At 44.3% G+C, this 57,671-nt stretch carries 44 protein-coding genes and 1 other RNA gene (2 of these 45 running past the window's edge); 12 read left to right on the plus strand and 33 right to left on the minus strand.

The genetic code is table 11. From position 1 onward, the window contains the following. Nucleotides 1-959, plus strand: the 3' portion of a protein-coding gene (locus tag BK127_RS13005) for a helix-turn-helix transcriptional regulator (RefSeq protein ID WP_083689270.1). The gene continues 259 nt to the left of window position 1, outside the view; 959 of the gene's 1,218 nt are visible here — the last part of the coding sequence; the start codon falls outside the window, past its left edge; it ends in the stop codon at nt 957-959. A 261-nt stretch (nt 960-1,220) separates the two neighbouring features. Here BK127_RS13005 and BK127_RS13010 read toward each other — a convergent pair whose 3' ends face one another. From BK127_RS13010 to BK127_RS46070, 6 genes are all read right to left on the minus strand, one after another. Continuing rightward, nucleotides 1,221-1,784 carry a DUF1700 domain-containing protein gene (locus BK127_RS13010; RefSeq protein WP_076230479.1) on the minus strand — a complete coding sequence of 188 codons (564 nt, stop codon included), beginning with the start codon at nt 1,782-1,784 and terminating at the stop codon, nt 1,221-1,223. A gap of 351 nt (nt 1,785-2,135) precedes the next feature. Continuing rightward, nucleotides 2,136-3,305, minus strand: coding sequence for a serine hydrolase domain-containing protein (locus BK127_RS13015; RefSeq protein WP_076230680.1), 1,170 nt, complete (start codon nt 3,303-3,305; stop codon nt 2,136-2,138). Nucleotides 3,306-3,455: 150 nt separating this feature from the next. Beyond that, nucleotides 3,456-5,507 carry a serine hydrolase domain-containing protein gene (locus BK127_RS13020; RefSeq protein WP_076230480.1) on the minus strand — a complete coding sequence of 684 codons (2,052 nt, stop codon included), beginning with the start codon at nt 5,505-5,507 and terminating at the stop codon, nt 3,456-3,458. A 122-nt stretch (nt 5,508-5,629) separates the two neighbouring features. Continuing rightward, entirely contained in the window at nt 5,630-6,916 is a 1,287-nt protein-coding gene (locus tag BK127_RS13025; protein ID WP_076230481.1) for an ATP-binding protein, read from the minus strand. Between the two features lies 1 nt (nt 6,917). Then, the gene (locus BK127_RS13030) at nt 6,918-7,658 is read right to left on the minus strand and encodes a LytR/AlgR family response regulator transcription factor (protein WP_076230482.1); all 741 of its coding nucleotides are present in this window, start codon (nt 7,656-7,658) and stop codon (nt 6,918-6,920) included. A gap of 102 nt (nt 7,659-7,760) precedes the next feature. Beyond that, a complete protein-coding gene (locus tag BK127_RS46070) occupies nt 7,761-8,153 on the minus strand; it encodes a hypothetical protein (RefSeq protein WP_445667531.1) in 393 nt (130 codons plus the stop codon). A gap of 475 nt (nt 8,154-8,628) precedes the next feature. Here BK127_RS46070 and BK127_RS13040 point away from each other — a divergent pair, with 475 nt between their 5' ends. After that, the gene (locus tag BK127_RS13040; protein WP_076230683.1) at nt 8,629-9,135 is read left to right on the plus strand and encodes an RNA polymerase sigma factor SigV; all 507 of its coding nucleotides are present in this window, start codon (nt 8,629-8,631) and stop codon (nt 9,133-9,135) included. Beyond that, complete coding sequence (gene rsiV / locus BK127_RS13045; protein ID WP_076230484.1) at nt 9,136-10,011, plus strand: anti-sigma-V factor RsiV; 876 nt, start codon at nt 9,136-9,138, stop codon at nt 10,009-10,011. A 1-nt stretch (nt 10,012) separates the two neighbouring features. Here the strand turns inward: rsiV and BK127_RS13050 are convergent, their stop codons facing one another. The 5 genes from BK127_RS13050 to BK127_RS13065 all read right to left on the minus strand — a co-directional run bounded on the left by BK127_RS13050 (nt 10,013) and on the right by BK127_RS13065 (nt 14,925). Next, on the minus strand, nt 10,013-10,534 hold the full coding sequence (locus BK127_RS13050; RefSeq protein ID WP_076230685.1) for a GNAT family N-acetyltransferase: 522 nt from the start codon (nt 10,532-10,534) through the stop codon (nt 10,013-10,015). 240 nt (nt 10,535-10,774) lie between these two features. Continuing rightward, a complete protein-coding gene (locus BK127_RS44760) occupies nt 10,775-10,903 on the minus strand; it encodes a hypothetical protein (RefSeq protein WP_256711287.1) in 129 nt (42 codons plus the stop codon). Nucleotides 10,904-11,144: 241 nt separating this feature from the next. Continuing rightward, nucleotides 11,145-12,563, minus strand: coding sequence for an NAD(P)-binding domain-containing protein (locus BK127_RS13055; protein ID WP_076230485.1), 1,419 nt, complete (start codon nt 12,561-12,563; stop codon nt 11,145-11,147). Between the two features lie 263 nt (nt 12,564-12,826). Beyond that, complete coding sequence (locus tag BK127_RS13060) at nt 12,827-14,263, minus strand: M14 family zinc carboxypeptidase (protein WP_256711288.1); 1,437 nt, start codon at nt 14,261-14,263, stop codon at nt 12,827-12,829. Nucleotides 14,264-14,505: 242 nt separating this feature from the next. After that, nucleotides 14,506-14,925 (minus strand): GNAT family N-acetyltransferase, encoded by a 420-nt coding sequence (locus BK127_RS13065; protein ID WP_076230688.1) that lies wholly within the window; start codon nt 14,923-14,925, stop codon nt 14,506-14,508. Nucleotides 14,926-15,069: 144 nt separating this feature from the next. Between BK127_RS13065 and BK127_RS13070 the strand changes: the two genes are divergently transcribed. The 3 genes from BK127_RS13070 (at nt 15,070) to BK127_RS43680 (ending at nt 16,160) form a co-directional block, all read left to right on the plus strand. Next, the gene (locus BK127_RS13070; protein WP_076230486.1) at nt 15,070-15,519 is read left to right on the plus strand and encodes a hypothetical protein; all 450 of its coding nucleotides are present in this window, start codon (nt 15,070-15,072) and stop codon (nt 15,517-15,519) included. Between the two features lie 84 nt (nt 15,520-15,603). Next, a complete protein-coding gene (locus BK127_RS13075; protein ID WP_076230487.1) occupies nt 15,604-15,912 on the plus strand; it encodes a hypothetical protein in 309 nt (102 codons plus the stop codon). A 74-nt stretch (nt 15,913-15,986) separates the two neighbouring features. Further along, nucleotides 15,987-16,160 carry a hypothetical protein gene (locus tag BK127_RS43680; protein ID WP_179097466.1) on the plus strand — a complete coding sequence of 58 codons (174 nt, stop codon included), beginning with the start codon at nt 15,987-15,989 and terminating at the stop codon, nt 16,158-16,160. A 158-nt stretch (nt 16,161-16,318) separates the two neighbouring features. Here BK127_RS43680 and BK127_RS13080 read toward each other — a convergent pair whose 3' ends face one another. The 9 genes from BK127_RS13080 to BK127_RS43685 all read right to left on the minus strand — a co-directional run bounded on the left by BK127_RS13080 (nt 16,319) and on the right by BK127_RS43685 (nt 30,071). Continuing rightward, on the minus strand, nt 16,319-18,082 hold the full coding sequence (locus BK127_RS13080; RefSeq protein ID WP_076230488.1) for a glycoside hydrolase family 2 protein: 1,764 nt from the start codon (nt 18,080-18,082) through the stop codon (nt 16,319-16,321). A gap of 48 nt (nt 18,083-18,130) precedes the next feature. Continuing rightward, nucleotides 18,131-20,146: an alpha-L-arabinofuranosidase C-terminal domain-containing protein gene (locus tag BK127_RS13085; RefSeq protein ID WP_076230489.1), complete on the minus strand. Its 2,016-nt coding sequence runs from the start codon at nt 20,144-20,146 to the stop codon at nt 18,131-18,133. Nucleotides 20,147-20,170: 24 nt separating this feature from the next. Continuing rightward, nucleotides 20,171-21,049 (minus strand): carbohydrate ABC transporter permease, encoded by an 879-nt coding sequence (locus BK127_RS13090; RefSeq protein ID WP_372237352.1) that lies wholly within the window; start codon nt 21,047-21,049, stop codon nt 20,171-20,173. Nucleotides 21,050-21,078: 29 nt separating this feature from the next. Then, complete coding sequence (locus tag BK127_RS13095; RefSeq protein ID WP_076230491.1) at nt 21,079-22,035, minus strand: ABC transporter permease; 957 nt, start codon at nt 22,033-22,035, stop codon at nt 21,079-21,081. A 28-nt stretch (nt 22,036-22,063) separates the two neighbouring features. Further along, nucleotides 22,064-23,647, minus strand: a complete 1,584-nt coding sequence (locus tag BK127_RS13100) for an extracellular solute-binding protein (protein WP_076230493.1) — start codon at nt 23,645-23,647, stop codon at nt 22,064-22,066. 118 nt (nt 23,648-23,765) lie between these two features. Next, the gene (locus BK127_RS13105) at nt 23,766-25,370 is read right to left on the minus strand and encodes a response regulator (RefSeq protein ID WP_076230496.1); all 1,605 of its coding nucleotides are present in this window, start codon (nt 25,368-25,370) and stop codon (nt 23,766-23,768) included. Nucleotides 25,371-25,385: 15 nt separating this feature from the next. Then, nucleotides 25,386-27,152, minus strand: coding sequence for a cache domain-containing sensor histidine kinase (locus BK127_RS13110; protein ID WP_076230498.1), 1,767 nt, complete (start codon nt 27,150-27,152; stop codon nt 25,386-25,388). A gap of 101 nt (nt 27,153-27,253) precedes the next feature. After that, complete coding sequence (locus BK127_RS13115) at nt 27,254-29,815, minus strand: family 43 glycosylhydrolase (protein ID WP_179097467.1); 2,562 nt, start codon at nt 29,813-29,815, stop codon at nt 27,254-27,256. 91 nt (nt 29,816-29,906) lie between these two features. Further along, nucleotides 29,907-30,071, minus strand: coding sequence for a hypothetical protein (locus BK127_RS43685; RefSeq protein WP_179097468.1), 165 nt, complete (start codon nt 30,069-30,071; stop codon nt 29,907-29,909). A gap of 349 nt (nt 30,072-30,420) precedes the next feature. Here BK127_RS43685 and BK127_RS13120 point away from each other — a divergent pair, with 349 nt between their 5' ends. After that, the gene (locus BK127_RS13120) at nt 30,421-31,260 is read left to right on the plus strand and encodes an AraC family transcriptional regulator (protein ID WP_076230500.1); all 840 of its coding nucleotides are present in this window, start codon (nt 30,421-30,423) and stop codon (nt 31,258-31,260) included. A 98-nt stretch (nt 31,261-31,358) separates the two neighbouring features. On the opposite strand, the gene BK127_RS13125 is transcribed toward BK127_RS13120, so the two are convergent. From BK127_RS13125 to BK127_RS13150, 6 genes are all read right to left on the minus strand, one after another. Further along, entirely contained in the window at nt 31,359-32,891 is a 1,533-nt protein-coding gene (locus BK127_RS13125) for a sulfatase family protein (RefSeq protein ID WP_076230503.1), read from the minus strand. A gap of 51 nt (nt 32,892-32,942) precedes the next feature. Beyond that, nucleotides 32,943-33,839, minus strand: a complete 897-nt coding sequence (locus tag BK127_RS13130; RefSeq protein WP_076230506.1) for a carbohydrate ABC transporter permease — start codon at nt 33,837-33,839, stop codon at nt 32,943-32,945. A 15-nt stretch (nt 33,840-33,854) separates the two neighbouring features. Beyond that, entirely contained in the window at nt 33,855-34,712 is an 858-nt protein-coding gene (locus BK127_RS13135) for an ABC transporter permease (protein ID WP_256711290.1), read from the minus strand. A gap of 175 nt (nt 34,713-34,887) precedes the next feature. Continuing rightward, nucleotides 34,888-36,477, minus strand: coding sequence for an extracellular solute-binding protein (locus tag BK127_RS13140; RefSeq protein ID WP_076230511.1), 1,590 nt, complete (start codon nt 36,475-36,477; stop codon nt 34,888-34,890). A gap of 109 nt (nt 36,478-36,586) precedes the next feature. Further along, the gene (locus BK127_RS13145; RefSeq protein ID WP_076230514.1) at nt 36,587-38,194 is read right to left on the minus strand and encodes a response regulator transcription factor; all 1,608 of its coding nucleotides are present in this window, start codon (nt 38,192-38,194) and stop codon (nt 36,587-36,589) included. Further along, nucleotides 38,169-39,929: a sensor histidine kinase gene (locus BK127_RS13150; protein WP_076230516.1), complete on the minus strand. Its 1,761-nt coding sequence runs from the start codon at nt 39,927-39,929 to the stop codon at nt 38,169-38,171. Before BK127_RS13150 ends, BK127_RS13145 begins: the two co-directional genes overlap by 26 nt. Nucleotides 39,930-40,334: 405 nt before the next feature. Here BK127_RS13150 and BK127_RS13155 point away from each other — a divergent pair, with 405 nt between their 5' ends. Then, nucleotides 40,335-40,979: an SGNH/GDSL hydrolase family protein gene (locus tag BK127_RS13155; protein WP_076230518.1), complete on the plus strand. Its 645-nt coding sequence runs from the start codon at nt 40,335-40,337 to the stop codon at nt 40,977-40,979. A 342-nt stretch (nt 40,980-41,321) separates the two neighbouring features. Here BK127_RS13155 and BK127_RS13160 read toward each other — a convergent pair whose 3' ends face one another. Continuing rightward, entirely contained in the window at nt 41,322-42,425 is a 1,104-nt protein-coding gene (locus BK127_RS13160) for a hypothetical protein (protein WP_144026449.1), read from the minus strand. 605 nt (nt 42,426-43,030) lie between these two features. On the opposite strand from BK127_RS13160, the gene BK127_RS13170 reads away from it, so the two are divergent. From BK127_RS13170 to BK127_RS13180, 3 genes are read left to right on the plus strand one after another with little or no spacing between them, the layout of a single operon-like run. After that, on the plus strand, nt 43,031-44,458 hold the full coding sequence (locus tag BK127_RS13170) for a spore germination protein (protein ID WP_076230524.1): 1,428 nt from the start codon (nt 43,031-43,033) through the stop codon (nt 44,456-44,458). A gap of 4 nt (nt 44,459-44,462) precedes the next feature. Continuing rightward, nucleotides 44,463-45,584, plus strand: coding sequence for a GerAB/ArcD/ProY family transporter (locus tag BK127_RS13175; protein ID WP_076230526.1), 1,122 nt, complete (start codon nt 44,463-44,465; stop codon nt 45,582-45,584). Between the two features lie 3 nt (nt 45,585-45,587). After that, entirely contained in the window at nt 45,588-46,691 is a 1,104-nt protein-coding gene (locus tag BK127_RS13180; protein WP_076230528.1) for a Ger(x)C family spore germination protein, read from the plus strand. Between the two features lie 293 nt (nt 46,692-46,984). On the opposite strand, the gene BK127_RS42430 is transcribed toward BK127_RS13180, so the two are convergent. Beyond that, nucleotides 46,985-48,139, minus strand: coding sequence for a YecA family protein (locus BK127_RS42430; protein ID WP_179097469.1), 1,155 nt, complete (start codon nt 48,137-48,139; stop codon nt 46,985-46,987). A gap of 165 nt (nt 48,140-48,304) precedes the next feature. Between BK127_RS42430 and BK127_RS13190 the strand changes: the two genes are divergently transcribed. Further along, nucleotides 48,305-48,934: a YfbR-like 5'-deoxynucleotidase gene (locus BK127_RS13190; RefSeq protein WP_076230530.1), complete on the plus strand. Its 630-nt coding sequence runs from the start codon at nt 48,305-48,307 to the stop codon at nt 48,932-48,934. Between the two features lie 386 nt (nt 48,935-49,320). On the opposite strand, the gene BK127_RS13200 is transcribed toward BK127_RS13190, so the two are convergent. The 5 genes from BK127_RS13200 to rnr form a co-directional block, all read right to left on the minus strand. Beyond that, nucleotides 49,321-53,097, minus strand: a complete 3,777-nt coding sequence (locus tag BK127_RS13200; RefSeq protein WP_179097470.1) for an S-layer homology domain-containing protein — start codon at nt 53,095-53,097, stop codon at nt 49,321-49,323. Between the two features lie 588 nt (nt 53,098-53,685). Next, the gene (locus BK127_RS13205) at nt 53,686-54,333 is read right to left on the minus strand and encodes a 2OG-Fe(II) oxygenase (RefSeq protein WP_076230536.1); all 648 of its coding nucleotides are present in this window, start codon (nt 54,331-54,333) and stop codon (nt 53,686-53,688) included. A gap of 322 nt (nt 54,334-54,655) precedes the next feature. After that, nucleotides 54,656-55,021: a transfer-messenger RNA gene (gene ssrA, locus BK127_RS13210) on the minus strand. Nucleotides 55,022-55,185: 164 nt separating this feature from the next. Further along, nucleotides 55,186-55,665 carry an SsrA-binding protein SmpB gene (gene smpB / locus BK127_RS13215; RefSeq protein WP_076230538.1) on the minus strand — a complete coding sequence of 160 codons (480 nt, stop codon included), beginning with the start codon at nt 55,663-55,665 and terminating at the stop codon, nt 55,186-55,188. 108 nt (nt 55,666-55,773) lie between these two features. Then, nucleotides 55,774-57,671, minus strand: the 3' portion of a protein-coding gene (gene rnr / locus BK127_RS13220; protein ID WP_083689274.1) for a ribonuclease R. The gene runs 1,072 nt beyond the window's last position; only the last 1,898 of its 2,970 coding nucleotides appear in the window; the start codon falls outside the window, past its right edge; the stop codon is at nt 55,774-55,776.

The raw sequence follows: 57,671 nt of genomic DNA on the forward strand, positions 1-57,671 counted from the left end.
AGCAACCTACTGTTTGGGTAGTCGGACCTTTTCTCATGCAGATACCCGATATGGACAAAATTAATGCGCTATTCCGTACAGAACAAAACAAACAAAGGGCTATGGGTGAGTTCGTTCGCTCCTTGAAGCTGCTCAGCAATGCCAGAATCCAGAGTGCCGTTAATATCTTGAACCAAGCAGGCTCCATTCAACAGGTTCCTTATCGAAAATTAAACACACAGCATACGTGGGAACGATTAGATGCCAACGACATCCAGCATATTTTGGCGCAGCCCGATGAAATGGATACGAAAGTTATTGAACTCAGATATGAATTAGAGAAAGAACTTATGAGTGCGGTCGAAAACGGGGATAAAAAAATGTTGAAGCATCTCCTGAAGGAAACCAAAAATTTATTTGATTTTTCTGACCGCTTTCCCAATCAGCCTGTCAGGGCAATGAAAAACATGTTAATTGTTTTAAACACATTGTTACGTATGGCTGCAGCCAGAGGAAAGGTTCAGCCGTTTTACCTGCATCACATCTCCGAAAAGTTTTCCAAGCAGATCGAACGCTGCGATAGCATCAATTCCCTTATTGCGCTTTTGGATTTGATGTATGAAGAGTATTGCGATATGGTTAACCGTCGTGCCGTTTCTGGATATTCCCCCTTGGTGCAAAAAGCAGCTCAACACATTCATGTTTACTTCAGTAAACCCTTGATCCTGCAAGAGCTGGCCCATATTTGTCTTGTGCATCCCTCACATTTATCAAGGCAATTCAGAAAGGAAACGGGGATGACACTGACCAATTATCAGAATAGGACAAGAATCGACCAGGCCAAGCTTTTATTAAAAAAGGCTAACACCTCCATTGACTGGATTGCCGGTCAAGTCGGATTTGATGATGCAGGCTATTTCACTCGTATATTTAATAAGCTGGAAGGCATGACCCCGTCCAGATATAGAAAAGAATTTTGAGTTCCCCCTGAAAATAACTGGAGATTTAGCGATGCTGACCTATGACGCCTCATCAATCATAACCGATTTAAAAAGAATGGCTTCGAAGAGTCAGATAGTCATTCTGCAATATTATATTTCTGATTTATGAGAAGCGTCCAAGCGTCTAAGAGGTCCTTCGCAACAAAGTCGGGTGATGCTTGCTCATACCACTTGTGACGGTATTTGCCGCATCGAATCCAAGCCCTTAGTGGTCTATGAATGACCGTCGCGCCCCATTCTTTATATTATTATACTGTTTTCTTTTTTCTGACTAATTGCGTGTATATATTTAATAGTAAGCTTCCATAAGACTCCCCCAAGCCAAAACATTAACACACCAATCACAATAGAAATTGGCAAGAACTGCATTGGGCTTGGTGTAAATGCTCCCATTTCGATTGTTATTCCGGCAATATCATATCCCATAAGATACCCGACAAATTTAACAATTCCGCCTATCGGCGTAATAACTCCACCAATCATTAAAGCAATGGAAAGAGTACTGATGAACGGCAAAAGTAACATACCGTTGATGCCTGCAAAGCTGCTACAAAATGCAAATATTGCGCCGAATTTACGCCAACTAAATTTACTGTTCTTTGAAATGACTTCAACTAAGTATGCTTTCGCTAATTCTTTTGGGTTTCCTAACCGTTCGATGATTTGCTCAGAAGATACACCATTATTTTGCAATTCAAGCATTACACATTTGATTTCTTTTACAATGTCAATACGCTCGGAATCGGACATAGATTTCAAATACTTTTCAATTTTTATAAGATAGTCATTCATAATTTTATCCACAATTTAACTCCCCTTTATTTCTGTTATAGCCCTCTGTACTTTCTTGCCAAAATGAAAAAATATATTCTTATTTCAATAATCTTCTAATTGTACCTCCTGTATATATATCGTACAATTCAGTACCAACAACCGCCGAACGCAAGCAGAAACAGCGGGCAAGGTTACGCAATAGGGGCATCCCCCCTATGTATTGCGCGGGTTTTCCAGGCGCGTTTTGAGGGGGCAAGGTTTAAAAAGTTGCCGTCATAATTCCAAAAAGCCCCAAATTTATTTTTAAAAGTATGTTCGGGTTTTTAACCAGAAAGGCATATTTTTAACTGTAAAAACTATGACAAAATTTTTCCGTTTTTCCTACTTGCTAAATTCAGCAAGTAAAATATTTTTAAAAGGATTAGGACTGTTATCTCTACCCAAACTGTTCAAACTGACGACCAACGTATGATTGCCTCCAAGTGTACCTCCAGCAATCGTAGAAAACCCTAGAATGCCACCTGTGTGTCCCCATATCGAGACACCGTTTGGAAGCTTAGTTTCAGAGATTCCAAGACCATATCCATCGATTCCAGCTCTTCCTACAGGAACTGTTGTAAGCATTTCTTTTAGTTGCTGTCCCTTCAGTAATTTGCCACCGAGCAAGTAAGAGAAGAATTTATTTAAGTCGTCAGCATCAGAAATCATATCTCCAGCCGAGCTACCTGCACTTGGATTATAATAAGTAACGTCTTTTATCTCACTTGCTTCGTCTGGTTGGGAATATCCCCGAGCATGCTTGGTGCCTGGAATAACGCTTGAATTGCCAGGTAGGAATGTATCCTGCAATTCAAGCGGTTCAATAATCCGATTTTCAATCTCTTCCGCGTAGCTGTTTCCGGTTACTTTTTCAATAAGAATACCCAGTAATACGTATCCTGTGTTTGAATAAGACCAGCCCTTTCCTGGAACAAAGTCTGGGGGCAGAGAAATCCCCAACTTCACTATTTCTTCAGCCGTATACGTTTTTTTTGTATCCATAAAATCAGCGTCTTTGGATCTTGAGTATTCAGCGATACCACTTGTATGGTTCAATATCTGCCGGATGGTAATCTGTTCACCATTATATCCGTTTCCTTGAATGACACCAGGCAACCATTTTTCGATGGAGTCGTCTAGATTCAAGCGGTTCTCTCCAGCTAATTGAAGTACAACCGTTGCGGTGAACGTCTTCGTCACGCTGCCAATGCGAAACCGATAATCTGTTTCCATTGGTTTCTTGGTGCTCAGATTCGCTACCCCAGTGGCATAACCCCACTTTTTTCCACCCTCAAAAGTTTTAGCAAGTATCCCCGGGAATCCAAGTTGCAATGTATCCCGCATAGCTTGCTTGACGGAATTATGATCTTGTTGAGTGCTTGTTTGTAAAGAACTAGATACATTTTGAGTGGGCTCTGCTTTTACAATTGAGGTTGGCGATGTGTATAGCAGGGAACTTCCAGTTAATAGAAGGGCCAGACTTGCAAATGTAATTTGACTACGTATTTTCATAAGGCATTCATTCCTCTTCTCTATTAATATTGTAAGTTTGTTTTTCATATATACGTCATATCTGTTCCGCCTTTCACACCTACCTCCTGCATATACATCGAACAACACAGAACCTCAATTTCAGGAGTATATCAGCTAAAGTTGAGTAGTCTATTTATTCTTCAAATTAATTTTAAATACATCGCCCTCATTACCGCCAAAAACGATCATCCCACCTTCAGGTAGTACTACCGAATGATTGCTCGTTGCCTTTGAAAAGTTCACAACCATTCCATTCGCGTCATAAACGGCAAATCCCCCACTTACCGGAGTCTCAACGTTCATGACTCGATTGGCTGAGTTTTCATCAATTTTATACCATTTAGCCTGACCACCCGTTGGTATGGTGCAAAATGAATCATTCCCTGCATAAATGGGTTGAATCGCATCTTCACTTATATAGGATTCTCCATCGATCATTAATTGCTCTGTATGGTCCATGTTATAGAAATTCAAATCAAAGGCATCTCTTCCGCTAAAAATAGGAATATCAAATACATTTACTGCTTTATTCTTATCAACAATTTGAGTGCCGGATGCGTATCCATGGTTGACATCAACGGATAAATTTAAGGCCAAAAACGCTTTATTCATATACTTGAATGAAGTTATCTTTTCATCCAATGCGTAGTAATTTTTTCCATTTCTTTGTTCCCATACCGTTTGAGTTGACTGATTTAGAGGATTGGAATCTAACTTTTGATACTCATACGTTACCATAACCGTTTGACCTAATCCCGGAAAATTCAAATAATTGCTAAGTTTTAAATAGGTTTTTCCATTCTTCGGTTGGTCAAAGCTTATGGTTACATTCCCATCGTTGTTTTTGAATTGTCCTTTGCCTATATATACATATTTTTGAGGCGGTATCAATCCGCTTAGAGCGGGTAAATCAATCTCTCCGTTCTTGAAATCCAGATTTACCGTTTTACCTACGTTACCGTATAATCCAGAGTAAGCAAGCAAATCCGGCGGCATATCCACTTTCAATGGAGGTTCAAATGTTTTTTCAGGCAGGAGCTCTTTAATGATGCCTTTGACTCTTATATATTCCAATAAAACATTGGATGCAAAAATACCATTGTAGATAGATTTCCCTCCAGATGAAAGTATGGCTATAGAAATATCATGTTCGGGTAGAGTAGTCAAAACAGCGTGATACAGTTGCGTATCTCCACCTTTGGATAAAGCGGTTATTCCGTAATCACTAAACGGTTCTAAACGAACGGCATCCCAACCAAGACCATAATTAATGCTGTTTGTCTCTTCAGAAACCCACACTCCCTTTCTATACTCATGACTTTGCATAGCCTTTGCTGATTTCTCAGATAAAACATCCGTTCGATTTCCGATTAATACTTCAGCGAACTTACTTAATTCTTCGGCCGTGGAGTAGAGGCCTCCTGACCCAATGAGATTGACATTCTCAACGGGTAAAGCCTGATCTATCGCAGGAAAATAAGTTTTTGCGAGCTTGTCTCTATCAAATGAATCACGTGGTGTTTTAGTAGAGCTTAAATGAAGAGGCTTGCTAACAAAGGTTTCAATGAATTCGCTGTAACTTAACCCGCTTACTCGTTCGATCAAGATTTCAAGCAGTTGAAAACCATCGTTACAATATACCGAGGATTCGCCTGGGTTTGACTTTAACCTTTCTGATTGTAGTTTGACCAATAGTTCATCATGATTTTTCGTATCATTGTCATCGAGCAAAAAGCTATTCTCGTAGTGACTACCATAAAGTCCTGAAGAATGATTCATCAACATGCGCGGTGTAATCTTTGTGTATCGTTCATCTGCCATTTTAAAGTCCTTGATATACGTGGTTAGTGGTTTATCAATATCAATTTTATTAGAATCAGCTAGTATCATCGCTGCAGCAGTTACATACACTTTACTTACCGAGCCTATTCCAAACATCGTGTCTTTGGTTATCAGATTCTTGGTCGCTTTATCGTATACACCAGCGCTACCCGATAAAACAATGGATCCATGGTCCATAATTGCATACTGCAATCCACTTACACCATAATCGGACACGATCTTCGAAGCCAGCCCCTGTGCCTTTTCTTTTACAGTATCAGGATTCGTTTGAGCAAAAGCAGAGGTGACCGGTATTGCAATAAGCATAATGGTCATTAATATAGAAACCATCTTCTTCATTATTTGTTCCTCCTCGTATTCTATCTAGATTTTACTTGCTGAATTCATCATACAAGGAAGCGGGCTGTTATATTAAAAAATCACCCTGAAACGAAAAAAACAATCCCTAAACAACATGTTGCTCAGGGATTGTTGGTATGAAATGGGATTAGTACCATATTATTAAATAGTTTATGTTTCGTTTCAATGGTCATATGACCACCGTACCTGTCGCAGATTCTAGCTATGTTCGTTAATCCAATACCATGAAATTCCGGGTTTGATTTTTGGCTGTTTAAGTGGGCAACTTCATTTTCCATATGATTCATGATGTGAATGAGAAGGGTAGACTCGGTAGAATGTATTTTTATAAGAATGTACCTATCTTCTGCAATTTTTAACTTTTTAGATGCCTCTATTGCGTTATCTAGCATATTTCCAATGACAACACATAAGTCATAACGGTCAATATGGACTACTTGTGAACATAAGTTAATCTTTGTATCTATTCTTATGCCATTTGCTTGTCCAATACTAAGCGTATTAGTGACAAGGGCATCTATAACGAGATTCCCCGTATTAACCCGTTGATAGGCTCCTTCGACTTTATTTAATGTCGTCTTAATATGTTCCAGTGCAGTTGTTAACTCATTTCGCTTAATACACTCTTCAATATACAAAAACTGCTGATTCGTATCATGAATGATTCTTTTAATGGATTTGAAGCTGTGAACGACTTTTTCGTAATTCGCATCCTGATAGTCCATCTGATGTTGCAACTGAGTATTCTCATGCATGAATTGAAATTTATCAATGATCGTATCAAAAATATAGAAAATCATAACGTTTAAAAATAGTAATACAATGACGGATATGAAAGAATAGGCGTCCTTATAAGTTAGAATATTCAGTTGGTTTATACTTACGATAGGAATAACCGAAAAAAATAGGTAGTAACGATAATGCAAAGAGTAACTTCTACGTTTTGCAAGTAGTCGTATGATCTGAATGATAGCAAACATGATCATGCAACTGAGTAAAATAGCTTTCGTGTAGGCTATTTGATCATGTTCATTTACAGGGTCAAAGCTAAACTCAACTGAATATAGGGTATAAAAAATATAAAGGGATATAAAATTAACAAGAGATATTAAAACACCGTAAAACATAGAAAAAATGATCTTTTCTTTAATTTCTACTTGATAAGATTGAGCAAAACTAAATATCATGAGCAAGGGTAGAATCCAAGATAAAATAGGAGAGATGGGAATAACCAGATAGAGGTAATCAAGCAACCCAAAGATAAGGAAGTAAATGAATCGGTTATGTTTTTTAGCTGATTTATCAAATACCGAGTTGAAGAAAAAATTAATTTGAACGCCCATCACAAGTACAATGCTAAAGACAATAGGAAAATTATTTGGAATCATATCAAAGGACCTTCATAATCATAAATTTGGTGTAGACATCTTTAACCTCATTAATTTTAGAACGACCTATGGGTAATTCCATGCCATTGGACATGAGGACCACTCCGCTAGCAAATTTCTGCACATGAAGCAGATTAATAATAATAGAACGATGGATTTGCAAGAAGTTACAGTCTTTTAAGGCCAAAGCATAATCTGAAATGATGCCTTTGCTTTCATAGGTTTGATTAGAGGTAATAAAATGTAGTTTGCTTTTTATGGTTAAGCTTTTGGCAGCTTCAATACTAATGAGGTCATCATATTTTAAAACGACTTCTTCATAGGCTGACTTGATGACCATAAACTTTTTATCAAGTGCTTGAAAGAATTGGCATAGCTTGATCATTTTCTCCTCCAAGATCGAGGGGGCAATGGGTTTTATCAAATACTGGAATGTCATGACGTCAAAACTTTCCATCATATATTCAGGGTAGCTTGTCAGAAAAATTATTTGTTCATCCAGGTTATTTAACCCTCTTATTTTTCGGGCTGTTTGAATTCCGTTCATCCCACCCATTTCAATATCCAATATTAAAATATGGAATGGAGTTTCATGACGCTCATAATAGGATACCAACTGCTCTCCCGAACCGAATAATTCGATTTCAAATTCTATATTTGTCTTTATCGACAAAGTAATCAAGATGTTTTTAGCATGCTCTCTTTGTTTTTCCTCATCATCGCAAATAGCCACTCTATACATAAATGATATACCTCTCATTTCCAACACCTTTATTCTAAAACTCTATATAAGCATGATACAACCTTTTGACTTTGTATAGATAGCTTTTGGATGAAATGCAAATTAAAATCCCTCAACACCAAATGAACGAGCTTCTTTTTCGGAGATTCTTTGAAACTCCAGTATATTAATGAAATGCTTGGAATACCAGAGCTCCACATCCATAACATCCGGTTCCAAGGTATGAATGAAATTCATTTGGAAACGGCTCCTACAGCCTACAAACAGGCCTGCCCCATATGCTATTCGGAAGCGTTTGTCAAACGTAACGGCAGCAATAACCCGAGAAAAATCCGTCATTTGGCGGTCTTCGGAAAGAAGAGTTACCTGTGTGTGCCATCCATCCGAATGGTTTGTTCCTGTTGCCAGATTGGCTTCGTATGGACTTACGGTTTTGTAGGTCCCAAGCGCAGCGGTACAACTGCCTTTTTCGTTCCCAAAGTGTAGAACAAGCACTTGGCTCTACAGCAGCGCATAGTGCAAGGATGCAAGGGGCGCCATTAGAGTTTATACAACAATGGTTAGCAGCTTAAGGGGGATTTCATGATGCGGGTCATCAGGTCGTCGGTCTTGTGCGCTCAGACAATAGCGCTGCGAAACTAAAAGAGGCCGGGGCCGAAGTGCACCGCGGTGACATAAGAAATGTATTCCACGGATCTTTCGCCATATTAATCCAAATACAAGTATCGAGAATTAGATAACGCACAGCTAGCATCCCCTATTCTAATTTATTTGGCGTTATTATCCAATTGTATCACTCCCCCCTGATATTGAAGTCTTGCTCAGTTCACTTGCCGGTTTGCATGTATTCGTCTCACTTTGTAAAAGATGATAATCAAATAGATGCAAGTTAAAACTTTTTTGGGCTGCCCACACGTCTTACTTGTATACAGACATCAAGTAGTCAATAAAGAGAAAGGTATTGTTGATCATGCCCAACAGGAAAACCGAACAATTACTTACTCGTTGCATTACCGATCACAAGGAGAATGTATACCGACTGGCCTACAGCTATGTCAAGAATAAAGAGGATGCGCTCGATATTGTTCAAGACTCGATTTACAAAGCTTTGACGTCCATCGAGCTTCTCAACAAGCCTGAAGCCGTCAAGAGCTGGTTCTACAGAATTGTGGTCTACACCTCTTTAGATTTTCTGAGGAAACAAAAAAAGGTTCAAATCGTAGATGAAGAAACGATCGAATCCTACAGCCCTGGGACGGCAGACATTTATCCCGATGTTGATTTGGAACAAACGTTAGACAATCTTCCCCATAAGTATCGAAGTGTCATCGTGCTTAGATATTTTGAAGATTTAAAAATTGAGGAAGTCGCTGACATATTAAATGAAAACGTCAATACGATCAAAACCCGGCTCTATCAGGCTCTCCAAATATTGAGAGTCACTATGAATGACGAATCTGCCAAGGAGGTACAATAAATGGATACTCAATTCAAAAAGCTGCAGGATGAATACAAACAAGTCCCTATTCCTGAGGAACTGGACCTTATCGTCAACCGAGCCTTACGTAAAGGTAGAAAAAAACGGATTCCCACTAAATGGCTAGCTGGAGTTAGTGCGGCGGCGCTGCTTTTTGTTATCGGAATCAACACCAGCACGACGGTGGCGAATGCTTTTTCCGCAATACCCGGGGTCGAGAGTATAGTCAAGGTGCTCACTTTTAAAGAGTATAAGATTGACGAGCCCTACTATAATGCTGACGTCAAGGTCCCCGCCATTACTAATCTCGATAATAAAGCATTAGAGCTTGAGCTCAACGAAAAATATCTGAAGGAAAACAAACAGCTATATGATGAGTTTCAAGCTGAAATGGAGTCATTAAAGAAAAATGGAGACGGCCACTTAGGGTTAGATACGGGGTATGAGGTGAAAACGGACAACGATCAACTATTGTCTATCGGCAGATACGTAGTCAATACCGTAGGTTCATCTTCAACAACCATGAAATATGACACGATAGATAAGACGAATCAACTATTATTGAATCTACCGATGTTATTTAAAGATGATCGATATATGAATGTAATCAGTGATAATATCAAGGAACAAATGAAAGCACGGATGAAGGCAGATCCTAATAAGATCTATTGGATTTCAACTGAAAAAAATGACGTCCCCACAGAGGAATTTATGACCATTAAAAAGGATCAAAGCTTTTATATTAACAATGAGGGCAAATTGGTTATCTCCTTTGATAAATACGAGGTGGCTCCCGGCTACATGGGAATTACAGAATTCATCATTCCAACCGATGTGCTTGCTGACGTTCTGGTTAGTCATCATTATGTTAAATAAGTTATCCAATCCAAAATCTCTTGATGATATTGCCATCTTCCATCACAAATTCAGATTCAAACACGCCGCCGTGCTTCAGAATGGTCTTTTCCGAGCCGATGTTGTCTTTGTCACATACTAACAGCACCTTATCCAAGCCAATTATCTTCGTGATTTGTAAGGTTTGGGCCAATAGAGCACTCGCGTACCCTTTGCGTCTATAAGAGGGTCGTATTCCATAACCAATATGTCCGCCGCTGTTCATGAGCTTCAGATTCAATCGATGACGGATGTTCGCCGCGCCTACAAGCAGGTTGTCCTCATTCATCAGCCAGTAGGTCGAGTGAGGTACCCAATGGGGATTGGTTAACTTCTCCTCACTATCCTCTGAATATAAAGACTCCAGCATTGCCGTGAAATCGCTGGGGTCCTTTTCGACTACCCAAGGTACGATATCTTCACCGCTGCTTATCCAGTCGTCATAGAACGACAAGTAGGATTCACGGTATTCCATGGAAGGTTTAACTAGTCGAACGGTATGCATCGCAATCACTCCTGATCCATTTTTTTCAATCACATGATCAGCTTGCAAATTTGTTTCAGACTCCCCAGTTTAATATTGTTAGTCATAATCATTAAAAATGATTATCTGATAAAATTAACATTACCTTCACGAGTGATTAAGGTTAAATTAATTAACCACTGGTATTCTATCAATACCCCTCCTCTTACATTAATGGTCAGACCCACATCATGTATATGATGCGGGTCTGATTTGCGTTTATTACATTTGCCCTATATGTATGGCGTCACCAGCAGCTGCGTAAATCCCCCGATATAACGTTAAACCATCCGTCATGCCAACACCGTTATCGCTTACGGTAATTTCCGTTCCGTCCAACCTTTGTGTCACTCTTATTGTGACAATTCCGCCCTGGATATGATGTATGATACCATGTCAGCTCAAAGCTCGCACGTAAATATTGGGTAAAAGCCTCCAGACTGAGGCGTTCGCGGAACGAGCGATTCAGATCAGTCAAGGTTCGCACTCTGAATTTCAGCTCCAGCGCATCCATCGGTTTGGTAATAAAATCATTCGCACCGGAAGCTCTGATAATGAGAACCGATTGTAATCGAACGTGTCAGCTCATAGTTTACCCCCGCTTCGTCCATTCTCCTATAAATTCAGTATCCCTATAGGCAAAAAAGTTTTTCAAAATCTCTTCACGATCGTCCAGGAAAAGCTGGTCTGTCACGGTTGTTACGAGCTTCGGAATTCCATATCGCATACCTGAAAGTGCAGAGGCGGAAATCCCGCAGCTGATCAATGCCGAATAACTAAAAGTAAAAAGTCCGTCCAGTTGCTTTTGGCCCTCTTCAGTACGACTTAAGAAAGCGAACCCAGGGCTAAGGTAAGGATGCGCGTCGAGCACAGGATTGGCCAGCTCTTCCGGGGCCTTGTAGCGGTCGCCCCAACGGGCAATATGTGTTTCAATAAGTCTCAGCTCGGGACGCAAGGCGGGATCAGTGAGCAAACCTGTGCTGATAATCAGAAAATCAAAGTGGTATGTGCCTTGAGGCGTAGTCACCAATGCACCCTCACCAATAGCCTCAACATCAAGCCACGGCGCATTCAAATGAACATTAAAACCTGGCCATGAAGCCGCACGTTCAAACGTATCGTTGGTCGGCGGCTGGTTGTGTTTAAAGAAATGGGCAATAGCCGCATATTTATCAGCGTCTGACAAGGCTGGAAAATGCTCGATCATACCGGAAACCTCCATCTGGCGAATCGGGTTGATGCGAGGAATCTCCTTGCGGCGGACGAATACATGGGCCTCAGCTACACCTTCTGATAGAGCAAAATTGGCATTATCAAAGGCCGAAGCCCCACCACCCAAAACAGCCACCTTTTTGCCCTTAAGCGCTTCAAAGTCAATAGCCTCAGAGGTATGAGCGTAAAGATGCCTCGGTAAGTTGTCGGCAATCAGGGGAGGAACATGCCATTCGCCACCACCTTGAATCCCCGTGGCCAGAATGACCTTGCGCGCCAGCAATGGACTGGATGAGATACCCGCTCCCTCCACATGCAGTCCGTGGATGCCTCCTTCTGCAGGCTCAATCAACTTCAGCTTGACCTCATTGATGACGGGCAGATTGAGAATTTTCCGATACCAGCGCAAATAGTTCATCCAGTCGCCCCGCGGAATCTTGACCAATGCCTCCCAGCCTTCCAGCCCCACTTGCGCTTCCCACCACGAGCGGAATGTCAGAGAAGGAATTCCAAGATCAATAGAGGTCAGATGCTTAGGCGTGCGCAGTGTCACCATTCGGGCATAAGTTTCCCAAGGCCCTTCCAATCCTTCGGAGTTTTCGTCGATAACCAGAATATTGGATACTCGCTCACGCAAAAGGCCGAAGGCCGCACCTAATCCGCTTTGACCCCCGCCGACGATCACTACATCATATACATGTCCATCAGGATGGTTAAGCGGTCGTACCCAGTTCGGCCCGCCGTAAGCGAGATAGGAAAGATCCGTTTTTACCCGTTCGTTCAAAGCCTCTAAGCTCATCATTGATCATTCCTTTCTGTACGACCCGAATTAATTGTAAGGAAAATTGCCATAAAGAGATGTTCCATTCATTTATACACTTATATACGTTATGTTTCATGACATAAAAGTGCTCTTGCCCACATTTTATCGCTTCTAACCTGACATTTCAATTTGATCTACTGTTTATTGTAATTCGATCTAAATTTTAATGAGCTAATTGTTCAAAAAAACAAAGTAAACAAAAAGCCGAGTGCAAAATGCACCCGACCTCACGATCAACCCTATTTCTTCTCCTGTATCCAGCCATCTCCTGACCAGGTTCGGATTAGTATCCAATCATTCCAGCGTTCCAAGGTCTCAACCTCCTGCGGCTCCAATTGGCCGAGCAGCTCTGCCTCGTTCGCTTTGGGATATTTATAAATAGCTGTCTTTTCCTTCAGATTGATATGATTCGGATAACTCTCACTGTGTCCATGAAGATAAGCGGCTTGATTCAATCGAACCCATCTCGGACCGAGCCATGTTGGTATGCGGTACCAATCCCCCATGCGGGCATCCGATGTAACCCTTGCTTCCTTCAATTCCCCGCCAGTAGGAAACGAATCACTGGGGCGATTGTACAGCTGCACCGGCTCAAGCAGTTGAATGTTTTCCTCGACCTTTTCAATCGGGTAGCGCTCCCGCCACAGCTTGTATCCTTCTGAAGCCAGAAAAAGGCCGAGCGACTGATTTTTCTCCCATATGTCAGTAAATGTCCACAGGGGTAACTCGGTTTCTTCTTGATACGGTCCTAGTTCAGCGGTAAAACCGGGGCGCCCGAATTGCACAATAAACCAATCCGTGAAGCCGCCACCTGAAGGGTCCTTTTCCGGTTTGATTTGGCTGTATCCTGTCATGCCACTTATCGTATCGGCCATTTTCTTATCGCGCGCAACATATTCCGAAGCCGTATTGAAATGCCAATATAACACTTCGCCTGAGGTGTGATAGGAAAGGGCAATTTCCGGATCGCTCTCGTATGTAAATCGAATCATGCTGAGGGCTTCCGCTGTTTCCACCGGCTCTGAGCCCTTATAGTTTTTGAATGTCGGGTACTGGGGAGAATTACGAATGCCCGTCCACATCGCAGGATACTGACGGTTAATATCGATTCCTGTCGCATTTGCTTTCCAGCGTTTGAAATTAGTGCTGCCGCCGTTCATACTGAGCAGATAAGCATGGTACGATTCAGGAAAAGCATTCAGCCCTTCCTGCTGAAGTGCCACACCATCCGGATTGACCATCGGCACAAACCAGATCGAACACTGATCCAGCAATTGACGAACAGGATAATGTTCATATCTCATATTATGCTCATAGGCATACGCGTAACGGTCTATCATATATAGGATTAGATTTGTCCCCATCCATTCCCTGGCATGCTGAGACCCATCTATGAGGATAGAGGCATCCCCTTTCCCGAGTTTTACCGCCTTAATATCCCGGCCAAACCCTGTTGTCCCAATTGACTTCACCTCAATTAATTCAGGGTAAGCAGCTGCCAACTGGTCAATTTGTTGCGTCATCAATTCATACGTGTACACCTGATAGGGATCAACAATCTCCTTGCTGACCGATTGCGAATCCGAGGCTATTACTACATTCCCCATCATAAGTAGGATTGCTAGAATAGCTGCCAGCACTTGCAGCAGCTCTCTACTCTTTCTCTCTGTGCCCAAGTCTCTCTCTCCTATAATGTATGATTACTCTTCCAGAGGAAGAATTTACAAAAATGCTTAGTTATTTTAATATATATCCGACAAAAAAACCATATTTCCGACTGTATTTTTACAAGAAATCTTCAGGAAAATGGTATTTTTTTGATAGTTTTATTAAAATAAAAGCATTTAGAGAGGGCAGACTAGTGGCAACATTCAGAGCGAGAGCGAAAAGACTTCTTCATACCATGCTTTATCCTGCTTTATTCATACACCATTACCCAATACCTTTCATCGGGACTGCCTTTTTCAACAACCTTTTTCCAGCCATTATTTTCGTAGAACTGCATTGCCTTTTGATTTTTAGATACACATTTCAATGTTACTGGTTTATTCATTTTTTCTATGGCAGAATGAAGTAATTGACTACCAACTCCCTTTCCTGAACAATCAGGGTGAACAAATAAATTATGAATAAAATTATCCGGCAAGTACAAAGAAGTAAATCCCATAATACGGGCGTCTTCTTCTGCTAAAATCATATATTCTCCTTCAGTATGCTTATCAAAGTCGTCCAAGGTCATTTCTTCTTTATTAGCCCACTCAAAACTGTTACGACGTGAGTCAAGGTATATTTGTCTTAATTCTGGATAGTCGGATTCCCTTGCTACTCTAATTTTCAAAATTTCCACACTCTCTTTCTTCTAGAGGAGTTCATCCATTATAGTATATCCTAATAGGATACACGTCAGTATGGCATTATTTCCTCATAATCAGTCTTTACTTAAAGATAACTGAAGACAACAATGGAAAGGATGATAGATATGATGGGTAAGATTGTTGGAGGCTGGTTGGTTACAACGTTTGGCTATTTCCTTACGCTGTTTGCTATGGTTACACTGTATTCCATACTTTTCAAACAACCAGCTGATTACAATTGGGATCTTTCCGGCACTTTTATTGGTGTACCTTTGATAATCGTACCGTATCTGCTTGCAGGACTATATGTAAAAAGGTCTTTTGTCAAAAAACGCTCTGGAGCACTATGGGTCAGTATAATTCCTGTAATTAGTGAGCGTTTATTGATATACTTAATCGGTTATTTATTAATACTTGTTGGAGGCGATGGATCGATCAATGGTATTACAACAATGATGTTCATTCGTGGTGAAGCAGCACCTTACTATACGTATACTTATATGATCTGTGGTGTATTCAGCATTTGGGTTTGCATGATTACGGCTTCAACTCAACATAAGGCGGAGCTAGGACACTAAGTCATAAAATAAGCCTGGACAAGGGTACCTGCTGCATTGAACTCGTGCACGACCCAGCTATCCAGTAATAATGGAGGAATCTCAATGAGTCAACGTTATCGAATCACAAGAGCACTACAGGACAATGACAATTCAGCGAAAACCATAACATTAGAAGAGTGCAAAAAGTATTTTTCTTCTAAACCTGATTTTTCCTATACCTCCGTATTTACGGTGACAGGCTCTACCAGCATGTCCATTGAAGGGGAGTTTTTCATGTGGAGCTGCGGCGATGCAAAGATCCCATTTCGGTACTATCAAGGAGATATTTATGTATCTGGCACCAATGAAGCCGTAATTCCCAAAATGATTGAGGTTGCAGGCGAATTGGGTGCGGATGTGATGGAAGGATAAATTTAAATTCGAGTAAAGAAACGAAGTCGATTTATGAACGGATTTGCATGATTCATTTCTTTTATGGGAATCTTATGGATGAAATGGAGGCGATCTTGTTGAACAAAAGTCAACAAATAGCAAAAATACAACAATTGGCTGAAGGTAAAATCGCGTTTCAAGCCAATATAGACAAGCAGGCTTTTGTAAATAGTCAGGTACAAGAGGATCTCCCGGAAACGCCTAATCAAGACCAAGATAAGCGATAAGCGTTCCTCATTTCAATCCGTGTTCGTGCCATGACAAGAAGCCTTAATTCGGTGAATACCGGACTAAGGCTTCTTTGTTGCTTGGAAACTGGCTCATACTAGTAATTGTATTGCGATTACGAGCACGACGCCGTTCCATATTTAACAGATTGCTCTCTTCAGGCAAGATTGATCTCCCTAATCTTGTCAAGCGGCACCTTAGGCTTGCGCTCCTCGGTCAAGAGCCCATTCACCTCTTGCTGAACGTCGGTAATTTGCGTATAACAGTACCCTACGATGTAATCCGTCTGCTTGATAGCCTCGTGAATGCCGCGGAAGCGTTCAAGAAACACTTCTTCCGAACCAACCTGACCGCCGTAGCCCCAGCCTTTGTCAGACTTGAAGGCAATGCCGCCAAATTCGCTGACGATGATCGGCTGTCCCTTGTAGCTGTAGCCGTCGGCAAAAGCGTATTTCCATTGGTTGAAAGTCTTCTCGTTGTTCACGATTTCGTCCTTGTTCGCATAACGTTTAAGGAATCGCTCCTTAGTTTCCACGTAATCATGCAGCGTCAATATATCGGACACCGTATGCTCCCAGCCGTCGTTAGTTATGACCGGGCGATTCGGATCGAACGCCTTTGTTAAATAATAGATCGATTCGGTGAATTTCTGCTGCCTTTGATCCTTGAAAATGTTCATGATGCCCCACGATTCATTGAACGGAACCCACGTGATAATGGAAGGATGATTATACTGCTGGCGAACGACCTCCATCCACTCCAATGTAAAATTTTGAACCGCATTATCATTAAATTCGAAGGTCGCAGCCATCTCGGACCATACAAGCACGCCTTTGACATCGCACCAGTACAGGAACCGGGCGTCCTCCACCTTCATGTGCTTACGGACACCGTTATACCCCATCTGCAGAAGGAGATCGATATCCGCGATCAGTGCATCCTCGGAAGGAGGCGTCAAATGGCTGTCCGGCCAATAGCCTTGATCCAGCAGTAACCGCTGGTAGATCGGAACATTGTTAAGCAGTACCTTGTCCTTCTCAATGGATATTTTTCTCATGCCAAAATAAGAGTAGACATGGTCAATCACGACATCGTCACGGTACAGAATAAACTCAACATCGTACAGATTCGGACGACCTGGGGCCCAGTAGCAACGCTTCCACGGTCCGTTCATTTCGTGAACGAGATCGACCTCCAGCTGCAGCCAAGAGCGGTCAATCACCAAGCTTGCCTGCTTAACCTGACGGTCCTTCATCGTAATAATCGTTTCCAGCCGAAGCCTGCTGCCAGAGTGGACATCGCCTTTGACCTGGTACTCAAAGCGAACGGTTGCGGAATCGACATCCGGCGTGATTTTCACCGAATCGACGTATTCCCGATCTACATACTCCAGCCAAACGGTCTGCCATATACCCGTCGTCTGTACATAGAAGCATTCAAAGTTATCGTCCACCCAACGCTGCTTGCCACGGGGCTGGGTCGTGTCTATACTGTCTTCCACCTTGATCGTTAGCTCGTTGGAAGATCCGATGGTTACAAAAGGTGCGATATCGAAGGAAAATGCCGAATAACCACCTTGATGCCTTCCGACGTATTCACCGTTAATCCAAACTTTCGCAATATAATCAACCGCTTGAAAATGCAGGAGAATTCGCTTGCCGGCAGCTTCCAACGGGATGTGCAGCACTCTGTTATACCAGACGTAAGGATGGTGCGCTTCTTCACCGATGCCGCTTGCCGCCGTCTCGTAAGTGAAAGGAACGATAATCTTATCGTCCCCGCCGAAGCTTCGCTGCCACCCCTTGGATTCACCTTCATTGGCATCATCGAAACCGAAGCTCCACTCACCGTTCAGATCAATCCAGTTATCCCTGACAAACTGAGGTCTCGGATAATTTTTTACATATTTCTTTGTCGTCATTTCGTTCGTTTCGCTCCTCTGTTTATGCTAGTGGCAATCGCCATCCTGTTAGCGCGTTATTTCCAATACGTAGACGGATGATGCCCTTAGTTGACAGCTCACTTGACTTTGCGAAAATTGTAATTCATGGGATACGCAAACAAGGAGATCCGGATTGTGCACACTGTTGATGGATTCATAATCATTCGCTGTTAACTCAAATAAACGGGCTGTGCCTGAGTCTGTAAATCCGGCCAGCTGCACTTCGGTCAACGCAGCTTCGAGACTTCGGTTGACTATAAAGACGGTCAGCTTATCTCCATTAAGATTGATACAAGCCACGACGTCCAGATCCAGCAGGTGATCAAGCTGTGGTACAGCAGACACAAGACTATCCACTTTAAAAGTGCCGCATTCGGTATGACTGTTTACTACATGACCCAAGTCACGGTTTGCATACATTTTCATCGCATGATAAGTGGGTGTGCCATAGACAGTCAAAGACTTACCGCTCCAGCCTGTCGATTTACCGCGAAACTGATCCGCATAGAAGTCCCCCACCCGGATACATCCACCAAGCCAGCCATTGACAAGGTCGGAGAAGCTGCCAATCTCCACCAGGTCGCTGTTTCGAATAAACTCATTTAAATTCGCCGCATTGGCAACCGCAGCTTCCAGCGTGTGCTCATGGGGAAGACCCTTACGAATGGTATTCGGAGCATACATCGTATTATATTCAGTAATAGCCAATTTCAAATGGGAATACCGTTGATTGGAACTGAAGATTTCTCTTAATTGCTGTATAGATGCCCTTGTCCATTCCGGAAAGGAAACCATTGCCTTATAACGCTCATCCTTTGGCGTATGCTCATTCATCCCAAAACGCGAGTACCCATGATATAAATGCAAAGTCAAATAATCGATATGCTCTGCGGCTCTCTGTAAGAGAGTCTGGTTCCAATCCATTCGGACGTCTCCGCAAGCCAACAGCTTGATCCCATGATCAACAGCCTTCATGGCTTGGGCAAAGCAAGCATAACGTTCAGCAAACTGCTCAGCGCTGCAGTGTCCCACCTGCCAAGGCCCCCATACTTCGTTGCCAATCTCCCAATACCTCACACCATACGGCTCGATATGTCCGTTGGCCGCTCTTAAGCTTCCCATTGGCGTATCGGCAGCTCCGTTACAATATTCAACCCATTCAGCCGCTTCTGCAGGCGTACCCGAACCATCATTTACACAAATAAGCGGCTCCACATTCAAATCACGGCAAAACTGAATAAATTCATCCGTTCCAAAGTATTTATTCGTCCATCCGCCCCATGCTTCATTCACTACACAAGGGCGCTCATACACAGGGCCGATTGCCTGCTGCCAATGATAAGCACTAATATAATTCCCGGCAAGCCGCATCATACCGGCGTTTAAATCACGGGTCATATCTATAACTTCCTTACGAACATTGCCTACGCTGTCGGAAGGCAGCAGCGAAATATGATCCAGCCATAGCATTCCCGTGGATACGTGATCCAGCCATCGCTCATGTTCCGTTGGCACATATAATCTGAACTCTGCATGCTCGCAATCCCGCCTAACCGTGAGACGCGACTCATAATGCTCCCAGTTATGGCTTGCAATATCGATACGCGTCGAACCGAGCACTTCTCCGCTCATGGTATCCACAATCTCTGCAAGCACAAACCTGATTTCAACAGAGGCTCTTGCATACAGAGTCAAATCATAGCCATCCCCATCTTGTTTCACTGCAATGGTCTGGCTTATTCCTGCGTAACCATCATCATCGCTATACATTCGTACCAACTGACTATGACCCGAATGATGCTTGGCAGCAGGCTCAAGAGCATATAGGGTGCTTTTTCCATTTGTATAAGGACGCCAGCTGTCGGAAAGCCCCCTATAGGTACCATCCGCACTTTCAAAATCCATATCCTTCAACGGATAAGCCAGCATGGCATCCATATGATCACGAATATCTTCCACAAAATGTCCAAACATATAAGGATTAATTGTATCGCTGGTGACTTGATCAGCATTCACTTGTATCTTGGCTCTTGCAAGTACCATCCTCTCACAACTTCCTTCCATTTATTATCCTTTTAGAGAACCTATCATGACGCCCTTAACAAAATGCCGCTGCACAAAAGGATACATGATCAGCACGGGCAAGCTGGATATAATGATGACCACATATTTGATGCTTTCAGCCAGCAGCACCTTCGATTCGAGCCCCACATTACTGTCAACGGCATCCGCCTGACTGACCATAAGAATTTCTCGCAGCACAAGCTGCAGCGGGTACAATTCCTTGGTGCGAATATAGATCAACGCATTGAAGTATGAATTCCAGTGGCCAACAGCGTAAAACAGGACCATAACAGCTAATATCGGCTTGGAAAGCGGCAGGATGACATGTGTTAACAGCCTCCAATTCGAACAGCCATCGATATGTGCAGCTTCCTGCAGCTCCCACGGAATACTGGTTTGAAAATAGGTTCTCATTACAATTAAATTATAGGTGGCAATTGCACCCGGAATAATGAGCGCCCACATCGTATCTACCATTCCTAAATTTTTGACAATTAGATAGGATGGAATAAGTCCCCCGCTGAAAAACATCGTAAGTGTTACAAAAAACATAATGCCTCCCCGTCCGGGCAGGTCGGGTCTCGAAAGCGGGTAGGCAGCCAATGTAGTCATGAGAATATTGATCAGCGTACCTACAAACGTATACAAAATGCTTTTACTATAACCATTCCATATTTTTTCGTTGTGAAATACATTTTGATAGGCTTCAAAGGTAATCTGCTTGGGCAGCAGGTACACCTCGCCATTCAGTACCAATGCAGGATCACTAAAGGAAGCACTCACGATGAAAATTAACGGGTACAGCACGATGACTAAAATAAGTACGGCTAATGCATTTACAACGGCATTGAATATGGTTTCATCCGACAACGTTTTTTTCAATTTGTGCTCTTTCAACACATTGTCACTCCTCACCATAAGCTTGTCTCAGCCTTTTTACGGGCAAAGCGATTCACGAGCACCAGCAGCGTCAGGTTGACAATTGAATTAAACAAGCCAATCGCAGCCGTATAGCTGTACTCCCCCTTAAGAATACCTGCGGAGTAAACAAAGGTGGATATGACATCGCTCGATTCCAGGTTCAGATTGTTTTGCAGCAATAAAATTTTCTCAAAACCGACATTCATAAAATGTCCTACATCGAGAATAAGCAGGATGACGATAACGGGCAGTATACCTGGAATGGATACATGCCAAATGCGCTGCAATCGATTCGCTCCATCCATTTTGGCTGCTTCATACAGCTGCGGGTTGACTCCGCTAAGCGCCGCAATATAGATGATCGATTGCCAACCCATATTTTGCCATATATTAGAACCGATAAAGATTGGCTTGAACCAGGCAGCTATATCCAGAAATCGAACAGGCATCCCGCCAAATACTTGAATCACTGTATTAATAGGACCTCCACGCGGAGATAAAAACAACATCAGCATACCCGCCATGACGACGACCGAAATAAAATGAGGAATATAAGTAATGTTTTGAACAATCTTGCTGAATGCTTTGCTGCGGATTTCATTAATTAACAGCGCCAAAGCAATCGGAATAGGAAAAGCAAACAGCAGGGAAAACAAGTTAATCGAAATGGTGTTCCACAGCAGTCTCCAGAAATAATAAGATTCTACAAAGCGTTCAAAATGATCAAAGCCCACCCATGCACTGCCCAGGATCCCCTTGGCCGGACTAAAGTTTTTAAATGCAATTTGCAAACCATACAAAGGCCCGTAATGAAACACAAGGTACCATACGATAGGAACGAGCAGCATAAGGTAAAGATCGTATCGACTGGCTATTGATTTTAAGAGGCTGGAGCGCCTCGATTTGGATCGAGACGCAACGCCTGCAGTATTTGCTGTACTCTTCATCTGTAGCCCTCCAACCATCATGGTGTTCTTATTTTTGCTTTTTGAGGTTATCGTAAGCTTCCTGGTACAGCTTTTGCAGCTCTTCCACGTTCATTTTCTTCAAGGTGGTCTGGAATTCTCCCCACTTATCGAAGCTAAGGGCACCTGCAATAAACTTTGTGCTCTGCTCCTCGTAATATTTATCAATATCGTTACGCAGCACATTTATTTTTTGAGCCGTTGCTTCGTCGAACATGGGAGCTGCATAACGAACCTTAGGCATGAACGGATCGAGCTTCTTTTGAGCTTCCTGGACCTGCGGCGGATTGATGTAGGAAGCGACCTTGTCACTAATCAGATGCGGCGCCCCACCTCCGGCGTATGGAGTGATTTTGGATTGATTACCTGTCGCCAAAAAAGCATCGGTATAATAGGGAATGCCGTTCCGCAACTCATAATTTTCACCTTGACGGCCGAAGCGCAACAAAGTGGATCCTTCATCGCTATAGAAATAATCCACCCAGCGCATTGTGGCTTCCGGATTTTTGTTCACCGAGGTGATGGCAAAAGCTCCGAAATCCCTCGGTACCGGTTGTGCCAGCTGCAGCCTGTCGCCATGCGGTCCCTTGACCGGTGCTATGCCGATATATTGATCTGCAACTTTAGTATCCAGCATGGGATTATTCGTCTGATCAAAGAAGAAGCCGGTATTTCCTGACCCTTGCTTGGCCAGATATTGAGCTTCCTTATGAGTGAATAACTCCTGATCCAGCAGTTTTTCCGAATACAGCTTATTCAAGTACACCAGTAACTCCTTATTCCGATCGTTTCCCATCCAAATATTAACCTTGTCATTCTCCAAATTAATGTTATAACCCAACTGGAAATCCAAACCAAAAGATCCAGCCATTATGGGCACGATGCTCAAGCCGTTGCGCGCTGTCATCGGAATCTCGTCCTGCTTCCCGTTGCCGTTAGGATCTTTATCTCGAAAAGCTTTCAGCACCTCGTACAGATCATCAATCGTCTCAGGTTCCTTAAGGTTTAGTTTTTTCAGCCATGCTTGATTCATCCATCTCTTATCGGTTCTGGCTGCGTTGACGGTCACAATACCCGGTATGGCATATATATGGCCTTCAGGTGTTGTTATGGCTGGACGTATCTCGGGATACGTATCCATTAACTTTTTAAGGTTTGGGGCATAAGAATCAATCAACTTCTCGAGTGGGATTAATTGACCGCCTGAACCATAGCGAGTTGCCTCTAAAGGCGTAAAGCCTGAGCGGTACAACACATCAGGGAGTTCATTGGCGGCAAACAACAGGTTCTTTTTCTCAGCAAAACCGTCCGTCGGCGCCTCGATAAATTCCACCTGAATATTGCTCATTTTTTCATAATCCTGAAACACCGGCATTTCCTTAAAGGGCCCGTTGGTTGGCGCTATTCTCGTGAACATTTTCAGCTTAATCGATTCTTTGACAATTGGAAATCCGCTTGGACTTACCGTATTTGCCGATTCTGCCTTGGATTTATCATCATTTTTCTTATTCGTATTATCCGGGCTGCAGGCCGTAAGTGTTAAACCAGAAACTACTACAGTAGAAAGCAGTACCGTCCCCCAATTTCTCTTCATTCTTTCGTTCCCCCTATTTTAGTTATTCACCTTCACGCTAAGAAAGCGTTTTCTAAAGGATGCTTTTATTATAGTAAAACTTTTTCTATAAAGGACTCCACATATATGACTTTCCATTCTACTTTTTTGACGGTTTCCGACTATCGATATACACCTGCGGCGTCATACCCATAATGATCTTAAAGACTTTAAAAAAATACGTGTAGTTAGTAAAGCCGACTTGACTGCTAATGTGTTTCATTGAATAGGAACCGGATTCCATCAGTAGGCAGCTGGATTTAATACGCACGCGGTTTAAATACTCCGTGAAGGTCATTTGCGTTTCCTCTTTGAACAGTCTGCTTAGATAGGAAGAATTCAGATTAATGGCACTTGCCGCCATTTCCAGAGAAATGTTCGAAGCATAATGATCCATAATAAATTGAACAGCTTGCGAAATATGACGAGAGTAGGTTCCTCCCCCATGCTGCTTCTTTATAGCGTCAACAATACATGTATAGTAATCCGACAACCACTGCTCAAGCTCGTTAACGCTTCTTAAACGTACAAGCTCACTCCGAGCAGTAATCATCCTGTTATCTTCTATGGTTACATGAGGAAAATGCCGCTTCAGGGACTTTTCCACAATACGAAGCATTTCGCTGACAATAGTTTGTACCGGCAAGGAGTAGTAAGGCTGATTCCTGACCGTTGCAAAAATCGATGTGATGACTTGTTGAATTTTTTCCCCGTCCAGCTGCTCCAAAAACAGCTGCAATTGCTTCTGTTCCTCGATAAGCAGTGTATCTCTCTGGGTAGAAGCGCTCAATTCCTGAAAAAACTTGTCGTTCATCAGCTGGTTTGCTCTGCTATAGCTGGCGACAAGCTGCCGCAAACTCCCGCATATCGGTCCAATCGCATACACACATTGTAAATTTATAAATTTCTCCAGAGAATGGGACAAGCTGCTCATGGTTTGATTCATTTGGGCTGAAACCGTGTGTTCACTTCTTTCTGGTGAGGAAAATAGGACAATAAAACGTCCCTCCCCCACATAGGCTGCCGTCCGCTTATGAATGTCCCCTACTGCCATCTGCATAACATCTGTGACCTGCTGCACAAACCGGTTCTTTTGCACATCCGTATAAGACTCTGTCAACAGCAGAAAGGGGACGATTTGTACCGCTGCAGTTACATAATTGACTGAATGGGTAAAGAGCTCATTTTCCTGCGCATAACGCTGCAGCTCTTCTCCTGCCTCTGGTACTTCTCTAGCCAGGTTTGCTGCATATTCGCGGAGAATAATAGGACTTAGGCGCTCTATCATTTTCGTTTGAACACTGCGGGCCTCATGCTCCCGTTCTTCGTACTGCAAATTTTGAACCGCTTTATTCAATAACGACAAAAGTGCAGCCGCGTTCAAACGATGCTTGAGTAAATAGTCCATCGCCCCGTTCATCAGGCAAGTTCTCACATAATCGTAATCGTCAAAGCTGCTAAGCATAATCATCTTAATCTTTGGAAATCGGTTATGGATAATGCTGCTCAATTCCACACCATTCATGATCGGCATACTCACATCCAGGATCGCGATATGTGGAGCCTGCTGCTCTATGAGGGAAATGGCCATAGCTCCGTTATGAGCATCACCACATATTGTAAATCCATGCTTCTCCCAATCAATCAAGCTTTTCACATCGTTGCGTGCTAAGGCCTCATCGTCAACCAGTACAACCTTAAACATAAATCATCCCTCCTGTCACACACTATCCGTACCTGGCAGCAGTGGAAATCGGATTTCCACCTTGGTATACTTCTCTGGCTCACTGTTAACAAATACGCCGTAAGGCTCCCCGTACAATCGAACTATACGCTCGTGTACATTTCGGACACCCATGCCGCTGAAGCGTGTATAGGTCTCGCCCTTGTTCATGTCAAACAGCGCCTCAATCTGTTCATTGGACATGCCTTTGCCATTATCTCTGACTTCGAGTCTCAGCTCTTTCTGCTCTTCATATACCCGAATCCACACCAAGCCTCCATGCTCAGCAGAAGCAATTCCGTGTATAATGGCGTTCTCTACAATAGGCTGCAGCATTAACTTTAAAACACGGTACTGCAATAACTGTTCATTCTCGATTTCTATATGGACTTGAATAGGTTCCACGTATTTGTATTTTTCAATATTTACGTAGCTGCGGACATAGTGAAGTTCCTCCTGCAGCGTAAGAAACTCATTGGAATTGCCCAGCACGCCGCGCATGAGCTCGATCAAGGATTCCGACACCTCTTCAATGTTCGGTACCCCGTTTAATTTGGCCAAATACTTGACCGTATTCAGTGTATTATACAGAAAATGGGGACGGATTTGAGCTTGCAAAACAGCCAACTCAGCCTCATGCTTCTGCTTCTCGCTCGTCTTTATGCCTTCGAGCAAGCGTTTAAGCTCTTCTACCATACTCTTGAATACCTGATACAGCTGACCTATTTCGTCCTTGGAGCGAATCTCTACGGCCAGCAGCGTCATGTTTCCTTCACTTACATGCATCATCATCGATTTAAGTCTTCGAATATTTCTTGTCATTCTTGAGGAAACCTGCAAAGAACTAAATAAGATAATAATAAATACAACAATAGCTACTTCAGCTAATACATTGCGGATCCGCACCGTTTCACTTAGCAGCGATTCCATAGGAACGAGCGCCAACGTGGACCAACCTGTATAATCCGATTTCCGGCTAATGACAAGGTACGACTTTTGATCAATCACCTTTTCTACCGTAGCGCCCAAGCCGACCATTTCTTGATTTAGCCTGATGATCGTTTCCTTTTCAAGCGAGCTATTGTTGGGTTGGTATATGAATTCATTGTTTTCATCTACAACAAACAGCATGCTATCCGGGGTTGGTTTAACGTCATAGATCTTCTTAATAAACTCACTATTGAGGTCAAACATCACAACACCGATTGCTTCCCGGTTATAGCGGATCTGGCGGCCGGTGACAATAGAATCATTAGAGCCTGTTTGATGAAAATAAGCATGACGGGAACTACTTTGATTTAAATAGTCCATCATGGGTGTTTTTATGACATTTTTGTCCAACCAAGGGGATCCAACGAAAAAGACCTTTTCGTTCAATCCAATGACAGCAATTCGCGAGATATATCCCTTATAGGCAATGACAGCGGACATAAACTCCTCGATCCGCTTTTGTTCTTGAAACCACTCATAGCTTGCTTCCTCTGTAGTGCTTAGCAGCGTATTAAGCACTGTTTTATTGGTTATGACAACCGTGTTTAAGTGATCTATTTCCTCCAGCCGGATATTTAAGGATTCGTCCGCTTGCCGTATGCTATCCATCACTGAAGAAAACGCATTGTTCTTAACAGTTTCTCTCATATACAAATAAACAATACTCGTCACAGCAACGATTCCAAGCAGCGTGACCAGACTAAATGCAACAAAGATTTTCCCCTGAATGCTTCTTGTGGGCGAAATCAACTTTTTAATAGAGAAAAACTTCATTAACTGGCAGCTCCCTTCGCTACAAACGCTTTCATCATTTGATCCCAAACAGCCCGCTTTCTGAAAGAAGACGGACTGTTTGTCAAATTTATACGAGCAGATCACTTGCTTGTAATTTTTATATTATCGAACATAAATGATCCCTTAGTACCCGAACGAATGCCTGCCTTGCCGGTTGTAAATGCATTAAAGTCCACATAATCTATGCTGGGCTTGGACTGCTTGTCAAGGAATACCTGAATACGGCTGCCTTGAACACGGACCTGAATAGGATAGGTTTTATTATTTTCTAATTTCAAATCTGTTTTTTGAAGCAGAATGGAATTATAGTTTAATTTCTTTAAAGACATTTGACTGCCAGTAAGAGAAATATAATATCCCGTTAAGCTATCGATAACCTGAGCTTTGTGAACCGATTCGTTACTAACACGAACCAGTAAGCCACCATCGCTGTTCGGCTGTGTATTTAGCCCCAGTGTAATATCCGCTTCCACTGTATAATCGCTCCAGGTAGTTTTTCCTGTAAACGCCATATTGGTTTGATTCGAATCCGACTTCATCCCCCCTTGACCGACGGTCCATCTGTCGTTGTATGTCCAGTCACTGGACATGCCGTTTGCCAAGTCACCACCCTTACCAAGAGGATACACCAAATGGACGGGCTTGTCTTCAACCCTGTAAAGATCAAAGCCCATAAGATCGGCTCTGCCCTTAACCAATTTAAGCTTGAGGGTATGCAAATCAGCCTGGAGAGAGAGGACTCCGCCGCCTTTTACTTTAGTCCATTCCGATGCAGCGGGCTCAGACAGAGCAGGCATGGGGATCTCGATATTTCCCAAAAATTGATCATCCGAATAGACAGCCAATACTGCCGCTTCCTTCTGATTCACCAATCGTACATCCATTCCATAAGTGGCGGCTTCCTTAACATTAATGTTGTACTGCAGCCAGTCGCCTATGCGGCTCAGCGCGACATAATACGAATTGTCTTTTAGTTTGCCAATGAGAGTATGATCATCGGGACGTATAGGGTTTGGAGATATCGTATCATTGGTTATATGGTATCCTCTGCCCTCACCTTTCAGGTAATGCACAGCTTCAACACTTCCCGGCAGCGGCTTGTAGGCGTTATAGTCACTCGATCCATTAACTTCATTGCTAAAGGCCGTATAATCGGGATGCAGCGTCAGCCCCTCATATATATAACCGATTCCGCCTGCGCCCAGACCCTCGAGCTTTAGCTCCAGCTTGTGCATGCCATCGAAATAAACAACGGTCCGTGATGGATCCTGCTCGATGCGAAGCATATGCAGATTGGACAGATCCAGGGTAGAAGGTAACACAGCGGTTCCGGTAGTGCGTCTTTCCCCATTGATCACCTGAATCAGCTCCAGCTTCATGTCTGCAGCATGAACAATAGCCATAGCGTAATGCTTGTCATCCCGGTAACCGAACACAGCTCCAGCGTAAGCCTTTTCATTTTGCCCAGCGGCATCTGCTTTGAAATTAAATTCCGCTGTAAAGTTGGCATCCGTCTGCTGCTTGCTCGCTACGATTTGTACGTCTCCATGTGAAAGCTTGTTCCAGTTCGCTTCCATGCCTTCTTTCTGAATCCATGTAGAGAAATCAGCTTTGCCGGGCGCCTGCTGAGCAAAATGAGTCGGACCCAGCACACCCATTTTATCTCCATTAAAAACCAGTCTATCAAGATTTAGGTACCGGTCATGTCCTACGCCAGGGGCTATGGGATTCTTGTTATTGTGATAAGCAATGTAATACGAATCAAGATCCGGCCCAATGACCGTTGAGCTATGCCCCAGCCCGTGAAAATCGTTGGTGGTGCTAATGATTAAGGGATTGTTATAAGGCATTGTAAAATCGCCAAGCGGGCCATTCGTGGAGATGGCGTAGTTCACCCTGTAGCCTGCGCTCATAAGGTGATTGCCGGATTCCATCATAAAATAGGTTCCGTTTCTTTTGATCAGCGTTGGCCCTTCCGTCCAGTGATCCATGCTCGTTCCCTTTAAAACCATTTCGGGTCCAAACGTGTAGGGGTCCTTCATTTCCCGCCCGCGAATCCCTTTGGAACCGGCATGATAGAAATACCACTTGCCATCATCGTCAATATAAATCGAGCCGTCGATGCTCATCCCCAGGTTGTCCGTCTGTATAGTGAATGGACCTGTTGGACTGCTGCTCTTCAGGACATAGTGGCCTTTTCCATCCGGGGAAGTCACCATGTAGAAGGCTCCGTTCCAATAAATCACCTCCGGGGCGTACGCCATCTTTAAACGGTCGTCCTTAGCCACGATGCCTTCGTAATTCCAGTTCACCAGATCCACCGAACTCCACGCGCGGACGTCTGATAGACCGAAATGAGTGCTGGGATACAGATAATAAATGCCGTTGTATTTCAAAATATAAGGATCTCCTGCCGGATAAGATTGTCCGTTGCGGGGATCGTTAGCATATTGCTCCTTGGCTGTCGCCATTAATGTCATACTATTGGTATAGGTATTCAGGTCCTTTAGCTTTTCAATCATTCCCGTACCCTCCATGCTAGCAGCAGTTGTTTGTGTGGTCTCCGTCGACTTGAATAGCAAGATGGCTGAAACCCCTCCCGCGATCAAAAGACAATAGACTGCAAGCCTTTTAAAATTCACACGTTCACTCTCCTTTATCCCAATATCATGCACCATACATCAGAAAAAACATGAATCCTACCCGATCAGGAGCTTGATTCATGTTGTTTTCTTATTCAGAACAAGGCTCTAAGCACATCCCCTGTCCATCCTCCTCGGCTTGAAGAAGCACAATTCCCACACGGGTCCGAAACGGAGCGGTTCGATCATTACCAAAAAATGTAGACATCAGATCCACTCTCTGCAGTGGAACGAAGAAGATGCGCATATTCTTCATGCCTCCGTCAAAGGCTGCTTTGCTTCCTTGATCGCCGAAGGCATCTATTCCATATCTTCCTTCATAGCCACCCGCGCTATCATGCGTACTTACTAAAGCAAACTATGTTTACGGTAATTATATCGTGGTTTGCACAACTTCTTAATAGAGAAAGCGGTACATCAGGTGAGGAAAATGGACATAAATACCCTTTTCATCAAACTCTCATGCTTCATTCAGGTTGATCCAGCTTTCGATAACCAACTATTATAGATACCCTACTTTCATCTCGCAGCATGCCTTAATACGATAAACCGTGCTACAATATTGTCATAGGAACAAGCAGCTGCGTGTTTAGGGAGGTCCGATGATGATGTTGAATAAACCCGGCAAGCACGGGCCCATATATCACCTGCCTCCTTTAGGGGATCCTCCTCCTTTGAGCGTGCAGTTCTTGGGGATTAATTACTGTGATCCGGATTACCGCAACATTCGCAAGCTTTCAAAAATCACCATATTCGGTTTTGTACTGTCAGGGCAAGGTTCTGTTCAGGTGGGCTCCCAAGCATATACGGCTCGTCAGGGAGACATATTCATCCTTCCTGCCGGCTGCTACCATGAGGTTGCCTCAGACCCTGATCACCAGGAGCAGTGGAGCTACATATGGCTAAACATTAGCGGAAACTGGATTCTGAAGTTGCTGGAAGCTTACCAGCTGCTTTCCCATGTCGTGACCTCGGACAGCGGGCTGGAGCCTTTGTTTAAAGAAGCCATTGAAAGCGTTAAGGAAAAATCAGTGGAGGAAATGCATAGCGAACTGCAGATTATTCTTATGCGAATCATCGTAAGCCTCTTCGAAACTTTACGCAAACGAGGGGAAGCACTAACATCAACGGTTCATGCAATAAAGCAATTTTTGGATAATAGTATCCTTCATCCTTTCGATTCGATCCAACTCGCTGCACAAATCGGCATGTCCAATAAGCAAATGAATCGCTTGTTTAAAAAAGAAGTTGGCACTACCATCTATAACTATGTCATCTCCAAAAAGATAGAATCCGCTAAAATGATGCTTCTGGGCACACAGCTGACTATAAGCGATATTGGTTATAAGCTCGGCTATGACGATCCACATTATTTTTCAAACCTGTTCCATAGCAAAACCGGTGTAAGGCCAAGCGCCTTTCGAAAGCAATTTAATAAAATTTGAAATTTACATCAGCATTCCAATCCCAGAGGCAAGGATAATAAAAAAAAGCCGCCCGTTTTTGTTGGCGGCCATGAAGTGACATTGCAGCACTTCCTTTTTTATTGAGTTTGTTCTCCATACTTCTCTCTCATTGACTGCATGGAGATCTTTATGGTGTTGTTCAACGGCAGCTGATCTTCTTTATTCATAGTCCATTGCAACAGCTTTCGCTCTAGCGTGGTTCGGATCTTCAAGCATGCCGGATCATCAATGCGGTTGTGAAGCTCATGAGGATCCTGTCGCAAATCGTATAGCTCACCCTCCCCGTTTGCATAGACGCACAGCTTCCATTCATTCGTACGAATGGCCTTGCCTTTACCTATCCACGCATCCAAATACGCACACCAGACAAAATACCGCTCGTCAAAAGGATGCTGCGGGCGCAGCGTAATGTCCGATACTTTCACTGGCTCTCCGTGCTCTCCGCTTTCAATGACAATAAACTCACGGGGGGTATATTGAGGGTTTTCCTGCAGGAATGGCGCAAGGCTTCGTCCCTGGCATCCCGGCGGTATCGGCACACCAGCCAGCTCGAACAGCGTCGGCATAACGTCAATGAGCTCGACCGGATGCGGCGTGCGCTTCGGACCCGCATACCCTGGAGTCGACATGATAAACGGTACATGGTTAAACGAGTCGTAAAAAAAGTTATGCTTTTGAATGATACCGTGCGCTCCCATAGAATCACCATGGTCGGATGTGAAGATGACAATCGTATGCTCCGTAAGTCCGAGTTCATCCATCTTTGCAAACACCTTGGCCAAAGTATCGTCAATAAAACGGATCATGCCGTAATGTATAGCGCGCACTTGGCGAATTAGCACTTCGTCGGCCGTATCCATCGCATCCATCAGGTGCGCGACCTTTACCCGCTCCGGCTTGCCCTCCAGAGTATCGACGGGCGGCATCGGTACGTCAGCCGGATCAATCATACTCGCGTACGGCTCTGGCGCTTGGTAAGGCGTGTGCGGATCGGGAAATGACAGCCAGGTAAAGAAAGGCTTCTCTTCATCGCGAACATTATCCAGATAATCCAACATCGTTTCTCCCAGCAGAAAGGTCCCACACTTGTTCAAGGGAGCCGGATTGGTGCCATGGCCAAGCGGACTATTCCAGCAATGCTTCACGGCCCATGCATGTGCAGCTTTTACGTCAGGATCATCGCGATACCCGTCCACCAGATGCCCGTGCTCACCAAGCCGAATGTAGTCGAACACTTCGTACAACGTACTTGGCTGCTCAGGAACTCCCCCCCGATAATACGATTCGTTATTATTCATAAAGGCGTGGTTTTTACCGATGATCGCGGTCTGATAGCCATGCTGCTTCAGCACCTGCGGCAGTGTGACTTCGGCAGGATTAATAAGCATATGGTTAGCATGAAGGTTCAATGTGGAGCAGTAGCGTCCTGTAAACATAGAGGACCTGGAAGGCGAACACGCTGGATAGTTGCAGAAGGCCTGCTCAAACACGACCCCTCGCTGCGCCAAACCTTCCAATGCCGGTGTTCGTAATACCGGATTGCCGTACAAGCTCAACGTTTCCGCCGTCTGCTGGTCTGTTTGGATTAACAGAATATTAGGTTTTTTCATACTCCAGTGTCCCTTCGAATTTGGTGATAGAGGTTTATGCTTTTTAAGTTGTTAGCCCTTAATCGAACCGATCATGACACCTTGCACAAAATATTTTTGAACAAAAGGATACAACAGCAGGACTGGAATACTGGACACGATGATGACCGAATATTTAATGCTTTCCGCCATCATGACCCGTTCCGTCATGCCCGCTCCGTCGAGACCCATATTATCCGATTGATTAAGGATGAGAATTTCGCGCAAAATCAACTGAAGTGGAAACAGCTCCCGGTCTTTTAAATAAATCATGGCGTTAAAATACGCATTCCAGTGACCCACGCCGTAAAACAATACCATTACCGCTATTATGGGCATCGATAAGGGGATTACGATGGTCAGCAGCAATCGGAAATTGGATGCCCCATCGATCCAGGCCGATTCTTGAAGCTCGAAGGGTACACCATTCTGAAAAAAAGTCCGCATGACGATAAGATTATAGGTTGAGATGGCGCCGGGTATAATCATTGCCCAGACGGTATTGATCATTCCGAGCGATTTAATCAGAAGATAGGTCGGGATCAGTCCCCCGCTGAAAAACATCGTAATCGTGATGATGAACATTAGCGCCGTGCGGCCCGGTAAATCTCTTTGCGAGAGCGGATACGCCGCCAGAATCGTCAGTATGATATTGACGAAAGTACCGATCAATGTATACAGGATCGTGTTGCGAAAACCGCTCCAGATCGACTCATTCTCAAACACGTGCAGATAAGGAGTGAAAGTAAACCCTTGAGGCAGCAGCCACACCTTGCCATCAATAACGCTTATCGGATCGCTAAAGGAAGCGCTGACTACAAACAAAAGCGGATACAGTACAAGCAAAAGCACAATCCCGGCGATGGTATAGACGAGTGCATCAAAAATCCGATCATCACGAGAACGAACTGCTTTGGATTCATTAACCACTATTCTAGTCTCCTCCTACCATAAGCTGGATTCCGTTTTTTTACGCGCCCAAGCGTTCACGGCAATGAGCAGCACAAAATCGATCACCGAGTTAAACAGACTGGCTGCAGCCGTATAGCTGAACTGGCCTTGCTGAATCCCGTTTTTGTAGACGAAGGTGGCCAATATTTCGCCTTTACTAGCGTTAACTGGATTTTGCATCAGCAGCGCCTTCTCGAAGCCCACATCCATCAAATGTCCCATTTGTAAAATAAACATAATCATGACCGTCGGCAATAAGCCCGGTAGTGAAATATGCAGCACCCGCTGCAGCCGGGTCGCCCCGTCCATTTTGGCCGCTTCGTATTGAGTCGGATCAATGCCGCTTAGTGCGGCCAAATAGATGATGGAGCTCCAGCCCATATGCTGCCACACGTCGGAGGAGACGAATATCGTCTGAAACCATTCCGCCTTGCGCATGAACGGGATCGGATCGACACCGATTAGTACGAGCAGTTGATTGACCTTGCCCGTTTTCAAATCGAGAAACACATTGAGCATGCCGACGATAACCACAAGGGATAAAAAATGAGGAATATAGGTAACGTTTTGCACCCATTTTTTTAAACTTTTATTATGGATTTCATAAATCACCAGTGCCAGCAAAATGGGAATCGGAAATCCGACCACCAAGGAGTAAAGGCTTAGCGATATTGTATTCCACAGCAGCTCCCAGAAATAAGAAGATTCGAAAAAACGTTCAAAATGCTTGAATCCCACCCAGGGACTGGCATTAATACCTCGGCTTGCTGAGAAATCCTTAAAAGCAATCTGGATCCCGTACATCGGAAAATATTTGAATACGATGTACCAGATGAATGGGATTGCCAGCATGATATAAAATTCATATTTGGATACTATCCGCCTCCAAAGCTGATGTCGCGGCTTATTTCGTACCGTCGATGCTATGATATGCGTGTTCATGAACGGATCACTCCCCACAATCTAGATGGGACAGGATTGCCGGTTGGCACTCCCGTCCCGCAAGACCTCCAATCTCGGCAGACATTTATTTATTCATTGCATCGAAGGCTGTTTGATACGCTTGCTCAAGCTCGTCAATTTTCATCTTTTTCAATGTTGCCGTGTATTCTCCCCACTTATCGAAGCTGGTCTCACCCAAAATAAATTTGATCGCCGACTCCTGAACAAATTTGTCAATATCAGCTTTAATCGGTACGACTTTATCCGTAGCTTCTTTATTGAATATAGGCGCCCCATACATCACTTTGGACGTGAACTTCTCCGAAACGGCGGAAACTTCTTTTGTTTTTTCGCTTAACACAATGTCATCAACAATGATTGTCGGGAACCCGCCGCCCGGTACCAGGTTGACTTGGCCCAATGCGGCCATAAATCCGCGAGGATCGTTCTTAATACTGTCCAAGATGACCGGCTTACCATTTTTCATCGTATAGCTCTGTCCTTCAATCCCGTAGTTGAAGAATTGACTCCCCTCTTCGCTGTAGAAGTAATCAACCCAACGGATAGCCGCCTCAGGGTTTTTATTGACCCTTGTGATGGCAAAAGTGCCAATAGGCGACGCGAGTGGGCTGCCTGTGCTGAGCAGCTGATCGCCATGAGGTCCTTTAATAGGGGCCATACCCGCAAATTGATTTTCGACCTTGCTAAATGGATCGGATGCATAAATAAAGAACATGCCGTATAACGCTTGTGACAGATTGCTGCGCCACTTCGGCAGATCCTGGGCATAAAAGTCCGCATAAAGCAGCTTTTCGGCATACAGCTTATTGAGGAACATCAGAAGTTCCTTATACCTGTCGTCACCAACCCATAACTTTACCTTATTGTTATCGATATTCGCGTTGGTCCCCAGTTGTCGATCCAAACCGAACGAACCTGCGAATGTGTTAAATACCATACCCGGATCACGCAATCCAAGCGGAATCTCGTCCTTTTTGCCGTTTCCGTTCGGGTCTTGATCGCGGAAGGCTCGCAGCACTGTGAACAGCTCATCGACATTGGTTGGCGCTTTCAGATTCAGTTTTGCCAGCCACTCTTGATTAATCCATATTTTATCCCCGCGGCCTGCGGCCTGGAGACGAATTACCGGCAATGAGTAGATGTGGCCATCTGTAGCTGTAACCGTTTTTTTGGCTTCCGGATATTGATCGAACAGCTTTTTCAGATTAGGCGCATATTTCTCGATAAGACCTTCTAGGGGGATCAGCATTTGCTCCTGCATCCCGTATTTGGAGATGTCCGTATTACTTAAATCCGCCCTCAGGAACAAATCCGGTAGCTCATTGGAGGCGAACAGCAGGTTACGTTTCTCTGAGCAGCCTTGCGTTGGTGTTTCCTCATAAGCCATTTTAATGCCGCTTTTTTTCTCGTACTCCTTCAGCACCAGGACATCCTTCCATGCCGCTTGGTTGGGATCTTTACAACCAAATACCCGCATGGATACATCGGATTTGACGATCGGGAAACCGCTTGCATTTAATACCGAATTGGCCTTGTCACCTGCAGCTGCTGGTTCTTCTTTAGTAGCTTTGTCTCCAGACGAACAAGCGCTGAGGAGGGAAGATACAGCCAGTACTGCTGCAAGCGTTGTTGTTAGCACTTTCAAATTTCTCATACAATTTCAGCCCCTTTTCTCTTCAAATTTCTAACTGAAATTATTATAGACCGTAGAGGAAGACGTCAGCGTACTACATTCTTATAATAAACATCAAATTATTGCTATATTACTTTCCATACTTGCTCGCATACACGTGAGGCGTCTCTCCGATATGCTCTTTGAACACTTTAATAAAATAGCTATAGCTATTAAAGCCGACCATTTGATAAATTTCTTTAATCGAGCAGGCTCTCGTACGAATGAGCTGTGTGCTCCGTTCAATCCGGTAAGACGTTAAATATTCAGTAAAGGTCGTTTCGGTCTCCTCTTTAAACAGTCTGCTGAGATAAGATGGTGTGATATTCAGCTGGTCGGCCGTTTCTTCAAGAGTGACTCCGTGCCGGTAATCCTGCTGGATTCTCTGAATAGCCTGAGCTACATAACGGGAATACCGGACAGACGTTTGGACCAGGCGCAGCTCTGCCAACAGCTTCCCAAATAATAGTTGAAGGTCGCGTTCGAGCTCCATCGCATTTTTCGGAGCTATGGGGCTGGCTTTCATTTCCTGAAAAATCCACTCCGAGTCCAGACCAGCTTTTTGTGCGATTTTGACGGCAAGCTGTATGAGCTCAGCACTGGCCCGTGCACTCCCGCGAGGGAAAGCGGCCTCATCTGCTGCGCATGTCTTGGCGATAGTCCGCATAATTCGCGACATTTCTTCGGTATCGCAAGCTTCCGCGGCCGCAAGCAGTTCTTTTTCTTGGCTAATAGAGACGTAGGATACAGGAGTCTCTCCCGACCGTAATGCCTTTGGCGTATATCCCTGCAGTTCGTCCAGCTTAAGCTGTAGGCTGGCATACTGGGCCGATACCGATGCGAGTGATCGGAACATGCCGGTTTGGACAAAAAGAGCCGCTGAGTTAAAATACAGTTCAAGCGATTTCCCCAGCCTTGCTTTTTTCGCTTCAATCCATTGAAGTAGACCGTTTTCGCTTCGCTCGTTCTCCCTGGATAGCAATAAACCGAATGATCCCCGCTCCAAATAAACGACGCAGCCTGCTTCCGCTATAATCTGCAAGGACATGTCGGTAACAGACCGAATAAACAAAGTGAGCTCCTGCTCGTTCATCCGCATATGCAGCACATCGAAATTCACCAGCTTCATCAACAGTAGCACATGCACCTGGTCATCCCTTCCATAGGGGAGATCCTTGAAATACTCATGATATTTATTCTGCTCAGAGGGCGTACCAGCACCGATTAACAGTTCTTTAAGATAGCTTTGACTAACCGCAGGACCAGCAGCCTCCCATTTCAGGCGCTCCCGCTGGCGGTCGTTTTGCTGCTTATGCTCAACCTGCAACTTCGCCTTAACCTTCTCCAGCACATGAATGAGCGTGTCTGCTGAAAGCCGATGCTTCAGCAAATAATCCATGGCCCCGAAATGCAATGATCCTCGAACGTAATCATAGGAATCGTAGCTGCTGAGGGCTATGATTCTTATTTGAGGATAGCGCTCGGATAAGTGACGAATCAGCTCGATACCGTCCATCCCAGGCATATTCATATCAACAATCATCAAATGAGGGTTTATTTCCCTAACGAGCTGGAGTGCTTCCAGCCCGTCTCCCGCTTCAGCGCATAATGTAAAACCGCATCGTTCCCAATCAATAATGGACCTTAGGTGGTTGCGAACAAGCAGTTCATCATCAACGGCTATGACTTTCAATAACATGGCTTTGCTCCCTTCTCACTTGGGGAATTGTAATTTCTACTGTCGTAAACACCCCGACTTGACTGTATACTTTTAGCCCATAGGGCTCACCGAAGGTAAGCTGCAGCCGCTCCCTTATATTACTAAGTCCTATGCCCCCGGATTGACTGGGGTCTGCATGTCCATGATTATTACATAGCCTTTCAAGTAGATCAGTGGATATGCCGATCCCATCATCCGTTACGCTAAGCCTGAGTTGCTCCGGGCCATCGCAATAAACCCGAATCGATATGGTTCCTTCCTGATCTGTAGTCGCGAGGCCATGATTCATCGCATTTTCGACTATTGGCTGCACAATCAGCTTCGGGATGAGACAATCTAGTGCCTCGTCCTCTACCTTTACGTTCACCGTAATCCGATCTAAAAATTTATATCGCTGGATACGCACATAACGCTCGACCTGCTCAAGCTCCTCCTGGACCAGAATCATCTCGCGTTTCGGATCGATGGCAAATCGCATCAGCTCAATCAGTGAGCCAGAGATCTCTTCGATATTGGCTGCATGCTGAATCCGCGCCAAATATTTGATCGTATTCAACGTATTATATAAAAAATGCGGCTTGATCTGAGCCTGTAGTGCCCGATATTCGGCTTCACGCCGCTCGCGCTCCTCAGACTTGACCTTATGCAGCAGTTCCTGAACATGATCCATCATGGAAACGAACATTTCGCTAAGCTGGCCGATTTCGTCGTCGTTTTTGATCCGGGGCCTTGCATTGATGTGTCCCTCCCGAACGAGCTTCATGGCGCTATGCAACCGCTTTATATTTTTGGCCATCTGTTTAGAGAGGAAAATGGAGATGAGCAGAACGGCAATGAGCACGACTACTGCCATTGTAATAGTCTGGTTTCTGATGCCGTTCACCTCGCTCAATAACACACTTAACGGTACCATCGCAATTGTTGACCAGCCGGTATAAGCCGATTGGAACTGTACGACCAAATACGACCGGTTCTCCATCACGAGCTTGCTGCTTTTCCATTGACCAGGGACTGCTCCCGAAAGCAGGGAGATTAGCTCCTTATCCTGGAGCTGAGTGCGTATTCTCTCAGATCTGGAATCATAAATAATGGTTCCGCTTTCATTTGTGACTGAAACAACCGTTTCGGATAACGGCTCGATGTCGTAAACCTGCTTGACGAGATTTGGATCAAAATCGACAATACATAGTCCGATTAGGTCCCCATTTGACAGTACAGGACGTACAAGCATGATCCGCCCGTTGCCGGATGGATCAAAGAGCAGGTGCCTCCGATTCTCGCGGATGCGCGGGTCCTCCCAAAGCGATTTTACAAATTCCGGGTTCCCCCTGCGGTTGCCGGTATAGTATACCAAGTCTCCCTTGCCTATAACGGTGATCTGCTGCACGTAATTTTTGAAGGCGGTCATGGAGCTTAGAAACTCCTCTACTGCTTTCTTTTCCTTAAACCATTCCAGCGTTGGCGCCTCCGTCTGACTCAGGAGACTTTGATGAATTAAATCCCGGATTACTATGGCTTTGGCCATGTTATCGACCTCCTCAACCATCGACTGCAGGTTCGTATTCGCCCCCTGGATACGGTCTGAAATATAGGAAGTCGCGTTACGCTCAATGACCTTGGCTGAATTGTAGTAAGAACTATAGGCAATCGGGATAATTGCAAGAAGAACTGCCAATCCGAAAGCGGTGAACATCTTTCCTTGGATCGTTTTCACTGATGACGCCCTCCCATGAAGGTTAGATTGTTTAATTGCTTGAGAAGTATGGGGATATAATTCTTTATAGTAGGTTATTGTATCACAAAAAAATTTCTAGACTATTCTTAATATTGTTGCTGTTGAGAGAAGACACTCGTACGTCTTCAGCAAGGTACGATATGATTCGTACTTTTCAGAAAGCATGATCATGCAGTCGTTCTTGAAACAACCATATACAGGCTTCTACGGGTATAGTCTTAATATCCACCTCTAAAGTTGTTAACGTCCTCACAACTTGTGCATGATTACATACCATACCTATAGATACATTTGAGTAAAGCAAGCAATACGCCGGTTTTCCCTATGGTCCCATGGGATATTGCGTTGTTAGTATGATTAATAGTTGGAGTTGGTGATATTCTTATGATCTATACAGCTCTTGGAGATTCTATTACATTTGGTGAAAATGCTTCCTCTTTAGCAAAAGCATATCCTCATTTAACTGTGTCTATATTAAACTCAAGTTCATGTAAGGTTCGTGGGTTGGTTTTGGCTCGGCCTGGTTGGAGCAGTTCTGATCTATTGGATGCCGTGATATGGCGGGGAGACTCTATAATTAGTCGTTCTGCTGTTGTTTCAGTATGGATCGGAGGAGTGGACTTAGCTAATGCGGCACTCTTTACATTTAGAACCAAGCAACCACTAGCTGCCAAACACTTTGTAGCCAACTATAGGCGAAATTTAAGTGGCATTTTTACTCGAATCAAAAAAGGAAGCCATGCTCGGATCATTTGCTGCACGCAATATAATCCATTTCCTAACAGCCCGCTTTCGGTTGAGTGGGTGGACGGATTAAATCGTACGATCCACGAGCTCGCCCATAGTTATGATGTAATTGTAGCTCCCGCTCATACGTGGTTTGAAGGAAAACAGGCAGATCTTTTGTATGGATATCGAAATGGAAAGATTGAAGACGCGTTGAGCGGATTTTTGCCCATTCATCCGAATGACCGGGGGCATCGAGTTATCGCAACGAAATTGGCACCATATCTGATCCCCCGGAAGTAGTCTCTCATACGAGGGGATATGGACATAAGCGATTAAAACTACACAATGCTTACTCGGCGATGACGTTCCTAGCGGTACATGTTCATGCTGTGCAGTCCAATGGTATATGCTGATTGAACCTTATAAACTCATGGTACAGCTGGTCGAGTAGACCGCAGCTAGTCTGGCACAAAAGGCCTCAGTTCGGAGAATTGTCCGAGCTGAGGCCTTTTGTTGTAGCAAGAACTCGAAGCCCTCGCCTCACATTAATGTTCAACTATGCCCACGTACTTCTACATAACGTACACGCGGCTGCCAAATCGGGACGAAATAGGCCAGGTTCATGAACAGCTCCAAAGTCTATCAGTCCAAAAATTGTTTTTCTCCAGCAATAAAGTCCTTCAAAGGGATAAGCTTGCGTGCTCCCCTATTCCCTGTTTCCGTTATTACGTTTCCATTTTCATCAACTGTTTGTATGATATAATCGCCAGTGAGTAAGTTGTAATCCTCCTCATCGGCATTATCCATTGTGCGATCACCATTGAAATAGGAACCTAATGTGGCACCAATTAAATACCAATCATTATCTTGAAATCTAAATCGATACGAATAATACCAACGCCAATTACTACCACCATAAAATTTGAGCAGCACCGATCCTCTATCAATTGTGATACTGTCAAATGGGTCACCGAAGACTCCGCCTTCATCATTTTTCAAGACAGCTTTGTCGGCAGTAATTGAATTAGTGTAGGTTCCATCCTCATTTCCCAGGGCAATAATCAACGCACGTGATGGCACCTCTTTTGTAATTGGAGGGCCCTCTATGATGGCGACAATATCGGTAATTCCATCTTTATTCAAATCACCCTTAGCCTGTGCCGCATCTCCCGTTGCCCCCTCCAAAATATGCCAACCCTTGGGAATTAAGCCTTTGATCTCGTCTGTAGGGTCAATATCTACCGACGGGATGGAGTTACTTATTATATTTAATATGTATACGGCTGATTGATCTTTAACTTGTAAAACACTCGTCAACCCTTGTATAGATTCCATCATCTCCTCTACATATAATTTCATTTCTTCCGTTCTCTTATCGACTTGGTATAACGCACGGCTTTTCTCGGAATTATCGAAATCATACGCCTTGGCATGTCGTAGTTTTTCCAGCTTCCGATTAATCTCGGCTAAGCTCTTATCATAGCCTGCTTCATTCGGTTTGTTATCACTCCCGAGCGTCATCTTCACATACTGATTGATGTAGAACGGGTAAGTCCCTTCATTTCTGTTGCCTTCGTGAGCATACATAGTTCCCCCGCCATTATAATTCAAATTGAAACGAACGACAGCAGCATTAATTTTAGACAAGTTGGACCTGATGGAATCAGATTTATCTCTTAATGCTTTATTAGCAGCCGTCATTCTTAACGTCTCTTCATGGAAACAACCACCCATTTCAAAAAACAAAAAGGGCTGTTTCTCCTTTGGCAGCGAAGCCGTGTAACGCAAAAAGGAGCCTGCTACCGTACTTCAGTGGCCAAGCTTGTGACTTGAATCATAATCTTGCCGTGCGTTGATGCATATAATTGCCGAAAATCTATGTATAAAGACAATAAATCATTAGTAGGATATGTCTGAAGCATATTTTTGCCTAAAGTTCCTAGTTGAAGCATTTCGCTGCCAATAGTTCTTGAATGACACGTGTGTGTGGAAATAATAAATATATTAGATTAGACTGATCATTAAGCTATCGAACGGGCAGATTAAGATACATGATTATGTTAAAAACCCCACTCTATGTGGTAATCATTTCGTATATGGTTTATTCCTGGTATTTAAAAGAAAGAGGACCCCTAAAATCAATTTTGTTTTCTTTTTCTTGGATAATGTTAAGTCCCAAGATGGAAAATTGAGATTTGGGCCCTTTTTTGTTCTTTAATGACTTCGACGGGAAAAGCATCGCTACAGTTTCACAAAAGCCAAGTATTTTGTACATATTTCCACGCATTGAATAATGTGAGGCAATTAATTCCATAATAACTCTAACGTTTTTAGTGGAAGGTGATTCATTCATGACTCATACAGAAATAACGACAGGCTCTCTTCACCAACTACTAAGTAACATGGATGATGCCGAATTTATCGAGGCCCGTGCTGCATTGGGGCGTAAAATAAGCCTTTACTATATCAGAACCTTAATTGATCAGGAGCGGTTGAATGAAGTCGTCGTAGAGCCGTTGGTGCGTGATCCTGATCGAGCTGCTATCCAATGTCTGGCCGCTTCAAAGGTAATCACCATATCCAGATTGGAAGAGGCGCATAAGCAGTTGCTGTCCGGAGCGGTCGTGCTTAACGATACGGCGACTGATATTTGGCTTGCTGTACCTCTTGAGAACCCATTAAGTCGCTCTGTTGAATCCTCGGAGACGGAAACGATCATTTACGGAGCAAAGGACAGTTTTAGCGAGCAAATTGAGCAGAACATCACCATGATCCGCAGGCGGCTTCCCTTAGCTGAATTGAAGACGGAGAAGTTCACGGTGGGAACTCTAAGCAAGACTACACTCATGCTCATGTACATGGACGGATTGACGAATCCCGAGTTTATTGAGACGGCCAGGAGTAAAATCAGCAACATTGACTTCGATCAATTCCTTGATTCCTCCCAAGTTGCCGCATTTATGGAAGACCATCATCATACAATTTTTCCTCAGTTTTTGGAGACTGATCGTCCTGATGCATGCGCTAATGCGCTGGGTATCGGAAAGTTAGTTATTCTTGTGAACAATACGCCCTATGCTTTGATCGCACCCATTACCTTTTTTCATCTGTTTCAATCTCCAGAAGATTATTTTCTTCGCTGGCCTGTTGCCAGTTTTTTTCGCTGTATTCGATATTTCGGCTTCTTTCTTTCGGTTGTGCTCATGCCTTTCTATGTAGCACTGGCCACCCACCATTATCAAATGCTGCCTCTTCAAATCCTTTATGTATTGCTGGAATCTCGGAGTAAGCTGCCATTCTCGCCGTTCTGGGAGGCGTTCATTATGATGATCACTCTGGAGATCATCAAAGAAGCCAGTCTACGTATGCCAACTAAAACGAGTCAAACCCTCGGCATCATTGGCGGTATCGTGATGGGTCAGGCCGCTGTACAGGCCGGATTTGCGAGCAAAGTATTGATTGTTTTCATGGGCATTTCCGCAATTTCCTCGTTCTTGGTTCCCAATTATCTAATGACGAGATCCAGCACACTCATCCAATTTGTTTTTCTCGTTCTTTCTGCCTTTCTAGGCATTCCTGGAATCATAATGGGGATTATTGTGTTCCTCATTCATTTGAATGGACTTTCCTCCTTGAAGCAGCCCTTTTTCGCACCGGTATCACCGTTTTATGGGAAGGAATGGTTCGACTTATTCATTCGAGGACCGTTGACTTGGATGAAAACCCGTCCAGAGTCTTTACGCCCTCTCCAGATCTGGCGTTACAGTAAAAGGAGATGAAAAATTGAAGAACTTGTCTCTATTTGAGAAAACATCAACCTATGGTGGCATTTATATCATGTTTATTGTGAACCGGCTGCAGACACTTTATTTCATGCTGATTATGCCTACTTATTTGGTACAACCGTATATGATTTGGGGGATAATTGCTATCGGCATATTGTCGCATTTGAATCTAGTGCTGTTGTTTAAGTGGTTATGTTCTGAGCGTTCTGCCAAAGGATTTGAAGGCTTTGTGGAGTTATTCGGTTCGAAATGGATTCGATTTTTCGCTTTTATCGGGTTGATTCCGATTGGAATGAAGATCATCGTTATTACGATAGGTTATACGGAAATGATCCAAAAATTTATTTTTCCCTCAATGGATCTGAAGGTGCTCCTTGGATTGATTGTAGCTCTTAGTGCATACGTAGTTTCACAAGGCATGGAGAAAACAATCCGCTTCGTGACCGTCGTATTTTTCAGCGCAGTTTGGATCATCCTGGTCTTCATCCCGGTGTTGTATCTGCCTACGGCATTTCCGTATGAGTTGTTTCCGTTGATACCAACTGATGGGTCTGATTCAATGTGGAAAAAGTTGTTGTTCCTGTGGTCCTCTTTGTCAGGTCCGGAATATTTGATTTGTTTGGCACCCTGGCTAGATCTTAAGCGTAAGGAACGGATATTTGCATCCATAGCTAACGTAATGTCCGTACTTGAATACTTGTTTATGTTCGTAGTTTCGCTGTTATTTTTCGGTGCTGCTTACCTGAAGGAGGTTCAGTTTCCAGTTGTTAAAATAGCAAGTTACTTTCAATTCCCCCTCTTTGAACGAATTGACGTGATCCTGATCTCAATGCAAATGTTCAATTTCGTTTTCGCCATAGCCATTTTTTTACTGTGTTTTTATGGAGCAGTCCGTATTGCGACAGGCAGGCATCAGAAAAAGAAACCGTCTACCCGATTTGGATTGCTTATCTTGTACTTGACCATCTTTACAGTAATGTTGATTGTCGTGAAATTGATCTGGACAGACGTATTTAGGCAACACGTGCTCATTTCGATTCAGATCTGGCTTGGGGCATTCACTTATCTTGTTATCCCGGGCTTATTGTTGATTGCTAATAAGCGAAAGGGGGTTGCCTAGAGAATGCGAACATTTAGATGGATTTCTATCTGCTGTATATGGATTCTTACGCTGTTGACGACAGGATGTTCTACCTTTGTTGAAAATAATAAAATCGAAGAAATTGCCCCAGTAGTTTTCTGGTCGTTACGTCAAGGGGAAAATGGGAAAGTCAAAATTAGCACGCTTGCCCCTCCTCTGATTAATGAGAAGAAGCGTCTGCTCTCCCTTCAGGTTGACCTCCTCAAGCTTGGAAGCAAGGATTTCAATTTCAAGTATTACCGGGAGTTAAAGAACGCCCAAATACGGTTGTTGATGATTGATGAGGGGTTGGCAAAGCAAGGAATCCATTCGCTAATCAACACCCTATCGCTCGATCCCGAAATATCATCGCGTCTTTATCTCGTCGTGACTAAGGGGAACGTTGAAGATTACATTAACAGTCAGCTTGAGAAACAGGAGGACCTGGATTTCTTCATTTATCTACTTTTCAAACACTATGAAGCCAATAATGAAGGTGTCATCACGGTTGTCAATCTGCATGAATTTATCAAGAAACTCTATTCGCCATATGCGAGCCCGATCATGCCAGTATTTAAGGTTAGTAAGGAAGATTTCACCTATGAAGGAACTGCCTTCTTTCAGCGAGACCGGCTGATAACAATCGCCAAAGCGATGGATGAACAAGTATTTCAATTATTTAATCACCATCATTACGCAAAACTGCTTTCGATACCAGAGTTATCGGTAGGCATTGGTCACATTCGTTTGAAACAAAATTGGAGTATCCAGCCAGATCGTACATCAACAAAACTAACAGTTGATTTGCATGGCAGCATTGAGGAATATCGCGGGGATAAAGACATAATGAATCCTGAAGAAGAGGTGCAGTTGAACAGAGAGATCCAAACGAGACTGGAGATTCAAACGAAGGAACTCCTAACTAACATGCAGCGGTGGAAAGTGGATCCACTCCAGGTTGGAAATAGGACGTTGAGACCGTTCGCGAGGCCAGTCAGTGAACAACAGTGGTTTAATGATTGGGAGCATATGAAGATCGATGTCTCTTACCGAATTCATTTACACACACTGATCAGCTTGAAAACATCATCATTAATGTCTCCATAGCAAGCTGATTGTAATCGGCGAGCACCGGCGGCTCTTTTGTTTATCAATTTTTGAACAATTTCCTTGCCGTAGGTTTTTTGAAGCATATAGCTGCCAAAACGGCAGAATTATGCTTCAAGTCACAAAGCTCCTGTTCGTTTTCTGGATTTGCAGTATGGAGACGAGGGGAGTCGAACCCGGTGAGCTTCCGCTTTGCTCCTTTTTAAGGCTACACGGTGTCCATAACACCACATATGCTTCTATGGTGCAATTACGGTTTTGATCTCACCCGTATCGTTTCCTCTCATCACGTCTCACTGGCCGCAACATTTCTTATACTTCTTCCCGCTCCCGCATGGGCAGGGCTCATTCCTCCCCACTTTAACAGACACTGCTTGCTGGTCAAGATATATAACATTGTTATTATTTGTTTTCTGACTGGAGCTCGAACCTAGCTCGGCAGGTGTATGCCCACGATTAGACCATATTCTAGTATGATTATAGACATCTATAATCAATGGTACAATCGCCTGTAGTTGCTCCTTTGTATTGAAACGAATATTTCTTCGCTCAAACTCATCCATAATTGCGGCTATCGGCTCTTCCATAGAGCAAGCAAGTTGAATATCATCCACAAGGGATTCTACAAGCAATTTATCCCTGCATAGATGCTGTAAAATATATGTATACAAATTGTCCAACTGAGGAGTCTTTTCGAAATAATCCGACTCTGCGTAATTTAGAAACTCCTGCTTGTCTGGAATATAGTAAGGTTTATCCTTAGCCCCCTCAAGAAGTGCAACTTTCTCATCTTTGTTATCGTAACCAAAATACTCATCGATGACATCGCCGTGTTTTAAGTACCATGTCTGAGCCCTACCTAAAATCTTTACATAAACACTATAAAACTCGGTCTCAGTCAATTGACACTTATTTTGTGAATTGAAAATTTCAATGACCTTATCCTGTGGACAGATCCCATATAAATTAGCTGATGCATTGATATACTGTAAAATTAACTGTAAGCGGTCACGGTCTTCAAGGAAAGCTTCCAGCGGCATGCTGCGATATGCTTCCTTGATCTCCTCAGGAATTAAGAAGTACATCTTCTCTTCTTTATAAAAAGAATAAAGCAGACCTTTCTCCATCAAAAACAAATACATCCCTGGATACATCGTGTCATCCTGAACATAAGGAGCTTTTAGAAGCCTATCTATTAATTTCCACTCCTCAGTTTTTGCAATTAATAAGGCAGCTCTCACTACATTGACATCCTTAATGTGCTGATAAAGCGCATCTGCAAGGTCCTGCTTCTTCATCTTGGATCGACCTGGAAGCTCGTAACGGGAAGCAAGTAAACTTAATCGCTCCTTTGTAAGGACTTGCAGATTATCCTTCAGCTTTGTTGTAACCTCACCTTTTATCGCATGCTGGATGTTCAATTCTCCTACTTTTTTTGCAAAATCCATTCTCATTTCCCTTCTTCTATTCATTTAATATAGCTATATTGTATCTTATCGTATTGAAAATTTAAATTGAAACAACTCCCAATTAGAGTTAATTATCCAATGACAAATAGGTTGTATACTTTACATATATCATCACGCATCCAGCAAAAGAGAGGAAACTAAACTATGGGGATTCATACGTATTTCCAATCACTAACCGATTTAGAGAGAATTATCCGTTGCCCAGGCAAATTCAAATTTCAGGAGCACAGTGTATCTGCTCATTCCTGGAAGGTAGTGCAATATGCCAAAACATTGGCTGATATTGAAGAAAGTAATGGAGTCGTTGTGGATTGGAAAAAACTATACGAAATAACCAGTAGTCATGATTACGGTGAAATTTTTATTGGAGATATTAAAACACCTGTGAAGCACTATTCACTGGAGCTGCGAGCCATGCTGCAAAAAGTAGAAGAAGGCATGGTCGCTCATTTCATTGATGATCATATTCCACAAGAATTCCAGCACATTTTTCGCAGACAACTGCGTGAAGGCAAAGACGATTCAGTAGAAGGAAAAATATTGGAAGTCGCTGATAAACTCGATCAGATCTACGAGGCCTTTACCGAGCTGCAGCTAGGGAATACAGAAAAAGAATTCATCATCATGTATCGAACTGCTCTTATAAAAATTAAAGGGATAAAGCTCCATTGTGTTAACTATTTTCTTCATCATATTTTACCTGATATCGTTAGTGAAGGATCAAGATCACCTATCGATATTGAAAAGATTACGAACGAGGCCTTAGCGTCATAGGTGTTGCACTTCATTTCAAGCTTGATTTATTATTGTGTTCCATCTGGCATTCCAACCTGATTAATTCCCACCTCCTATCTCCTCAATCCATGCAAAAAAACAGCGACAAACTCCACTCACTGATGACAACCTTAGCAGAACATGCTCTTGCCATCTCCTCCGTTCTCACATCATTCCGCGCGGTCCGCCCCCTTGACCAGGTGCCAATAATGCAAAAGGCACCGGCCAAATGGTCAGTGCCTTTTGCTTTTATGGAGACGAATCGTGGCTGGGCAAATCCACAATTCACCGCAGCGTAATACTGAAGATTCTTGAGGAGACCACTTAAGCGCACTTAAGCGGCTCCCTCAAAGCAACGGTATCGATTGTTTAATTGTTATTTGCTTTTACTCAGCAGCATGATCGATTGATGCTTCCTGAATTTGTCCAAACGCCCAGTGATCATTCGGAACATCCGACCATATAGCGGCCATAGTGGTTAACGGCCCTCGACCTAGCAACCTATTGATCATCGCAACCACCTCTGCACGCTTCAATGTCTGCTCAGGACGGAACGTACCGTCCGCATAACCACTGATGATGCCAGTCGCTTTCAATTGCTCAATGGCTGTTTGTGCCCAATGCCCTTTTACATCCGGAAAGCTTTCGCCGCTGCTTGGGGTGTTGCTTGACAATCGAGATAAGATCACTGCAATTTCAGCACGGGTAATCATCTGCTCCGCTTTGAAACTTCCATCCTCATAACCTTCCATCAAGCCCATTTTCGTCACTTGCTCGATAGCCTCTTGGGCCCAGTGGGTCGAAGCGACATCAGTGTAAGTGAAGTGGGTTTTGTTGGCTGCTTTCTCGAATGCTCTGAACAGCAGGGTTGCCATTTCAGCGCGGGTAATGCTTTTTTCCGGACCGAATGTACCGTCGGGATAACCGGAAATATACGCTTTGTGCTGCTTCTCCGTTTCTGGCTTCACGTCTTCCATTTCCACATTGACTGTGCTCGGTTCATTGACTGTAATCGGTTCACTTTGCTGATAGCTGTCGCTTCCTCCGGAAGAAGACGACTCCTGCAATCTCAATTCGATGGAGGCGGTAATTGCTGTCGCCGTCTCATTGCCTGCTGCATCCTTGAGCTTCATGTACACCGTTTTGGTGCCGATGCCTACTGATAATGTCCATGGCTTCGTTCCGGCAACCGGCTCCCACGCGCTCCAGGTCACCTCGTCGTTGGAGAACGACATCTGGACATTGCCTGTTCCTGGAACGGATGGAGGCAGCGCAGCTGCCAGTTTCATGGAAGCAGCCAGTTCCCGCAGGATCAAATCGTTAGTTGATGCAAGCCATATCGGCTGCTTTTCCGCTTTAGTATAAATAGCTCCTATCCCATCAGGATCTTCGCCTGTCACCGTCAGAGTAACCAATACCGAGTTCGTCGTCGTCACTCCGCTGTTAATGCTTAATGTTCCTGCAGGAGATGTTTTGTCGAAATTCACACTGTTACCACTGCTGTCCGTTGTCGTATTCACTGTTTTACTTGCACCGCCGGGAGCACTTGCAGAGAAGTAAATAAGTACATCCCCTTCGCTGTCACTAGCCGTGAACGTACGTGCTGCACTGTACACGTTGCCGCTAACGCTCGTGGCGGGTATTGCAGTCCCAAAACCACCGATGTATACGTTCGGAAGAGCACTAAGCTCTCTATTAGACGTAAACGTCACGGTCACGGTGTCGCCTACTTTAGCAACTCCAGCCATGGGATTGCTGCTCAATATGCTATTCAACATCACATCCAGAGGCGTTGCTTCCTGCAATTCGATGGAGGCGATAATTACTGTCGCCGTCTCATTGCCTGCTGCATCCTTGAGCTTCATGTACACCATTTTGGTGCCGTTGCCTGCTGATAATGTCCATGGTTTCATTCCGGCAACCGGCTCCCACTGGCTCCAGGACACCTCGTCGTTTGAGAACGACATCTGGACATTGCCTGTTCCTGGAACGGATGGAGGCAGAGCAACTGCCAGCTTCATGGAAGCAGCCAGTTCCCGCAGGATCAAATCGTTAGTTGACGCAAGCCATATCGGCTGCTTTTCCGCTTTGGTATAAACAGCTCCTATCCCATCGGGATCTTTGCCTGTCACCGTCAGAGTAACTGATACCGTGTCGGTCACCGCCGCTCCACCGTTAATGCTCAATGTTCCTGCAGGAGATGTTTTGTCGAAATTCACACTGTTACCACTGCTGTCCATTGTCGTATTCACTGTTTTATTTGTAACGCCTGGAGCACTTGCAGAGAAGTAAATAAATACATCCCCTTCGCTGTCATTAGCCGTGAACGTACGCGCTGCGCTGTACACGTTGCCGCTAACGCTCGTGGCCGGTATTGCAGTTCCAAAATCACCGATATATACGTTCGGAAGAGCGCTAAGCTCCCTATTAGACGTAAACGTCACGGTTACGGTGTCGCCTACTTTGGCAACACCGGCCGTCGGATTGTTGCTCAATATGCTGTTCAACGTCACATCCAAAGGAAGCACGCCCTTGGTTAAGGTAACCGTGACGGCATGTGCTGCATCTTTGATCGATTCGATTCCGTTATCGGTTGCGGTGATAACAAACTTATAGGTTCCGGCGGTTAAATCGCCGATGTTGGCCGCGGCCACCGATCCGTTCGCACCGCTCGTTCCAAGAGAGATGGCCGGTCCTAACTCACCGGGATCAATTGTGCCATTGGAGTTGCTATCGGTCCATAAATAAGCTTTTACGGGCAAGTTTGCTCCTACTGCATTCACAGCGCTTTGGAGCTTGTCCTGCGTTCCCGTGTAGTTGTCTACAACGGCAAATTTAGAAGCATCGACATCGGATTGGAGCGTTATCGAATGGCCGCTAACATCGACCCAGGCACCAGCTGCAGGAGAAAAATTTATATAAACCAAAACCTTATAATCGCCTCCGGTCAGTGGAATTCCCGTGCTGTCCCGAGTATCGGTGGAAGAGCCTGTCCAATTCCAAACATTCAGATCGTCGATCCCGTAAGGGATAGGAGATTTGTTGATAGGCTTATCGCTAGCAAGATCAGGAATCCGTGCCATTATTGATGGCAAAATATAAATATCAAACGTATAGGTCTCTCTATCCAGATTATTGCTATAGTGATGTTCCACCCATTCAACGGAAATATCTCTGCCGTCAATACCAGCATGAGTCTGATCATTGTCTGTTGCATTACCGGCGGCGGCCGTCCCATAGGCTGCAAAGCCCAGTTGAAGTTCTGTTTGATCCGCCGCAATTTCCAGGTTTGTTAAAGGAATTTGGTACTCGTATACTTTATGCTGATAAGATACCTTGTCTGTATACGTAAAAAATTGTTGGCCCCAGGTCGTTTCGGGAACGGATACCTTAAATTCCTTGACGCCGGAGTTCGTTTTCACATAAACCTTCGTATAGTCCGCATCCCCGTCAAATGTATTGTCAGGAGTAAAGTCAATGACGACATACAAATTTTCATCGTCATTCCATACCCATCCATACGTTACACCATCCGGATGACCGGAATCCGGTACGGTATACTGCTGAAAGAACGGCGCTTGCAGAGAGATCTCATTTATTTGCCCGTCCATTACGAGATTTCCCCGAGAAGAGTTAATTGGATAGGTATAATACTCGGAATTGAGATCAAAGTCCTTATATAAATTGCTGGTTGGATAATGAAAAGGAATGGTGCTAATGACTTCCGGTTCAACACGCGCATCTATTTTTAAAATACTGCTGGGATTACCGCTAGCAAACTTCAAGATCATGCCGGATACTTCGACATTGATTAAATCTTGGTCTGCAGCAGCTAGCTTGCGAACAGATGTAGCTGTATCCCCGTTAACCTCGATTGGAGATTGAATTCCAAGTAAAACGGAATCAAGATGTGATTTTCCGCCTCCTTGCTGCAGCACCCTGATTAACGCGGGCTCGTCTGCCTGGGTGCCGTTGAGTTGAAGCGATTTTTCAGAAACAAACCGACCGTAAGGCAGCGAACCCTGCTCGATCCATACTCCGTCTACTAAAACCGAAACTGCCAGTTCTCCGTAATCTACATTACGATCAGCATGTGCCGATCTGCTCCAAAAAGGAAGCAAACATAGTAGGGCTGTAACAAGTAGCAACAAACTTTTTTTCATACTTATATTGAACATATTTTCCCCCTGTAACCATTATTGATGTCGTGTCTCTGAAAACATGGATTTCCCATTATTCCTTTTCCTCCTCTAAGTAAAAGTTTCCCCACAGTTCCAGTTCCCGCTTTATCCGATTGAACCGCATAAATGGCTACACGATGCAAATGGTGGATTAATGTTAATTTGGGCATTTTTTCTAGATGCGGTCACTGAATTGGTTTCAATGCTTGATAGTATAACAGAGCACTATGAAAGAATTCTGAAAGATCATTACCATTGCATTGACTTTAATCCGTTCTGAAAACAGCCCAAAAGTGAAACACCCTCTTACCTATTATTTCTAAAATGTTCCTCATCGCCGATGCCGTGTAACGTAAAAAGGAGCCTGCCACCGTACTTCAGTGGCAAAGCTCCTTTTCGTTTTGTAGATTTGCAGTATGGAGACGAGGGGATTCGAACCCCTGTCCGAAGATAACAGCACACAAACTTCTACGAGTGTAGCTACGGTTTTGATGTCACTTGGGAGTTACTAGAATTAGTAACGACCTGACTTTCCATTGCTTCCAAATCACTCAGTGCATGATCATACATTTAGGAGAAGCGAAAGGCTTGTCTTCTCATCCACATCGTTGCAACCCACTTTTCCCCTTTAATCACTGGCGTACCTGCATGCAAGGTGAAGTCGTTTAATTCATGATTATTATAAAAATATTCGAAGTAGACCGCCATGCCTTTGTTAGGAACAATAGAAAAATTAAGCATGGGGAACGCCGTTTCCCCGCCTTCCTCCACATCATTCAAATACATCACGAGCGTACTAATTCGATTGTTGGCACTTGCTCGACTCGTTTCTGTGAAGAAATCATAATGAGGACGATACTCTTGGCCAGGGGTATACAGCAGAACTTGCAAGCCATCACTATGCTCGACAGGAATATTCATAATTTGAGAGAGTCGCTTCTCGATTCTTGTAATCGTCTCATTCTCCTCACAGAACACTCCACTACTCGTTCTAATTTGATTGACCGCATGATCTTCGCCTATTTTTGAACGTTGCAATTGTTGCCTAGAATGTTTTATTAGCTCATCGCATTCCTCATCGCTAAGCACATTTCCTAGTACGACAATCAGAGGTGCCTCATACTTGGCAAGAATTCGAATCTCTCGATCTTCTGTCTTGATCGTATTTCCAGCATGATCAAATATCGTCCGTTCTTTCTCTGTCGTACTCCCTATCATTCTTATACTGCCCCTATACTATGACATCACCATAAAACACGATACCATAAAATGGAGTCCTTTACTCTACAAATTTCAGAAAAATCAAAATAATTAAACTTTATAGCATTGGTGGAGGCAAGGGGAGTATCGATATTCAGATTTAAGTCGCTCCCGTTGCTCGCTCAACGACGGCTACCTTAGCGGTGAATATCGAGTCTGCAATCCCTTCGCTTACGCTGCGGCACGTGCGGACTGAACCTCTGACAGGGGCAACTCCCTGTCTTTCCTTTCCACACAACGCAAAAAGGACGCCCGCGAGGACGTCCTTTGTTGCTAAAGCATATGGAGACGAGGGGAGTCGAACCCCTGTCCGAAGATAACGGCACACAAGATTCTACGGGTGTAGCTACAGTTTTGATGTCACCTTAGAAGCGCCCCGTAACCGGCTCTCCTTCAGGTCAGCCTGATTGTCTTCTTCCGATTGACCCCAGGCGGAGACCAAGCGGCGTATCCCACTTAAGGTTGAGCCCCTATCCTAACACATGGGTGATGCGAGGTAGAAGCACGCACACAGTTTCTTAGGCTGCGAAAGCGTAGTTTTGTTGTTGTTTGCCGTTTAATAGGCTTTAGCGTTGATAAAGCGGACGCGTCCCCACTACCCGCTACTCATGCTCGAACTATCCCCGTCGAATCCAAGAACGTCCCCGCATAAGTGGACTTCCGTTTAGAAAGTCACAAAGATGAATCACATCACTGAAGATGCTTACTTAGTATAACACAATTCCAAACAAAAAGCAGTTCGTCTTTCTGGAAGCACAGAGATATGCTGCCACACTACTTTTATATCGTATTCCGTTCAAACAAACATTACTAACGAGCAACCTTTTGCTTCTCGCGTAGCACTCTTTGAATATCACGTTGTGCATCACGTTTCGCAGCGGTATCCCGCTTGTCATATTGCTTTTTACCTTTACCCAAACCAATGAGCAGCTTGGCAAAACCGTTGCGCACATATATTTTCAAAGGTACGAGCGCATAACCGTCCTGCTTAGCCAAACCGAACAGCTTGCGAATTTCCACTTTTTTGAGCAGCAGCTTTCGTGCTCTTGTCGGGTCCGAAGGATTATGACGATTCCCCTGCTCGAAAGGACTGATATGAATGTTGTGGATGAAAGCTTCACCATTACGAATGGTAGCAAAAGCATCTCCGATATTGGCTCGTCCCAGACGAAGTGATTTGATCTCCGTTCCGGTCAACACAATACCACATTCATAGGTGTCCTCAATAAAATAGTCGTGGGAAGCCTTTTTGTTTTGTGCAAGCACCTTGCCATCCGCTCTATTCCCCATCGCAAATCCTCACTCCTTCCCACATTGCACCTTCAATAAAACGAAGCCCTTAAAAAGGGATTGGAATTCATTTTACCAAACTCCAATCCCCAGAAGCAAGCGAACAAGCTACTTTTTCGTTTGCTTACTCCGCTTACGTGGCTGCCCGCCCCCATCACCCTTCGCTGCCGCATCCAGTGCACGTGCTTTTGCAGCATCTACACCAGTACCTTTGCCAGCAGCGACAGTACTACCTTTACTCGCGCGCTTTCTGCTGCTCGATTCACCTGAACCACCTACATCGGCTCCAGCTGGCCCCTCACCGCTCAATGAGATGCCATTTATACCCTTGCTGCTGCGCTTCCTGCCGCTCGCTGCACTCGTGCCACCTAATGATACGCCTGTCGAACCCTTGCCGCTACGTTTACCAAAGGCTACACCTTCACCGCCTGCAGCTGCACCAGATTTGCCTTTACTCTTGCGCTTTCTGCTGTTTCGATCACCGGTTAATCCCGCTAACGCCTTGGCTCCTCGCTTGCTGCTGCTCCACCCATCATTTGTTATGCCTTCATCGCCAACACTTGCACCGTCTTGGACACTGGATCTCCTCAGGCTCGCCGAGCTCGTCGTACCTTCACTTGCTGAGCTCGCATCAGCTGCATTCGCTCGAGCACCGCGCCAGCCGCTTGCTCCTTCCAAGCCTGTTCCTTGGCTGCTGTCCACTTTTGCACTTGCTCTCGCACTGCTAAAGCTACTATCCGCCTTCGCCTTACCTTTACCGCTGCCTTTGCCGCTGCCGCTCGCTACAGCACCGCCTTTGCCTCGCTTGCCGCCGCGAGCGCCCTTAGCTGCTCCCACACCACCGCGACCGCCTGCTCCACTACCTGCTTCGCCACGACGACCTCCGCGTTTATCCCCTCGTCGAACCGCCTTCAATGCGTCGATCAAGCCGATCTTCTTCTGACGCGGCTGCATATCGACCATCTCGAAGTCGATCGTATGCTCCTCCGTACTTACACGTGCAACCCACACCTTAACCTCATCACCAAGACGGTATACCTTGGAGGTTCGCTCCCCAATTAGAGCCAGCTGCGCCTCATGATAATGATAATAATCATCATGCATATCGCTTAAGCGGATAAGACCCTCTACCGTGTTATCCAGCTCCACAAAGATACCGAAGCTCGTTACACTGCTGATCATTCCTTCGAATTCCTCGCCAACCTTATCCATCATGAATTCGGCTTTCTTCAACGCCTCAGTCTCACGCTCCGCATCTACAGCGACACGCTCACGCTCTGAGGACTGCTTGGCGATATCCTCCATCCGGCTCGATAAATATTCATGCCGCTTCGCTTGCATATCCCCTTGCTCCAATACCTCGCGAATAACACGGTGGATAATGAGATCCGGATAACGCCGGATCGGAGAGGTGAAGTGAGAGTAGAATTCTGCTGCCAGACCAAAATGTCCTGTACTCAGGGCATCATATTTGGCCTGCTTCATCGAACGCAACATGACCGTGCTGATAACCCGCTCTTCTTTGGTGCCTTTAATCTCATTAAGCAGCGATTGCAGAGCCTGAGGATGTACCGTATTGCCTCTACCGCGCACCGTATAGCCGAAGTTCGTAATGAATTCCATAAAATGCTGCAGCTTCTCATTATCCGGGTCTTCATGAATCCGGTATAGGAAAGGTACTTTCAACCAATGAAAATGCTCGGCAACCGTCTCGTTCGCCGCTAGCATAAATTCTTCGATAATTTGCTCGGCAACCGAGCGTTCTCTTTTCACAATGTCTGTAGGCTTACCACTCGCATCGACCAGAATCTTCGACTCTTCGAAGTCAAAATCAATCGCGCCGCGCTTCATCCGACGATTGCGGAGCTTACTAGCCAGATCCTGCATCAAACGAAAATCATCCATCAAATACGCGTAACGTTCAAGCAGTTCGGCCTCCGGCTCGTCAGACAACAGCTTGCGCACATTCGTATACGTCATCCGCTCACTTGTCTTGATTACACTGG

It is taken from the genome of Paenibacillus sp. FSL H7-0331 (assembly GCF_001956045.1).

What these genes read in the sequence shown, in the direction of transcription:
- BK127_RS13170 (WP_076230524.1), top strand. Translation starts at nt 43,031, where the DNA reads ATGACTCATACAGAAATAACGACAGGCTCTCTTCACCAACTACTAAGT.
- BK127_RS13200 (WP_179097470.1), bottom strand. Translation starts at nt 53,097, where the DNA reads ATGAAAAAAAGTTTGTTGCTACTTGTTACAGCCCTACTATGTTTGCTT.
- BK127_RS13190 (WP_076230530.1), top strand. Translation starts at nt 48,305, where the DNA reads ATGGGGATTCATACGTATTTCCAATCACTAACCGATTTAGAGAGAATT.
- BK127_RS42430 (WP_179097469.1), bottom strand. Translation starts at nt 48,139, where the DNA reads ATGGATTTTGCAAAAAAAGTAGGAGAATTGAACATCCAGCATGCGATA.
- BK127_RS13055 (WP_076230485.1), bottom strand. Translation starts at nt 12,563, where the DNA reads ATGAGCTTAGAGGCTTTGAACGAACGGGTAAAAACGGATCTTTCCTAT.
- smpB (WP_076230538.1), bottom strand. Translation starts at nt 55,665, where the DNA reads ATGGGGAATAGAGCGGATGGCAAGGTGCTTGCACAAAACAAAAAGGCT.
- BK127_RS13125 (WP_076230503.1), bottom strand. Translation starts at nt 32,891, where the DNA reads ATGAAAAAACCTAATATTCTGTTAATCCAAACAGACCAGCAGACGGCG.
- BK127_RS13080 (WP_076230488.1), bottom strand. Translation starts at nt 18,082, where the DNA reads ATGACGACAAAGAAATATGTAAAAAATTATCCGAGACCTCAGTTTGTC.
- BK127_RS13020 (WP_076230480.1), bottom strand. Translation starts at nt 5,507, where the DNA reads ATGAAGAAGATGGTTTCTATATTAATGACCATTATGCTTATTGCAATA.
- BK127_RS13110 (WP_076230498.1), bottom strand. Translation starts at nt 27,152, where the DNA reads ATGAAGTTTTTCTCTATTAAAAAGTTGATTTCGCCCACAAGAAGCATT.
- BK127_RS13015 (WP_076230680.1), bottom strand. Translation starts at nt 3,305, where the DNA reads ATGAAAATACGTAGTCAAATTACATTTGCAAGTCTGGCCCTTCTATTA.
- BK127_RS13075 (WP_076230487.1), top strand. Translation starts at nt 15,604, where the DNA reads ATGAGTCAACGTTATCGAATCACAAGAGCACTACAGGACAATGACAAT.
- BK127_RS13145 (WP_076230514.1), bottom strand. Translation starts at nt 38,194, where the DNA reads ATGTTATTGAAAGTCATAGCCGTTGATGATGAACTGCTTGTTCGCAAC.
- BK127_RS13135 (WP_256711290.1), bottom strand. Translation starts at nt 34,712, where the DNA reads ATGCTGGCAATCCCATTCATCTGGTACATCGTATTCAAATATTTTCCG.
- rsiV (WP_076230484.1), top strand. Translation starts at nt 9,136, where the DNA reads ATGGATACTCAATTCAAAAAGCTGCAGGATGAATACAAACAAGTCCCT.
- BK127_RS13070 (WP_076230486.1), top strand. Translation starts at nt 15,070, where the DNA reads ATGGGTAAGATTGTTGGAGGCTGGTTGGTTACAACGTTTGGCTATTTC.
- BK127_RS13095 (WP_076230491.1), bottom strand. Translation starts at nt 22,035, where the DNA reads ATGAAGAGTACAGCAAATACTGCAGGCGTTGCGTCTCGATCCAAATCG.
- BK127_RS13050 (WP_076230685.1), bottom strand. Translation starts at nt 10,534, where the DNA reads ATGCATACCGTTCGACTAGTTAAACCTTCCATGGAATACCGTGAATCC.
- BK127_RS13155 (WP_076230518.1), top strand. Translation starts at nt 40,335, where the DNA reads ATGATCTATACAGCTCTTGGAGATTCTATTACATTTGGTGAAAATGCT.
- BK127_RS13205 (WP_076230536.1), bottom strand. Translation starts at nt 54,333, where the DNA reads ATGATAGGGAGTACGACAGAGAAAGAACGGACGATATTTGATCATGCT.
- BK127_RS13180 (WP_076230528.1), top strand. Translation starts at nt 45,588, where the DNA reads ATGCGAACATTTAGATGGATTTCTATCTGCTGTATATGGATTCTTACG.
- BK127_RS13120 (WP_076230500.1), top strand. Translation starts at nt 30,421, where the DNA reads ATGATGTTGAATAAACCCGGCAAGCACGGGCCCATATATCACCTGCCT.
- BK127_RS13100 (WP_076230493.1), bottom strand. Translation starts at nt 23,647, where the DNA reads ATGAAGAGAAATTGGGGGACGGTACTGCTTTCTACTGTAGTAGTTTCT.
- BK127_RS13030 (WP_076230482.1), bottom strand. Translation starts at nt 7,658, where the DNA reads ATGTATAGAGTGGCTATTTGCGATGATGAGGAAAAACAAAGAGAGCAT.
- BK127_RS13025 (WP_076230481.1), bottom strand. Translation starts at nt 6,916, where the DNA reads ATGATTCCAAATAATTTTCCTATTGTCTTTAGCATTGTACTTGTGATG.
- BK127_RS13140 (WP_076230511.1), bottom strand. Translation starts at nt 36,477, where the DNA reads ATGAGAAATTTGAAAGTGCTAACAACAACGCTTGCAGCAGTACTGGCT.
- BK127_RS43680 (WP_179097466.1), top strand. Translation starts at nt 15,987, where the DNA reads ATGGATGAAATGGAGGCGATCTTGTTGAACAAAAGTCAACAAATAGCA.
- BK127_RS13085 (WP_076230489.1), bottom strand. Translation starts at nt 20,146, where the DNA reads ATGGTACTTGCAAGAGCCAAGATACAAGTGAATGCTGATCAAGTCACC.
- BK127_RS43685 (WP_179097468.1), bottom strand. Translation starts at nt 30,071, where the DNA reads ATGAAGAATATGCGCATCTTCTTCGTTCCACTGCAGAGAGTGGATCTG.
- BK127_RS13040 (WP_076230683.1), top strand. Translation starts at nt 8,629, where the DNA reads ATGCCCAACAGGAAAACCGAACAATTACTTACTCGTTGCATTACCGAT.
- BK127_RS13105 (WP_076230496.1), bottom strand. Translation starts at nt 25,370, where the DNA reads ATGTTTAAGGTTGTACTGGTTGACGATGAGGCCTTAGCACGCAACGAT.